55 protein-coding genes and 2 tRNA genes (2 of these 57 cut by a window edge) are annotated in these 56,260 nt (G+C 69.5%); 31 read left to right on the top strand and 26 right to left on the bottom strand.

Annotated elements, in window-relative coordinates; genetic code table 11:
• Window positions 1–1,056, top strand: partial view of a DNA-directed RNA polymerase subunit beta' gene (locus tag WBG06_RS08400; RefSeq protein ID WP_336736138.1) — the 3' portion only. It extends 2,820 nt beyond the left edge of the window; the window shows 1,056 of its 3,876 coding nt (coding positions 2,821–3,876); its start codon lies beyond the left edge, outside the window; its stop codon occupies window positions 1,054–1,056.
• A 64-nt stretch (window positions 1,057–1,120) separates the two neighbouring features.
• Here WBG06_RS08400 and WBG06_RS08395 read toward each other — a convergent pair whose 3' ends face one another.
• Window positions 1,121–2,002, bottom strand: coding sequence for an alcohol dehydrogenase catalytic domain-containing protein (locus tag WBG06_RS08395; protein ID WP_336736137.1), 882 nt, complete (start codon window positions 2,000–2,002; stop codon window positions 1,121–1,123).
• A gap of 109 nt (window positions 2,003–2,111) precedes the next feature.
• On the opposite strand from WBG06_RS08395, the gene WBG06_RS08390 reads away from it, so the two are divergent.
• The 4 genes from WBG06_RS08390 to WBG06_RS08375 all read left to right on the top strand — a co-directional run bounded on the left by WBG06_RS08390 (window position 2,112) and on the right by WBG06_RS08375 (window position 4,883).
• Window positions 2,112–2,510 carry a winged helix-turn-helix transcriptional regulator gene (locus WBG06_RS08390; RefSeq protein WP_336736136.1) on the top strand — a complete coding sequence of 133 codons (399 nt, stop codon included), beginning with the start codon at window positions 2,112–2,114 and terminating at the stop codon, window positions 2,508–2,510.
• 304 nt (window positions 2,511–2,814) lie between these two features.
• Window positions 2,815–3,273, top strand: coding sequence for a DUF4232 domain-containing protein (locus tag WBG06_RS08385; protein WP_336736135.1), 459 nt, complete (start codon window positions 2,815–2,817; stop codon window positions 3,271–3,273).
• Window positions 3,274–3,303: 30 nt separating this feature from the next.
• Complete coding sequence (locus tag WBG06_RS08380) at window positions 3,304–4,374, top strand: glycerophosphodiester phosphodiesterase family protein (RefSeq protein WP_336736134.1); 1,071 nt, start codon at window positions 3,304–3,306, stop codon at window positions 4,372–4,374.
• 23 nt (window positions 4,375–4,397) lie between these two features.
• Window positions 4,398–4,883 carry a pyridoxamine 5'-phosphate oxidase family protein gene (locus WBG06_RS08375; RefSeq protein ID WP_336736133.1) on the top strand — a complete coding sequence of 162 codons (486 nt, stop codon included), beginning with the start codon at window positions 4,398–4,400 and terminating at the stop codon, window positions 4,881–4,883.
• A 21-nt stretch (window positions 4,884–4,904) separates the two neighbouring features.
• Here WBG06_RS08375 and WBG06_RS08370 read toward each other — a convergent pair whose 3' ends face one another.
• From WBG06_RS08370 to WBG06_RS08360, 3 genes are read right to left on the bottom strand one after another with little or no spacing between them, the layout of a single operon-like run.
• Window positions 4,905–5,657, bottom strand: a complete 753-nt coding sequence (locus tag WBG06_RS08370) for an ABC transporter ATP-binding protein (RefSeq protein ID WP_336736132.1) — start codon at window positions 5,655–5,657, stop codon at window positions 4,905–4,907.
• On the bottom strand, window positions 5,654–6,622 hold the full coding sequence (locus WBG06_RS08365; protein WP_336736131.1) for an ABC transporter substrate-binding protein: 969 nt from the start codon (window positions 6,620–6,622) through the stop codon (window positions 5,654–5,656). The genes WBG06_RS08370 and WBG06_RS08365 overlap by 4 nt, the downstream gene beginning before the upstream one ends.
• A gap of 58 nt (window positions 6,623–6,680) precedes the next feature.
• Complete coding sequence (locus WBG06_RS08360; protein ID WP_336736130.1) at window positions 6,681–7,739, bottom strand: FecCD family ABC transporter permease; 1,059 nt, start codon at window positions 7,737–7,739, stop codon at window positions 6,681–6,683.
• Between the two features lie 124 nt (window positions 7,740–7,863).
• Here WBG06_RS08360 and WBG06_RS08355 point away from each other — a divergent pair, with 124 nt between their 5' ends.
• Together WBG06_RS08355 and WBG06_RS08350 are read left to right on the top strand one after the other, a co-directional pair.
• The gene (locus tag WBG06_RS08355; protein WP_336736129.1) at window positions 7,864–9,096 is read left to right on the top strand and encodes a geranylgeranyl reductase family protein; all 1,233 of its coding nucleotides are present in this window, start codon (window positions 7,864–7,866) and stop codon (window positions 9,094–9,096) included.
• Window positions 9,096–10,040 carry an NUDIX domain-containing protein gene (locus tag WBG06_RS08350; RefSeq protein ID WP_336736128.1) on the top strand — a complete coding sequence of 315 codons (945 nt, stop codon included), beginning with the start codon at window positions 9,096–9,098 and terminating at the stop codon, window positions 10,038–10,040. The genes WBG06_RS08355 and WBG06_RS08350 overlap by 1 nt, the downstream gene beginning before the upstream one ends.
• A 152-nt stretch (window positions 10,041–10,192) precedes the next feature.
• On the opposite strand, the gene WBG06_RS08345 is transcribed toward WBG06_RS08350, so the two are convergent.
• Together WBG06_RS08345 and WBG06_RS08340 are read right to left on the bottom strand one after the other, a co-directional pair.
• Window positions 10,193–11,152: an ornithine cyclodeaminase family protein gene (locus WBG06_RS08345; protein WP_336736127.1), complete on the bottom strand. Its 960-nt coding sequence runs from the start codon at window positions 11,150–11,152 to the stop codon at window positions 10,193–10,195.
• A 17-nt stretch (window positions 11,153–11,169) separates the two neighbouring features.
• A complete protein-coding gene (locus tag WBG06_RS08340; RefSeq protein WP_336736126.1) occupies window positions 11,170–12,528 on the bottom strand; it encodes an MFS transporter in 1,359 nt (452 codons plus the stop codon).
• Window positions 12,529–12,680: 152 nt separating this feature from the next.
• Here WBG06_RS08340 and WBG06_RS08335 point away from each other — a divergent pair, with 152 nt between their 5' ends.
• Window positions 12,681–15,482 carry an FAD-binding and (Fe-S)-binding domain-containing protein gene (locus WBG06_RS08335; RefSeq protein WP_336736125.1) on the top strand — a complete coding sequence of 934 codons (2,802 nt, stop codon included), beginning with the start codon at window positions 12,681–12,683 and terminating at the stop codon, window positions 15,480–15,482.
• A gap of 27 nt (window positions 15,483–15,509) precedes the next feature.
• Here WBG06_RS08335 and WBG06_RS08330 read toward each other — a convergent pair whose 3' ends face one another.
• A complete protein-coding gene (locus tag WBG06_RS08330) occupies window positions 15,510–15,881 on the bottom strand; it encodes a DUF4267 domain-containing protein (RefSeq protein WP_336736124.1) in 372 nt (123 codons plus the stop codon).
• 230 nt (window positions 15,882–16,111) lie between these two features.
• On the opposite strand from WBG06_RS08330, the gene WBG06_RS08325 reads away from it, so the two are divergent.
• Window positions 16,112–17,323, top strand: a complete 1,212-nt coding sequence (locus tag WBG06_RS08325) for a class I SAM-dependent methyltransferase (RefSeq protein WP_336736123.1) — start codon at window positions 16,112–16,114, stop codon at window positions 17,321–17,323.
• Window positions 17,320–18,285 carry a hypothetical protein gene (locus WBG06_RS08320; protein ID WP_336736122.1) on the top strand — a complete coding sequence of 322 codons (966 nt, stop codon included), beginning with the start codon at window positions 17,320–17,322 and terminating at the stop codon, window positions 18,283–18,285. The genes WBG06_RS08325 and WBG06_RS08320 overlap by 4 nt, the downstream gene beginning before the upstream one ends.
• Window positions 18,286–18,301: 16 nt before the next feature.
• On the opposite strand, the gene serC is transcribed toward WBG06_RS08320, so the two are convergent.
• Window positions 18,302–19,417, bottom strand: a complete 1,116-nt coding sequence (serC, locus tag WBG06_RS08315; protein WP_336736121.1) for a phosphoserine transaminase — start codon at window positions 19,415–19,417, stop codon at window positions 18,302–18,304.
• Between the two features lie 134 nt (window positions 19,418–19,551).
• Between serC and WBG06_RS08310 the strand changes: the two genes are divergently transcribed.
• Complete coding sequence (locus WBG06_RS08310; RefSeq protein ID WP_336736120.1) at window positions 19,552–21,219, top strand: alpha/beta hydrolase; 1,668 nt, start codon at window positions 19,552–19,554, stop codon at window positions 21,217–21,219.
• A gap of 101 nt (window positions 21,220–21,320) precedes the next feature.
• Window positions 21,321–21,809: a GNAT family N-acetyltransferase gene (locus tag WBG06_RS08305; RefSeq protein ID WP_336736119.1), complete on the top strand. Its 489-nt coding sequence runs from the start codon at window positions 21,321–21,323 to the stop codon at window positions 21,807–21,809.
• 51 nt (window positions 21,810–21,860) lie between these two features.
• Here WBG06_RS08305 and WBG06_RS08300 read toward each other — a convergent pair whose 3' ends face one another.
• The gene (locus tag WBG06_RS08300) at window positions 21,861–22,964 is read right to left on the bottom strand and encodes a citrate synthase 2 (protein WP_442945416.1); all 1,104 of its coding nucleotides are present in this window, start codon (window positions 22,962–22,964) and stop codon (window positions 21,861–21,863) included.
• A gap of 68 nt (window positions 22,965–23,032) precedes the next feature.
• Here WBG06_RS08300 and pdxH point away from each other — a divergent pair, with 68 nt between their 5' ends.
• Window positions 23,033–23,680, top strand: coding sequence for a pyridoxamine 5'-phosphate oxidase (pdxH, locus tag WBG06_RS08295; protein WP_336736117.1), 648 nt, complete (start codon window positions 23,033–23,035; stop codon window positions 23,678–23,680).
• 9 nt (window positions 23,681–23,689) lie between these two features.
• On the opposite strand, the gene WBG06_RS08290 is transcribed toward pdxH, so the two are convergent.
• From WBG06_RS08290 to WBG06_RS08255, 8 genes are all read right to left on the bottom strand, one after another.
• Window positions 23,690–25,048 carry an AMP-binding protein gene (locus WBG06_RS08290; RefSeq protein ID WP_336736116.1) on the bottom strand — a complete coding sequence of 453 codons (1,359 nt, stop codon included), beginning with the start codon at window positions 25,046–25,048 and terminating at the stop codon, window positions 23,690–23,692.
• A gap of 2 nt (window positions 25,049–25,050) precedes the next feature.
• A complete protein-coding gene (locus WBG06_RS08285; RefSeq protein WP_336736115.1) occupies window positions 25,051–25,677 on the bottom strand; it encodes a hypothetical protein in 627 nt (208 codons plus the stop codon).
• Complete coding sequence (locus tag WBG06_RS08280) at window positions 25,670–27,532, bottom strand: hypothetical protein (protein WP_336736114.1); 1,863 nt, start codon at window positions 27,530–27,532, stop codon at window positions 25,670–25,672. The genes WBG06_RS08285 and WBG06_RS08280 overlap by 8 nt, the downstream gene beginning before the upstream one ends.
• Complete coding sequence (locus WBG06_RS08275; RefSeq protein ID WP_336736113.1) at window positions 27,529–28,026, bottom strand: hypothetical protein; 498 nt, start codon at window positions 28,024–28,026, stop codon at window positions 27,529–27,531. The genes WBG06_RS08280 and WBG06_RS08275 overlap by 4 nt, the downstream gene beginning before the upstream one ends.
• A gap of 215 nt (window positions 28,027–28,241) precedes the next feature.
• Complete coding sequence (locus tag WBG06_RS08270; RefSeq protein ID WP_336736112.1) at window positions 28,242–29,807, bottom strand: hypothetical protein; 1,566 nt, start codon at window positions 29,805–29,807, stop codon at window positions 28,242–28,244.
• A complete protein-coding gene (locus WBG06_RS08265) occupies window positions 29,804–30,841 on the bottom strand; it encodes an AAA family ATPase (RefSeq protein ID WP_336736111.1) in 1,038 nt (345 codons plus the stop codon). The genes WBG06_RS08270 and WBG06_RS08265 overlap by 4 nt, the downstream gene beginning before the upstream one ends.
• Window positions 30,834–31,457 (bottom strand): nicotinamide riboside transporter PnuC, encoded by a 624-nt coding sequence (pnuC, locus tag WBG06_RS08260; protein WP_336736110.1) that lies wholly within the window; start codon window positions 31,455–31,457, stop codon window positions 30,834–30,836. Before pnuC ends, WBG06_RS08265 begins: the two co-directional genes overlap by 8 nt.
• 74 nt (window positions 31,458–31,531) lie before the next feature.
• Window positions 31,532–33,241, bottom strand: a complete 1,710-nt coding sequence (locus tag WBG06_RS08255) for a S8 family peptidase (protein ID WP_336736109.1) — start codon at window positions 33,239–33,241, stop codon at window positions 31,532–31,534.
• Between the two features lie 174 nt (window positions 33,242–33,415).
• Here WBG06_RS08255 and WBG06_RS08250 point away from each other — a divergent pair, with 174 nt between their 5' ends.
• The 7 genes from WBG06_RS08250 (at window position 33,416) to WBG06_RS08220 (ending at window position 41,581) form a co-directional block, all read left to right on the top strand.
• Entirely contained in the window at window positions 33,416–34,045 is a 630-nt protein-coding gene (locus WBG06_RS08250; protein ID WP_336736108.1) for a helix-turn-helix domain-containing protein, read from the top strand.
• On the top strand, window positions 34,045–35,793 hold the full coding sequence (locus WBG06_RS08245) for an ABC transporter ATP-binding protein (RefSeq protein ID WP_336736107.1): 1,749 nt from the start codon (window positions 34,045–34,047) through the stop codon (window positions 35,791–35,793). Before WBG06_RS08250 ends, WBG06_RS08245 begins: the two co-directional genes overlap by 1 nt.
• A 115-nt stretch (window positions 35,794–35,908) precedes the next feature.
• The gene (locus tag WBG06_RS08240) at window positions 35,909–37,909 is read left to right on the top strand and encodes an ABC transporter ATP-binding protein (protein WP_336736106.1); all 2,001 of its coding nucleotides are present in this window, start codon (window positions 35,909–35,911) and stop codon (window positions 37,907–37,909) included.
• Between the two features lie 374 nt (window positions 37,910–38,283).
• Complete coding sequence (locus WBG06_RS08235; RefSeq protein ID WP_336736105.1) at window positions 38,284–39,852, top strand: MDR family MFS transporter; 1,569 nt, start codon at window positions 38,284–38,286, stop codon at window positions 39,850–39,852.
• The gene (locus WBG06_RS08230) at window positions 39,849–40,331 is read left to right on the top strand and encodes a MarR family winged helix-turn-helix transcriptional regulator (RefSeq protein ID WP_336736104.1); all 483 of its coding nucleotides are present in this window, start codon (window positions 39,849–39,851) and stop codon (window positions 40,329–40,331) included. The genes WBG06_RS08235 and WBG06_RS08230 overlap by 4 nt, the downstream gene beginning before the upstream one ends.
• 100 nt (window positions 40,332–40,431) lie before the next feature.
• Window positions 40,432–41,118, top strand: a complete 687-nt coding sequence (locus WBG06_RS08225) for a metal-dependent transcriptional regulator (RefSeq protein WP_336736103.1) — start codon at window positions 40,432–40,434, stop codon at window positions 41,116–41,118.
• Window positions 41,119–41,311: 193 nt separating this feature from the next.
• Window positions 41,312–41,581 carry a hypothetical protein gene (locus WBG06_RS08220; protein ID WP_336736102.1) on the top strand — a complete coding sequence of 90 codons (270 nt, stop codon included), beginning with the start codon at window positions 41,312–41,314 and terminating at the stop codon, window positions 41,579–41,581.
• Here the strand turns inward: WBG06_RS08220 and WBG06_RS08215 are convergent.
• Genes WBG06_RS08215 through WBG06_RS08205 form a run of 3 tightly spaced genes read right to left on the bottom strand, consistent with a single transcriptional unit; the run spans window position 41,567 to window position 43,528 of the window.
• The gene (locus tag WBG06_RS08215; protein ID WP_336736101.1) at window positions 41,567–42,475 is read right to left on the bottom strand and encodes a Sir2 family NAD-dependent protein deacetylase; all 909 of its coding nucleotides are present in this window, start codon (window positions 42,473–42,475) and stop codon (window positions 41,567–41,569) included. The genes WBG06_RS08220 and WBG06_RS08215 overlap by 15 nt on opposite strands.
• On the bottom strand, window positions 42,472–42,741 hold the full coding sequence (locus tag WBG06_RS08210) for a DUF2277 domain-containing protein (RefSeq protein WP_336736100.1): 270 nt from the start codon (window positions 42,739–42,741) through the stop codon (window positions 42,472–42,474). Before WBG06_RS08210 ends, WBG06_RS08215 begins: the two co-directional genes overlap by 4 nt.
• A gap of 31 nt (window positions 42,742–42,772) precedes the next feature.
• The gene (locus WBG06_RS08205) at window positions 42,773–43,528 is read right to left on the bottom strand and encodes a response regulator transcription factor (RefSeq protein ID WP_336736099.1); all 756 of its coding nucleotides are present in this window, start codon (window positions 43,526–43,528) and stop codon (window positions 42,773–42,775) included.
• A 179-nt stretch (window positions 43,529–43,707) separates the two neighbouring features.
• Between WBG06_RS08205 and WBG06_RS08200 the strand changes: the two genes are divergently transcribed.
• Window positions 43,708–44,883, top strand: coding sequence for a saccharopine dehydrogenase family protein (locus tag WBG06_RS08200; protein ID WP_336736098.1), 1,176 nt, complete (start codon window positions 43,708–43,710; stop codon window positions 44,881–44,883).
• A gap of 5 nt (window positions 44,884–44,888) precedes the next feature.
• The gene (locus WBG06_RS08195) at window positions 44,889–45,485 is read left to right on the top strand and encodes a DUF1349 domain-containing protein (RefSeq protein ID WP_336736097.1); all 597 of its coding nucleotides are present in this window, start codon (window positions 44,889–44,891) and stop codon (window positions 45,483–45,485) included.
• Window positions 45,486–45,599: 114 nt separating this feature from the next.
• Here WBG06_RS08195 and WBG06_RS08190 read toward each other — a convergent pair.
• Window positions 45,600–45,675: transfer RNA gene (locus WBG06_RS08190), tRNA-Arg, on the bottom strand.
• A 296-nt stretch (window positions 45,676–45,971) separates the two neighbouring features.
• On the opposite strand from WBG06_RS08190, the gene WBG06_RS08185 reads away from it, so the two are divergent.
• Together WBG06_RS08185 and WBG06_RS08180 are read left to right on the top strand one after the other, a co-directional pair.
• On the top strand, window positions 45,972–47,999 hold the full coding sequence (locus WBG06_RS08185) for an LCP family glycopolymer transferase (protein WP_336736096.1): 2,028 nt from the start codon (window positions 45,972–45,974) through the stop codon (window positions 47,997–47,999).
• Window positions 47,999–48,205 carry a hypothetical protein gene (locus WBG06_RS08180; protein WP_336736095.1) on the top strand — a complete coding sequence of 69 codons (207 nt, stop codon included), beginning with the start codon at window positions 47,999–48,001 and terminating at the stop codon, window positions 48,203–48,205. The genes WBG06_RS08185 and WBG06_RS08180 overlap by 1 nt, the downstream gene beginning before the upstream one ends.
• Window positions 48,206–48,259: 54 nt before the next feature.
• Here the strand turns inward: WBG06_RS08180 and WBG06_RS08175 are convergent, their stop codons facing one another.
• The 4 genes from WBG06_RS08175 to WBG06_RS08160 form a co-directional block, all read right to left on the bottom strand.
• On the bottom strand, window positions 48,260–48,610 hold the full coding sequence (locus WBG06_RS08175) for an MscL family protein (RefSeq protein WP_336736094.1): 351 nt from the start codon (window positions 48,608–48,610) through the stop codon (window positions 48,260–48,262).
• Window positions 48,611–48,676: 66 nt separating this feature from the next.
• Window positions 48,677–49,336, bottom strand: coding sequence for an SAF domain-containing protein (locus tag WBG06_RS08170; RefSeq protein ID WP_336736093.1), 660 nt, complete (start codon window positions 49,334–49,336; stop codon window positions 48,677–48,679).
• A 158-nt stretch (window positions 49,337–49,494) separates the two neighbouring features.
• A complete protein-coding gene (locus WBG06_RS08165; RefSeq protein WP_336736092.1) occupies window positions 49,495–49,758 on the bottom strand; it encodes an FmdB family zinc ribbon protein in 264 nt (87 codons plus the stop codon).
• 59 nt (window positions 49,759–49,817) lie between these two features.
• Window positions 49,818–50,381 (bottom strand): 5-formyltetrahydrofolate cyclo-ligase, encoded by a 564-nt coding sequence (locus WBG06_RS08160; protein ID WP_336736091.1) that lies wholly within the window; start codon window positions 50,379–50,381, stop codon window positions 49,818–49,820.
• Between the two features lie 77 nt (window positions 50,382–50,458).
• On the opposite strand from WBG06_RS08160, the gene WBG06_RS08155 reads away from it, so the two are divergent.
• From WBG06_RS08155 to WBG06_RS08125, 7 genes are all read left to right on the top strand, one after another.
• Window positions 50,459–51,835: a UTP--glucose-1-phosphate uridylyltransferase gene (locus WBG06_RS08155; protein ID WP_336736090.1), complete on the top strand. Its 1,377-nt coding sequence runs from the start codon at window positions 50,459–50,461 to the stop codon at window positions 51,833–51,835.
• Between the two features lie 202 nt (window positions 51,836–52,037).
• Entirely contained in the window at window positions 52,038–53,246 is a 1,209-nt protein-coding gene (gene glp / locus WBG06_RS08150) for a molybdotransferase-like divisome protein Glp (RefSeq protein WP_336736089.1), read from the top strand.
• Entirely contained in the window at window positions 53,246–53,716 is a 471-nt protein-coding gene (moaC, locus tag WBG06_RS08145) for a cyclic pyranopterin monophosphate synthase MoaC (RefSeq protein WP_336736088.1), read from the top strand. The genes glp and moaC overlap by 1 nt, the downstream gene beginning before the upstream one ends.
• 79 nt (window positions 53,717–53,795) lie before the next feature.
• Window positions 53,796–54,272 carry a MogA/MoaB family molybdenum cofactor biosynthesis protein gene (locus WBG06_RS08140; protein WP_336736087.1) on the top strand — a complete coding sequence of 159 codons (477 nt, stop codon included), beginning with the start codon at window positions 53,796–53,798 and terminating at the stop codon, window positions 54,270–54,272.
• A 12-nt stretch (window positions 54,273–54,284) separates the two neighbouring features.
• The gene (locus tag WBG06_RS08135) at window positions 54,285–54,884 is read left to right on the top strand and encodes a GNAT family N-acetyltransferase (RefSeq protein ID WP_336736086.1); all 600 of its coding nucleotides are present in this window, start codon (window positions 54,285–54,287) and stop codon (window positions 54,882–54,884) included.
• A 101-nt stretch (window positions 54,885–54,985) separates the two neighbouring features.
• Window positions 54,986–55,804, top strand: coding sequence for a divisome protein SepX/GlpR (gene sepX / locus WBG06_RS08130; RefSeq protein WP_336736085.1), 819 nt, complete (start codon window positions 54,986–54,988; stop codon window positions 55,802–55,804).
• Window positions 55,805–55,858: 54 nt separating this feature from the next.
• Window positions 55,859–55,931: transfer RNA gene (locus WBG06_RS08125), tRNA-Ala, on the top strand.
• Between the two features lie 59 nt (window positions 55,932–55,990).
• Here the strand turns inward: WBG06_RS08125 and WBG06_RS08120 are convergent.
• A protein-coding gene (locus tag WBG06_RS08120) for a tyrosine-type recombinase/integrase (protein WP_336736084.1) crosses the window boundary here: on the bottom strand, window positions 55,991–56,260 show its end. 861 nt of this gene lie beyond the right edge of the window; the window shows 270 of its 1,131 coding nt (coding positions 862–1,131); the start codon falls outside the window, past its right edge; the stop codon is at window positions 55,991–55,993.

Raw genomic sequence — 56,260 nt, 5'->3', positions numbered from 1 at the left:
GCCGGCATCACCGAGGTCAAGGTCCGTTCGGTCCTCACGTGTGAGGCCCGCACCGGAACGTGTGCCAAGTGCTACGGCCGCTCGCTGGCCACCGGCAAGCTCGTCGACATCGGTGAGGCGGTCGGCATCATCGCCGCCCAGTCCATCGGTGAGCCCGGCACCCAGCTGACGATGCGTACCTTCCACACCGGTGGTGTGGCGTCGGCCGACGACATCACGCAGGGTCTGCCGCGTGTCGTCGAGCTCTTCGAGGCACGTACGCCGAAGGGTGTCACGCCGATCTCCGAGGTCGCCGGTCGCGTCGAGATCGAGGAGACCGACAAGGCCCGCAAGGTCCTGGTCACCCCGGACGACGGCTCCGACGTCAAGGAGTACGTGGTCTCGCGCCGCTCGCGCCTGCGGGTTGCCGACGGCGACCACATCGAGGTCGGCGCGCCGCTGACCATCGGTACGCCGGACCCCAAGGAGGTCCTCCGTATCCTCGGTGTCCGCAAGACGCAGCAGCACCTCGTCGACGAGGTCCAGGCCGTGTACCGGTCGCAGGGTGTGTCCATCCACGACAAGCACATCGAGATCATCGTGCGGCAGATGCTGCGCCGGATCACGGTGCTCGAGTCGGGCGACACCAACCTGCTGCCGTCCGACCTGGCCGACCGCATCGACTTCGAGTCGGAGAACCGGCGCGTGGTCTCCGAGGGCGGCAAGCCGGCCTCGGGTCGTCCGGAGCTGATGGGCATCACCAAGGCCTCGCTGGCCACCGAGTCCTGGCTGTCGGCGGCCTCCTTCCAGGAGACCACCCGCGTCCTCACCGACGCTGCCATCAACGGCCGCTCCGACTCGCTGCGCGGTCTGAAGGAGAACGTCATCATCGGTAAGCTCATCCCGGCCGGCACCGGCCTGGAGCGCTACCGGAACATCAAGGTCGAGCCGACCGACGAGGCTCGCGCCGCGGCGTACTCCGTGACCGGTTACGACAACTACGACTACGAGTTCGGCAACACCGGCGGCCAGGCCGTCGCGCTGGACGACTTCGACTTCGGTTCGTACCAGTCGTGATGCAGTAGTCAGACGAAGGCCCCGCCTCCCTCGGGAGGCGGGGCCTTCGCCATTTCGTACGCCCTCAGGGCACGAGCAGCCAGCGGCCGTCCGAGCCTGCTGCCGCGACGGCCTCCTGGTAGGCCTCGGCGGCCTTGCTCAGCGGACGGGTCGCGGCGATCCGGGTCGGCACGGTGCCGTCGGCGGCCAGCTCGAGGAGGCCGGCCAGGACCGGCCCGTCGGCATGGCTCATCACGGTCGAGACCTCGATGCCGCGCTCGGGCTCCGGCGCTCGGCCCGGCTTGACGCTGATGTAGCGGCCGCCGTCACGTACGCCTGCCAGGGCGGGATCGTTGAGCGCCGCCAGGTCGAGGACGGCATCGTGCGCCCGCGGCGCGATCTCGGTGACGGCCTGGTCGGCGCCGGTGGCGAGGCGCTCGGTGCCGGGGCGTACGAGAGCATCGACGGTCCAGCCGTCGGCCTTCGCGAGCGCCAGTGCCCACAGCCCGACGCCGCCGGCGGCTCCGGTGATGAGCAGGCTGCCGCGCTCAGGACCGAGCAGGTCGAGCGCCTGCCGGGCGGTGAGCGCGTTGAGCGGGGCTGCGGCGGCGGCCTCGAGGGAGAGCCCGTCGGGCAGTGCCGCCGCGTCGGCGGCCGCGAGCACGACCTCGGTCGCGTGGGCACGGGCGCCGGCGGCGGGGTTGCCGTGGAACCCGGCGACCCGGTCCCCGACGGCGAACCCGGAGACCGCCTCGCCGATCTCGCTGACGACGCCGCTGAAGTCGAAGCCGAGGCCGATCACATCGGGAAGGCCGATGGGGGCGTGGTCGGCGGCGACGAAGGCGTCGAAGTGGGTGAAGCCGGCGGCCGCGACCTCGACCCGGATCTCGTCGGTGCCCAGCGGCTGGGCCGGGAGCTCCTCGAGGTGCGGGGTCGGGTCGCCGGCGCGGGAGGTGAGTGCGTACATGGTGTTCGTCCTTCGGTGTGGTCGACTGGTTGCATGCACTACTTTCGGTGCCCTACTCTCTTCTGGGAAGAAGGCACTTTGAAGTGGTGTAGGCACCTGGAGGTTTGCCATGGGCACGATGACGGCCGAGCGGTCCCACGACGGGCGCAACGGATTCGACGCGTTCACGGCCATGTGTCCCAGCCGGCGACTGCTGGACACGATCGGCGACAAGTGGGTGAGCCTGGCGATCGTGGCGCTCGGGCTGCGCGGGCCGTTGCGGTATTCGGAGCTGGCCTCGCAGATCGAGGGAGTCAGCCAGAAGATGCTGACCCAGTCGTTGCGGAAGATGGAGCGCGACGGCCTGCTGACGCGCACCGTGACGCCGTCGGTGCCGGTGCGGACCGACTACGAGCTGACTCCGCTCGGGCAGACGCTGCTACCCGTCCTCGCCCACCTCAAGGAGTGGGCCGAGGAGCACATGGCCGAGGTGGACGAGGCGCGCACGTCGTACGACGGCAGGGACTGAGATTTTCTCGAGATCGGACGCAACGAACCCTGGGGTCCGCGCGTCTCAGGGGTAGGACGATGAGTCAACTGGCTGGGATATCTGGCTGGCATCTGCTACTCGAGGAGCAAAGATGCGGCACCTACGGCTGATGGTGGTCGGCGTCTGGATCCTCGGCGTGCTCGCGGTGGGAGGTTGCGGGTCGACGAAGGACGGGGCGGTCGACGCGTCACCATCTGTCTCCGGGACCGCGGATCCCACCTCGGGAAGCAGTGCACCATCGTCCCCGACTCAGTCCTCACCGGCGGCCACGGGGGGTTCGCCGGTGAGGACTGAGTCTCGGAACGCTGACGCCGCACCGGCCGATCCGGTGACGCCGACGTGTGCCAACACCGATCTGAAGGCCGGCTACCGCGCCACCGATGCGGGCGCGGGATCGCGGTTCGGTGAGATCACCCTGACCAACGTCTCCGATCACGCCTGCTCCGTGGGTGGCTTCGGCGGTCTCTCGTACGTCGGCGGTGGCGACGGCACTCAGATCGGTGCGCCCGCGAAGCGTGAGGGCGCCTGGCGCACGGTCATCATGAAGCCGGGCCAGGTGGCCGTGAGCGCGGTCGCCGAGTCGACCGCCGCGAACTATCCGGCCTCGACCTGCAAGCCGACGAAGGTCGACGGGTTCCGGGTCTACGTGCCGGACTCCTACGACTCCCAGTTCGTCCGCCACGAGACGACCGGGTGTGCCGACAAGAACGTGTCGCTCCTGTCTCATCGCGCGTTCCACTAGCGGCCATCCGCGGGCGGGATCCTGGTGGGCATGAGACGTGTGCGAGCTGGCCTCCTCCTCGTGTCCACGGCGCTCCTGGCGAGCGTCGTGGACACTCCGGCGTACGCCGAGAACGACCCGCGCACCTTTGATCTCCAGGCGCATCGCGGCGGCATCGCGCTGACGGTGGAGAACACCCTGCCGGCGTTCGCCCGGGCGCTCGAGCTGGGCGTGAGCACCCTCGAGCTCGATGTGCAGATCACCGAGGACGGCTACGCGGTCGTGACCCACGACCGCGACCCGAACCCAGCCAAGTGCGTCGACACCGCGCCGGCGTTCCCCGGTGACCCGGAGTTCCCGTACGTGCCGAACCGGACCTACATCAAAGATCTGACCCTCGCCCAGGTCCGCACGATCGACTGCGGTTCGCTGCGGCAGCCGCAGTTCCCCGGGCAGAAGCTGTCGCCGGGGGAGCGGATGCCGCTCCTCTCCGAGGTGTTCGCGCTGGTCAACAGCTACCACGCCGGTCAGGTCACGCTGAACGTCGAGACGAAGGTCGAGGCCGGAGCTCCGGAGCAGACCGCGCCGCGTGAGCAGTTCGTCCGCGTCGTCCTGGCCGAGATCCGACGGGCGCACATCCGCAACCAGGTCACGATCCAGAGCTTCGACTGGGGCGCGCTGAAGCGAGTGCGCGAGGTCGAGCCCCGGCTGCCGATCGTCGCGCTCACCAACGGGCAGCAGTTCCTCCAGCAGGGGCAGCCCGGAGCCTCGCCGTGGCTGGGCGGGATCGACATCGACGACTTCGAGGGATCCTTGCAGGAGCGGTACGTCGCGGCCGCGGACTCGTTCGGTGCGGACGCGGTCTCGCCGGTCCACGGGGATCCGCAGGGCGGCTCGGTGTCAGACCCGGGTTATGTGCCGTTCACGACTCAGGAGCTGGTCGACGCGGCACACGCGCGCGGGATGGCGGTCGTGCCGTGGACCGTGGACGACGTCGCCACCATGGAGCACCTGATCGGGCTCGGCGTCGACGGCCTGATCACCGACCGCCCGGACGTGCTGCGCGACGTGCTGGCCGAGCGCGGATTCAAGCTGCCGCGCAGATATCCAGGTCACGGCTGAGTCAGTCGCCTACCCTCTGGGGTATGGCAGCTGATCTGGACAGGCACGTCCGTGGGATCGTCGACGACGTCGCCTACCTGGTGCTGGCGACCACCGATCCCGACGGCCGGCCGCGTACGTCGCCGGTCTATTTCTCCCACGACGGCTACCGAGACCTCTACTGGGTCTCGGCGCCTGACGCCCAGCACTCCCGCAACATCGTCCGCGATCCGCGCGTCGCCGGGGTCATCTTCGACTCCTCGGTGCCGCCCGGGTCGGGGGCGAGCGCTGCGTACGTCACCGGGATGGCGCGTCAGGTGCCCGACTTCGAGCTCGAGAAGCGCTGCGCGGTGGCGTTCCAGCGGTTGATCGGGACCGCTCGGGCGTTCCGGCCCGAGGAGCTGCGCGGCGAGGCGTCGTTGCGGCTCTACGTGATGGACGTCGAGCTCTGGGAGGCGCACCTTCCCGGTGTCGATCCCGATGACGAGAGCGCTCGGGACACCAGGGTCGAGGCCGACCCGGAGCTCTGAGGTCTGGTCCGGTCGCGCCGGTCAGATCGGGCGGAAGAGGAGGTGGATCTCCTCGCGCAGCTCGAGTCGCTCGATGCCGATGCCGTAGACCGGCTCCAGGATCTCGGGCCGGAGCACCTCGTCGACGGTGCCGCGCGCGGCGACACGACGCCGGTCGAGCAGCACCAGGTCGTCGCAGTAGCGGGCCGCCAGGTTGAGGTCGTGGAGCACGACGATCGCCGTCGTCCCCAGCTTCCGCACCAGCGAGAGGATCTCGTGCTGGTAGCGGATGTCGAGGTGGTTGGTCGGCTCGTCGAGGAGCAGGTGGGTCGCCTCCTGGGCCAGTGCCCGGGCGATGAGCACCCGCTGCCGCTCGCCTCCGGAGAGGGCGGCGAAGGAGCGCGGACCGAGGTGGGTGCCGCCGATGCGCTCGAGGCACTCCGCGGCGATCTCGAGGTCGTGCTCACCGGCTCGGGCGAAGGCGGACAGGTGCGGCGTACGTCCCAGCAGGACCATCTCGCCGGCGGTCAGCGTCGTGTCTGTGCCGGACTCCTGGACGACGACGGCGAGGCGCCGGGCGACCTCCTTGGCGGGCAGTCCGGTGAGGTCGTCGCCGTCGATCTCGACGGTGCCGCTGCCGCGGAGAGCGCCGTAGAGCATCCGCAGCAGCGTGGTCTTGCCGCTCCCGTTCGGCCCGATCAGACCCAGGACCCGGCCTTCGTGGGAGTCGACGTCGACGTCCTCGAGGATGGGCGTGGTGCCGTACGTCCAGGACAGGCCGCCGGCCTCGATCACCGGTCGAACCTGTCGATGATCCGCTCCAGGCCGTCGACCGAGAGGGGCGAGGGAGGCTCGGTGAAGTTGAACAGCTGCGCCATCACATCGCCGTTCTTGACCGCGGTCAGGTCCTCGGCGCCGGCGAGCTGGGTGATCGACTCCTCGACCTGCTTCGGGTCGCCGGCGTTGTGGAGCAGGACGATCACGTCGGGGTCGCGCTCGAGCAGATCCTCGGTTGAGACCTCGAAGACCCGCTCGTCCACGTCGGCGAAGACGTCCTCGAACCCGGCCGCCTCCAGCTGCGGGTGGGCCATCGAGCGGGTGCCGTAGGCATAGGTCACGCCGCCGCCGACGGTGGGGTAGAGGACTGCTGCCGTACGTCCCTCGCCGACCTTCTTCGTCTCCAGCTCTGTCACGCGTTCGCGCAGGTCAGCGGCAGCCTCGGCGGCTTCGTCCTGCTTGTCGAAGACCTTGCCGTAAGCCTCGAGCTGGCTGTAGACGTCATCGAATCCGGGGTCGTCGACCCCCTCGGGGCACATCGCCGGCTCCTCGAGGAGGTTGATGTCGACGGCATCGAGGGTGTCACGGGAGAGATTGTCGACCTCGCCGAGGACCAGGTCGGGTTCCTCGGCGATGACGACCTCCTTGGAGATCTGCAGATGACCGCTGGTGTCCATCTCGTCGGTGAGCAGCGGGATGTCGTCGAGCTCGGCCTGGGTCTCGGCGTCGTAGTAGTCCGCCGGGTAGTCACCGGCCCGGGCCACGACCTGGTCCATCACGCCGAGCGCGTGCAGGTAGGGCACCGCAGCGCTCTTCAGCATCACCACGCGCTCCGGTGGGGCGTCGACGGTGACCTCGGCGCCGCAGTTCTCGAGGGTCACCGGGAAGCCGTCTTTCGCGGCCTCGGTCCCGGCGGCGTCGGCACCGCACGCGGTGGTCGTGGCCAGCACGAGGGCGGCGGTGGCGATCATCGGGCGGATCATGTCGGGCTCCTGGTGATGGGTCGGTCGGTCAGGCGGTCGGGCGGTCGGGCGGTCGGAGTCAGGCGTCGCGGGCGGAGAAGCGCCGGATGAGGACGATGAGGAACGGGGCGCCCAGGAGCGCGGTGACGATCCCGATCGGGATCTCCTGGGGCTGGAGGAGCACCCGGGCGAGCACGTCCGCCCAGACGAGCAGGATCGCGCCCATGAGCGCGGCGGCAGGGACGGCCACGGCGTGGGCGGAGCCGACGGCGCGGCGGGCGAGGTGCGGAACGACCAGGCCGACGAAGCCGATGCTGCCTGCGGCCGAGACGACCACGCCGACGGTCAGGGCGACGAGCACCAGCAGCAGCGTGCGGAAGCGGTCGGGGGAGATGCCGAGGGTGTGGGCGGTCTCGTCGCCGATCGCGAGCGCGTCGAGTCCGCGTCCGGAGAGTGTCAGCAGAGCGATCGTGGCGAGCACCGCGACGGCGACGACGGCGAGCAGGCCGTCCCACTGTGCCAGGCCGAGCGAGCCGAGCAGCCAGAACATCACCGACCGCGCACCCTCGGCCGAGCCCGAGGCGAAGATCAGGAAGCTGGTCAGGCCGTAGAGCAGGTAGCCGACCGCGACCCCGGAGAGCAGCAGCCGCAGCGAGGTGACCCGGCCGCCGCTGCGCGCCAGGGCGAACACCAGGAACGACGCCGCGAGGGCACCCAGGAAGGCGGAGCCGGGCAGGGCGTACGCCCCGAGGCCGGCGCCGGCGCCGAACAGGATCGCCGCCGCTGCGCCGCTGGAGGCGCCGGAGTTGATCCCGAGCAGGTAGGGGTCGGCGAGCATGTTGCGGACCATCGCCTGCAGGGCCATGCCGGTGACCGCGAGACCCGCGCCGACCAGGGCACCGAGGATGACGCGGGGGAGGCGTACCTTCCACACGATCGCCTCCTCGGTGGCCTTCCAGCCGCCTTCGGGCAGGCCGAGGAGATGGTGACCGAGGATCTGGGCGACCGTCCCCGGGGTGACGTACGCAGCCCCGAGCCCGACCGCGACGACGACCGTCGCCACGGCGGCTGCGAGCAGGCCCAGGAGCCAGATGGTCGCGCGCCGGCGGCGGCGATGGACGCCGAGAGGGTCGTGCACGTGGGGGCCTTCCGGTCGCTTCCGGGCTAATGCGAAGAACTTGCAATAACCTAGCAGTGGCTCGCCCCGGCCGGAGGTGAGGGTTCTTTAACGGGCCGCTGGCCCGTTCTGGGAAGATATGCGCATGACGTCGTCCCTTCCGCAGTCAGCTGACGTGCTCGTCGTGGGGGCAGGGCCTGCGGGCTCGGCCGCGGCGGCCTGGCTGGCGCGTGCCGGGGTCGACGTCCTGCTGACCGACGCCGCTGTCTTCCCGCGCGACAAGACCTGTGGTGACGGGCTGACCCCGCGCGCGACCCATGAGCTGGTCCGGCTCGGGCTGGAGGACTGGCTGCGCGCCCACCCGGTCTCGAAGGGGCTGCGGGCGCACGGCTTCGGGCAGACGCTGCACCTGCCGTGGCCGGGCGGGACGTTGCCGTCGTGGGGGTCGGCGGTGCCGCGCACCGAGCTCGACGATCACCTGCGCACGGTGGCGATCAAGTCCGGTGCGACCGCTGTCGACGGCGTACGCGCGGTGGACGTGCGATGGGACGGCGACCGGATCGCCGCGGTCGTCTTCGCGGGCGGCCACGAGGTCGTCTGCCGGTCGGTCGTCGTCGCCGACGGGGTGCGCTCGCCGCTCGGCAAGGTGCTGGGCCGGGAGTGGCACCGCGACACCGTCTACGGCGTCGCCGGTCGGGCCTACATCGCCTCCGACCAGGCCGACGACGAGTGGATCTCCTCCCACCTGGAGCTGCGCGACGAGTCCGGTGAGGCGCTGCCCGGGTACGGCTGGATCTTCCCGCTCGGATCCGGCGAGGTGAACATCGGCGCCGGGGCGCTGGCCACCTCGAAGCGGTCCGCGGACGTCGCGATCAAGCCGCTGATGCGCCACTACACCGAGCAGTGCCGTGAGCAGTTCGGGCTCACCGGCGAGCTGCGGGCGGAGAAGTCCGCGCTCCTGCCGATGGGCGGGGCCGTCTCGGGCGTCGCGGGCGCCAACTGGGCGCTGATCGGCGATGCTGCCGGCTGCGTGAACCCGCTCAACGGCGAGGGGATCGACTACGGCCTGGAGACCGGCCGGATGGTCGCCGACGCCATCGTCGCCGGCGAGGACCTGGCCACGGCATGGCCGGCGACCCTGCGTGAGCACTACGGCGAGGCCTTCTCCATCGCCCGCCGTCTGGCCGGCATCGCGACCCGTCCGCGGCTGGTGTCCACGCTCGGACCTGCGGGAATGCGCTCGGACTGGCTGATGACCCTGGCCCTGCGGTGGATGGGCAACCTGGTCACCGAGGAGGACCGTGACCGGGCCGCCACGGTGTGGCGCTGGGCCGGTCGCCGCTCGCTGGCCCTCGACTCCCGACCCCCGTTCAGCTGATGGCGACGCGAAATCGCAGCCGCGGCGGGCGGCGACGCAAGCTTCCGCAGGTGCAGCGGGTGGGGGCCTACGCCGTCATCATCCGTGCCGGTGCGGGCAAGGAACCCGAGATCCTGCTCAGCAGGCTCTCCGAGAAGGTCACCCCGGAGGAGCGGTGGACGCTGCCCGGCGGCGGCATCGACCATGGCGAGGACCCGCGCGACGCGGTCGTACGCGAGGTCTACGAGGAGGCCGGGGTGCCGGTCGAGGTCGGCACCGATGCACGGGTCTACTCCGTCCACCAGGCCAAGGCCTGGCGGCTGGGACGGCGGGTCAACTCCCACGCGATCCGGATCGTCTACGACGGCTGGGTTCCCCACGACGCTCCCGCGCCGCAAACGATGGAGGTCGACGGCTCCACCGCAGAGGCGGCCTGGCTGCCGCTGACTGCTGTGACGAGCGGGGAGATCCCGACGTCTCCGCTGGTCATCGACGCCCTCGACATGCACAAGCCGACGCGCAAGCAGCGGCTGGCCGCCTACGCATTCATCACCCGTCCCAGCGACGGCGCGGTGCTGCTCACCCGGATCTCGTCGCGTGGCTACCACGCGGGTTCGTGGACGCTCCCGGGCGGCGGTCTCGACTTCGGCGAGCATCCGCGCGAGGCGCTCGTGCGCGAGGTGGCCGAGGAGTGCGGCCTCACCTGCGAGGTCGGTGAGCTCCTCGACGTACACGACGTCAACATCGTCGGCACCGCTCCCAACGGCCGCCACGAGGAGTTCCACGGCGTCCACCTCATCTTCTCCGCGACCGTCGTCGACGGCGCCGAGCCTCGGGTGGTCGAGCAGGATGGCACCACCGACGACGTACGTTGGGTGCCTCGCGCCGACCTGCCGAGCCTTCCGCTCCTGGACGTGGTGGAAGCCGCCCTGGCCGCCGAGGCGTCAGAATCTGACGCCGAGTAGTCGAATTCTGGCGCCGAGGCGTCAGAATCTGGCACCGAGCGGGCGATTTCTGGGCGCGACACGTCGATTTCCGATCCGCCGCGACGTACCGAGAAATCGACTTGTCGAGGTCATAAATCGACTTCTCGACGCCGATTTTCGACCGCTCGGCGTCAGGTGAGGGCGGTTTGGGTGCCGATTCCTTGCTCCTCGGCGGAGGCGAGGATCATCGCGGCGGCGGCCGCGTCCTGGACACCTAGGCCTACGGAGAGGTAGGTGACGACGTCCGCCGCGGTGCGGGTCAGGGAGAGGGCGCCGGTGAGGAGGGTGCCGAGGTCGGTGACCGCCTCGGGGGCGAGTGAACCCTCGGCGAGGGCCGCGACCAACGGTCCGGAGTCGGTCAGGGCGGAGGCGCGATGGTCGACCACCACCGTGGAGCGCGCCAGGAGCGACGGTGGCAGCTCGATGCGGTCGGGGGCGAAGGAGCCGACGCTGGCCACGGTGGTGCCGTCGGCGACCCAGGTGTCCTCGATCACCGGGGTGAGGGAGGAGGTGCAGGCGACCACGATGTCAGCGCTGCGTACGGCCTGCTCCAGGTCCGGCTTCGCGACGGCTCCGTGAGCGGCGGCGATCTCGGCGACGGCAGCAGGGTTGCGGCCGTGGACCCCGAGCTCGGCGCCGGGGTGGGTGACGGTGAAGGCCTCGAGGTGGGCGCGGGCCTGGGCACCCGTGCCGATGATCAAGATGCTCCCGGCTTGGGGAGCGAGGTGCTCCATGGCGAGCGTGGTCGCAGCCGAGGTGCGCAGGCCGGTGACGCTGTCGCCGTTGATGATCGCGAGTGGTGCGCCGGTCGATGGGTCGAGGACCGTGATGACCGAGTGCACGGCGCCGAGGCCGCGGGCGGCGTTGGCCGGGTTGACGCTGCCGAACTTGCTCACCGCCGGGGCATCGGGAGCGATCCGGGACGAGTAGCAGAACGAGACCGACGAGTCCGGCCCTGGCACGAGGAGCCGGGGAGGCTGGACGGCCTCCCCGGCTCCCAGCCGGGTGAACGCCTCGCGCTGGGACTCCAGCGCGAGGCGGGGCGTGAAGATGCTGCGTACGTCTGCGGCGGAGAGGATCCTGACGGTCACCCCGCCACGGTAGACCGTCAGACGGTCGCCTTCTCCGGGGTCTCCTCGAGTGCGACGTCCTTGGTCTCCTTGCCGATCAGCAGCGCGATCAGGGTGATCACGGCCATCACGGAGAGGTAGACGCCGACCAGCACGGGCGAGCCGTCGGCCTGCTTCCACAGCGCGACCGCGATGAACGGCGCGACCGCGGCGCCGAGGATCGAGGCGACGTTGTAGGAGATGCCGGAGCCGGTGTAGCGAACGCTCGTCGGGAACAGCTCGGGCAGGAGCGCGCCCATCGGCCCGAAGGTGAGGCCCATCAGGGTGAAGCCGAGAGCGAGCCAGAGCAGCACGCCGAGGGTGCCGGCGTTGACCAGCGGCACCCAGGAGAGACCGAAGACGATGATCCCGATGGTGACCGCGATCAGCATCCGGCGCCGGCCGAAGCGCTCGGCGAGCGGCCCGGAGACCATCGTGAAGATGCCGAAGAAGAGCACGCCGAAGATCAGCATCAGCACGAAGGACGTGTAGCCGTAGCCCAGGCCGGGGACCGGGAGGTCCTTCGCGGCGGTGCCGAACGACAGCGAGAACGCGGTCATCAGGTAGAAGAGGACGTACGTCGCCAGCATGAAGAAGGTGCCGAGGATCAGCTGCTTGCCCTGGTTGCGCACGACCGAGGCCAGCGGGACCTTGCGGACCAGGCCGGCGTCCTGGCTCTTGGTGAACACGTCGCTCTCGACCAGGCGCAGCCGGACCCACAGGCCGACGATGACCATGACCGCGGAGAAGAGGAACGGCACCCGCCAGCCCCATGCCAGGAAGGCGTCGGAGGGCTTGGTCGGGTCGGCGCCCTCGGCGGAGAGCAGCGCCGCGATGGTCAGGAACAGGCCGTTGGAGAGGATGAAGCCGAGCGGCGCGCCGAGCTGCGGGAACGTACCGTAGATGGCGCGCTTGCCCGCGGGCGCGTTCTCGGTCGCAACCAGCGCAGCGCCGCTCCACTCCCCGCCGAGCGCGAAGCCCTGAGCCAGGCGCATCAGCACGAGCAGTGCGGTGGCGACCCAGCCGACGGTCTCGTACGTCGGGAGGACCCCGATCAGGAAGGTCGCGATGCCCATGGTGAGCAGCGAGATCACCAGGGTCGTCTTGCGGCCGAGCCGGTCGCCGAGGTGGCCGAAGAAGATCGCGCCGATCGGTCGGGCGACCATCGCGGCGCCGAAGACGGCGAAGCTCGCCAGGAGCGCGGTGGTCGGGTCGCCCGCCGGGAAGAAGAGAGCGGGGAAGACGAGGACGGCCGCGGTCGCGTACGCGTAGAAGTCGTAGAACTCGATCGTCGTCCCGACGAGACTGGCGACGAGCACGCGTGAGCGCGGATTGGCCGGGGTGGGGGTGTCGGACATGGTCTCTCTCCGAGGGTCTGGAAGTGCCCGCGCTCTCGCGGGCCGTCCCAGTATATGAGAGTCGGATATCGCTCACTGAGACGGGTTCGAGTTGTGGGCGTCGTGCGTGGGCGCCGGCCGAGGACTGCGCCGGGGTCTGTGAGAATGACCGGGTGAATGCGACTGCCTCCGATCTGGCGAACGAGCTGCGCAACCAGGGGATCAGCCGGGTCGACGACTCACCGCTGGCCCGGGCGCTCTACTCCAGCGACGCGAGCCTCTATCGCGTCGTGCCGTCGGTGGTGGTGCGGCCCCAGTCGCGTGACGAGCTGCTCGCGGTCCACTCGGTGTCTCGCGCGACCGGGTCGCCGGTGACGATGCGCGGGGCGGGCACCTCGATCGCCGGCAACGCCGTCGGTCCCGGCATCGTCGTGGACACGCGGGACCTGCGCACCATCTACGAGATCGACCCGGAGGCACGGACCGCACGGATCGACCCAGGCGTCGTGCACGCCGATCTGCAGCGGGCAGCCGCCCCGCACGGGCTGCGCTTCGGGCCCGACCCGTCCACGCACACCCGCTGCACCGTCGGCGGGATGATCGGCAACAACGCGTGCGGCAACCGTGCGCTGGGATACGGCCGCACCGTCGACAACATCGAGGCCCTGACCGTCCTGTTCGGGAACGGTGAGCAGGCGGTCTACGCGGACGGGGTCTCGTCCGGGGAGACCGCGGAGCGTCTCCGAGCGCTCGTCGGTTCTCATCTGGGGCACGTACGCACCGAGTTCGGCCGCTTCGGGCGCCAGGTCTCGGGCTACTCGCTCGAGCACCTGCTTCCGGAGAAGGGCGGCCGCGTCGACCGGTTCCTGGCGGGCTCGGAAGGCACGCTCGCGACCGTCCTGGAGACGACGGTGCGGCTCGTCGAGGACTCGCCCGGACGGTTGCTGCTGGTGCTCGGCTACCCGACCATGGCCGATGCCGCCGATGCGGTGCCGTCGCTGTTGGCGGTGGCACCGGGGCGACTGATCGCGTGCGAAGGGATGGACGCCCGGATCGCCGACCTGGTGCGCTCCAAGGGCCGGCCCGTGCCCGACCTCCCCAGGGGAGCGGGCTGGCTGATGGTCGAGGTCGCCGGCCAAGACGCGCCTGACCTGGTGAAACGTCTTGCTGCCGAGTCGGGGGCACTCGAATCGCGAGTCGTCATCGATCCGGCCGAGGCGGCCGCGCTGTGGCGGATCCGTGAGGACGGTGCCGGGCTGGCCGGGGTCTCGCTGCCGACACCTGCCCACTCGGGCTGGGAGGATGCCGCCGTTCCGCCCGAGCACCTCGGCGCCTGGCTGCGGGACTTCGAGGAGGTCCTGGAGTCGTTCGGCCTGCACGGCTATCCCTACGGCCACTTCGGCGACGGCTGCATCCACTGCCGCATCGACTTCCCGTTCGCGGTCGACTCGCCCGAGTCGGCACAGGTGTTCCGCGAGTTCATGACGGCGTGTGCGACCCGGCTGGTCACCTACGGCGGGTCGCTCTCGGGTGAGCACGGCGACGGGCGGGTGCGCTCGGAGCTGCTGCCGCTCATGTACGACGCGACCTCGATCGATCTGTTCTCGCAGGTCAAGGCCATCTGTGACCCGTCCGATCTGCTCAACCCCGGCAACATCGTCCGGCCCGCGTCGATCACCGACGATCTGCGTCCGGTGCGGCCACGAGCCCTTCCTCGGACCGGCCTGAGGCTGATCCATGACTCCGGCGACCTCGGTGCCGCGGTGCACCGCTGCACCGGCGTCGGCAAGTGTGTGGCCCCGGCGACCGCGGGAGTCATGTGCCCGTCCTACCTCGCGACCCGCGAGGAGAAGGACGCGACCCGTGGGCGTGCGCGGGTGCTGCAGGAGGCGCTCGACGGATCGCTCGTCGACGGGCTCGGCGCCCCCGAGGTCGCCGAGGCTCTCGACCTGTGCCTGGCCTGCAAGGGGTGTGCGTCCGACTGTCCGACCGGGATCGACATGGCGACGTACAAGTCCGAGGCGCTGCACCAGAAGCACGACGTCCTCGGGGAGCGGCGCCCGCGGTCGCACGCGCTCCTCGGTCAGCTGCCGAAGTGGGCGCGGCTCGCGGCGCCCTTCACCCAGGTGGCCAACGCGTCGCTGAAGATCGGCCCGCTGGCGAAGATCGCCAAGAAGACCGCGGGCATCGACCAGCGGCGCTCGATCCCGGCCTTCGCGCCGAAGACACTGAAGCGGTCCGCGCCGGTCGCCCGGATCGGCGCCGAGACCCCGGACGTGTGGATCTGGGCCGACTCGTTCACCGACCACTTCTTCGCCCAGTCGGGCCACGGGGCGATCGCATGGCTGGAGTCGCAGGGGCTGACGGTGCGGGTGATCGGCGAGAAGGCCTGCTGCGGGCTCACCTGGATCACCACCGGCCAGCTCGACGACGCTCGGGCGATCATGGAGAAGACCGTTCGTACGCTGGCTCCTTATGTCGCCTCCGGCGTCCCCGTCGTCGGGCTGGAGCCGTCGTGCACCGCGACGCTGCGCTCGGACTCGGTCGAGCTCTCCGAGCTCGCCGAGGCGGCCGTCGTGGCCGACGGGATGCTCACCTTTGCCGAGCTGGTGACGCGGTTGGTGGGCGAGGGGCGGGTGACCCTGCCCGACCTGACCGGCGTCGAGGTCGTCGCCCAGCCACACTGTCACCAGCACGCCGTCCTCGGGTGGGCGGCCGACGAAGCGCTGCTGGTCCAGGCCGGTGCGAAGGTCACCCGGGTCTCGGGATGCTGCGGACTCGCCGGCAACTTCGGGGTCGAGGAGGGGCACTACGAGGTGTCGGTCGCGGTCGCCGAGACTCACCTGCTGCCTGCCGTCCGCTCGCACCCGGATGCGGTCATCCTCGCCGACGGGATGTCGTGTCGCGTCCAGCTCGACGACCTCGCCTCGGTGCCGACCATGCACCTGGCTGAGCTGTTCGCCTCTCGGGTCTGAGGCGGCTGGATCGACCCGGCTGGAGGATCAACCCAGCCAGAGCATCGCCACGGCCAGGAGCATCACGGCGGCGGTGAGACCGTGCACGCCGAAGGCGCGCGCCTTGCTGCCACGGTTGCCGAGGATGACGAGCATGTCGCCGATCGGGATCACGGCCTCGACGAGGACCACCCAGGGCAGGGCGTCGGGCTGCACGAAGATCAGCGGGATCAGGACGAGACCGCTGGTGATGTCACGCACGCCCTTGAGCTGCCACCAGGCGCGGGCGTCGGCGGCGGGGAGCACCGGCAGGCCGAAGCCCTCGGCGTTGGTCTCGTTCCGCAGCAGGTACATCGTTCCGATGTAGATGATCCCCACAACGACGATCCAGATCAGAACCATTCCGACGGTGTGCAGCATTGCGTTGCTCCTTGATATAGCGATGCATGAAGTTCTAGCAATGCTAGCGATGCGAGCGAAGCGTGTCTAGCGCTGCTAGATTTCTCGCCCGGGTCGGCCGGCTTCGGCGATGGGCGTTGCCGAACTGCCCGCGCCTAGACTGAAGCGGTGAACCCGCGTTACCGCCGAATGATCATTCCCGGAGCGCTGGTCGCCCTTCTGCTGTTGGTCGTCATCGCCGGGGTGCTGAATTGAGCAGGGAGTCCGAGCCGCTGCTGCGGGCGCTGAACCGGATGCGATCGGTGATCCTCGATCCCGAACAGCTGGTCAAGGCGGTCGCGTCCGGAAAGCAGCGTGGTGCCGCGCCGAAGTGGCGTCGCGCGGAGCTTCGCTATGTCGACCTCAAGGCCGGCCGACACCTGCAGATCACGACGTACGACGCCACTCAAGCGTTCACTGCGAATCATCCCGTGGGAGATAGTTCGGCACTGGATGATCTTCTCGACGAACCGTTCGCCAACTGGATCGTCACCACCGCGACCGAGCAGACTCAGATCCAGGCGAAGACGCCGACGACCGCGCTCGTCTCGACCACGGAGCTGACTGCGCCGGTCGAGGCTGAACGCGGCCATGACCAGGCGAAAGAGCGGCTGCTCCCTGAGTCGGACCCGGTCTTCCGGGTGCTCGGACTCTCGGACAAGGACGGCAAGCTGAAGCCGTCGCGCCAGGCGAAGTACCGTCAGGTCGAGGAGTTCCTCCGCCAGCTCGACGCTGCCCTGACCGACGCGATGAAGTCGGGGAAGGTCCGGCGACCGACCGCGGAGGAGCCGCTGCGGATCATCGACCTGGGTGCCGGCAACGGTTACCTGACCTTCGCCGCTCAGCGTTACCTCACCGAGGTCCGCGAGTTGCCCGTCGTCGTCACCGGCGTCGACGTCAAGGAGCAGTCGCGGGAGCACAACTCGAAGATCGCCGCTGAGCTCGGAGTGCACGCAGAGTTCGTGGCAGGGACGATCGAGGGCGTGCAGCTTGCCGAGAAGCCCGACGTGGTTCTCGCCCTGCACGCCTGCGACACCGCCACCGACGACGCCCTCGCGCGTGCGATCGAGTGGGAGGCGCCGCTGGTCCTGGCCGCGCCCTGCTGCCACCACGACATCGCCGCCCAGCTCCGCAAGGCCCCGACGCCGGCGCCCTACTCGATGCTCACCCGCCACGGCATCCTCCGCGAGCGCTTCGCCGACACCCTGACCGACGCCTTGCGCGCGAGCCTGTTGCGGCTGTCCGGCTACCGTGTCGAGGTCGTGCAGTTCGTGGAGAGCCAGCACACCCCGCGCAACACCATGCTCCGCGCGATCCGCACCGGGTCGCCGGTCAAGGGCGGTTCGGTGAAGAAGGAGTACGACGAGCTCGTGGCCGAGTGGGGCGTACGTCCGAAGCTCGGCGAGCTGCTCTCCAGCCGATGAAGGCGCTCGTCGCCGCGGTCGCGCTCGGACTGGTGCTGACCTCGTCCGTGCCTGCGCACGCCGCCGGCGACGACGTGCTCTTCACCTTCTCCGACCCGGAGATCAGCGAGGCCAGCGCGCTGACGCCGCTCGGCAGTGGCCTGTACGCCACGACCAACGACTCCGGCGACAGCGGACGCGTCTTCACCGTCGACTCGCGCGGTGACACGGTCGGAGTGACCCACTGGGCCGCCGATCCGGTCGACGTCGAAGGGCTCGCGCCCGCGGGTCGCAGCCACGTCTGGGTCGGCGACATCGGCGACAACAACAGCGTCTGGGACTCGATCAGGATCGCGAAGGTCCGGGTCGGGCGAGGTGAGCGCACGGTCTCGCCGACCGTCTACGAGCTCGTCTACCCCGACGGACCGCACAACGCCGAGTCCCTGCTGGCCGACCCCGAAGGGCGGGTCTACGTTGCCACGAAGGACTGGGGAGGCGGAAGCCTGTACGCCGTGCCGAAGCACCTGGACCCCGACGGCCCCAACCGGCTGAAGGAGATCGCCCCGGTCATCCCGATGGCGACCGATGGCGCGTTCTTCCCCGACGGCAAGCACGTCGTCGTGCGTGGCTACTACTCCGCCACGATCTACGACTGGCCCTCGATGGACCGGGTCGGTTCGTTCCGGACCCCCGACCAGGAGCAGGGCGAGGCCATCGGGGTCACCAGGTCGGGCGAGGTCGTCGTGACCAGCGAGGGCATCCGTGCCGAGGTGATCCGAGTCGACCCCGGCCTGATCAGCGACGTGCTCGGCGAGGACCCACCACCGTCCCCCGACCCGCACGCCGATGAGACCGATCCGAAAGCGGACGACAGCACCGACAGCACCGACGGCGGTGACAGCGACACCGGCGGAGCCGTAGGCCCGGCCGCGCTGGTGATCCTGGCTGTCGCCGCGTACTTCCTCTTCCGCAAACGCACCTGACGACGGCCGGGCTGCGTCAGAGGCGCTCGACCACCCAGTCGATGCAGGCGGTGAGCGACTCGATGTCGGCGGCGTCGACGCTCGGGTACATCGCGATGCGGAGCTGGTTGGTGCCGACACCCCGGTAGGCGTCGAGGTCGACGATGCCGTTCTCCGCGAGCACCGACCGGAGGACGTTCTTGTCGATGCCGGCGTCGAGCTCGACGGTGCCGACGACCAGGGAGCGATGGGCGGGGTCGTCGACGAACGGGCGAACGTACGAGGCCTTCTCGGCCCACGCGTACAGCGCGTCCGAGGATGCCGTCGTGCGGGCGACCATTGCGTCCAGGCCACCGGAGGTGTTCATCCAGTCGAGCTGCTCGGCCATCAGGAAGAGCGTCGCGACGGCCGGGGTGTTGACGGTCTGGCCGCTGCGTGACTGCTTGATCGCCTCGGTCAGCGAGAAGAACGAGGGGATGTGCCGGCCGCTCGCCGCGATCTCCTCGGCACGCGCGATCGCGGCGGGGGAGAGCAGCGCCAGCCACAGGCCGCCGTCGGAGGCGAACGACTTCTGCGGTGCGAAGTAGTAGACGTCGCTCTGGGTCACGTCGAGCGGCAGTCCGCCGGCGGCCGAGGTCGCATCGACGACGGTGAGCTGGTCCGGGGCCGCCCCGGCCGGGCGTACGACCGGAGCCATGACCCCCGTCGAGGTCTCGTTATGTGTCCACGCGTAAACATCGACCTCGGCGTCGTGCGCCGGCACCGCCAGATCTCCCGGCTCGGCGGAGATCACTGCTGGGTCGGCCAGCCACGGCGCCGCCTTCGCCGCCTTCAGGAACTTCTCTCCGAACGCCCCGAAGACGGCGTGCTGGCTGCGCTCGCGCACCAGGGCGTACGTCGCCAGATCGAAGAACGCCACCGAGCCACCGTTGCCGATGACGACCTCATAGCCCTCCGGCAGCGAGAAGAGGTCGGCGAGCCCGGACTGGACGCGGCGTACGAGATCCTTCACCGGCTGCTGGCGATGCGACGTCCCCATCACCGACACCCCGGTCGCGGCAAGCGCCTCCAGGCGACCCGCAGGAACCTTGGACGGCCCGGACCCGAAACGTCCGTCGGCGGGCAGGAGGTCGGCGGGGATCTGCAGCGTCATGCCCCTATTCTCGCAAGCCTTGGGCAGGACCGGGCGACCGGCGTGACTCCTGAGATTCCGCGTAGGTCTTCCCCTGGTGGCACGTGCTCGTGTTGAGTGACTGCATCGCATCTGGCGACCTATAAGGGGAGGATATGAAGCGGACATCACTGACACTGATCGCGGCCGCGGCGGCGATCAGCGCGGGCATCGGAGTCGTCAGCGCACCGAGCGCGACGGCGCGGACGACGCCCACGGCCCAGCAGGCAGCCCACGCCGGCCAGTCGAGTCTCGGGGCCGACTACACGCCACCGCCGATCGAGTGGGGCGAGTGCCCGACAGCGTCGTTGCAGCGGGCCGGTGCCGTCTGCGGGATGCTGACCGTCCCGTTGGACTACAGCCGTCCGAAGGGGACCAAGATCCAGCTCGCGGTCTCCAAGGTCGCGCACAAGACCTCCGATGCCGACGCCCAGGGCGCGATGCTGGTCAACCCCGGCGGCCCCGGTGGCTCCGGTCTCGGCCTGGCGCGCCTCGGTCAGTTCGTCCCGAAGCAGGGCGGCGACCCCTACGACTGGATCGGATTCGACCCGCGTGGCGTCGGACGCAGCACCCCGCAGCTGAGCTGCGACGGCGACTACGCAGCGCCCGGCCGTCCGGCCTATGTGCCTGAGGGGCCCGCCACGGAGAGGTTCTGGTTGAGCAAGGCCGCCGCGTACGCCGCTGACTGCGGTCGAGCACAGCCCGAGTTCCTCCGGAACAACCGCACGACGGACACCGTCGCCGACATGGAGTCGCTGCGCAAGGCGCTCGGCGAGCGGAAGATCAACTTCTACGGGTTCTCCTACGGCACCTATCTCGGCCAGGTCTACGCCACGCTCCACCCCGAGCGGGTTCGCCGCTTCGTCTTCGACGGCGTCGTCGACCCCCGGAACGTCTGGTACGAGGCCAACCTCAACCAGGAGCGGCAGTTCGACGCCAACATCGACACCTTCTTCAACTGGGTCGCGGAGAACGACGACGCCTACGGTCTGGGAACCGATGGCCGGAAGGTTCGCGCGATCTACTACGACATCCTCGAGCAGCTCACCGATGACCCCGAGGAGAACTTCGGCGCGGCGGACTGGAACGACGTCTTCGTCAGCGCGGCCTACTACGTCTACGACTGGGACTCCTTCGCGCACATCCTGGCCGCGGCCGCCGGTGGTGACCTGGGTCCGGCGAAGGAGTGGTACGGCAACCCGACCGGCCCCGGCGCCGACAACGGCTTCGCGTCCTATCTGTCCGTGCAGTGCACCGACGTCCAGTGGCCGAGCTGGCGCAAGCAGCGGCACGACGCCTACAAGCTGGCCGCGACCAAGCCGTTCCTGACCTGGAACAACACCTGGTACAACGCCCCTTGCCTCACCTGGCCGGCACCGGCGGGCACGCCGGTGAAGGTCGACGGCCGCAAGGCGCCGGGCATCCTGATGATCGAGGAGACCTATGACGCCGCGACACCGTGGGCGGGTGCGATCGAGGTCCGCAAGCGGTTCCCCCGCTCGGCGCTGATCGAGGGCGTCGGGGGCACCACTCACTCCGGCTCGCTCTCGGGCGTCGCCTGCACCGACGATCGGATCGCCGACTACCTGCTCACCGGCGAGCTGCCGCAGCGGAAGCCGGGCAACAACCGTTCGGACGTGAAGTGTGACCCGGTGCCGACGCCCGAGCCGACCCCCGTCGAGGGCGCCGGTGCGGCCGCGGATTCGCAGAAGGCGGCCGGCGCAGCCAGTCGCCTCGGCTCGTTGCGTACGCAGCTGGTCGACGCTCAGCTCGTCAGTCGCTGATCTGCACCAGAGCGAGGCCGCGACCCTGCCCGGGTCGCGGCCTCGTCGCTCCTTGCCACCGGCCGATTTGCCGTCGTCGGGAGACGCCTCAGAATGTCCCGGTGAGCGTTGAGATTCGCCGGGTCGCCTACGACCACCCGGACGCACAGAAGCTGGTGGACCGGGTCCAGGAGTTCTATGTCGAGCGCTACGGCGAGCCCGACACCGACCCGACCACGCCGGACATGTTCGAGAGCCCCGCAGGCGCCTACTTCCTGGCCTACCTCGACGACGTACCGGTCGCCTCCGGCGCCTGGCGCCGCTCCGGCGAGCCCGCGCTCGGGACGACGGTGACCGCCGAGATCAAGCGCATGTACGTCGTCCCCGAGGCCCAGCGGCGAGGGCTCGCCAAGCTGATGCTCGCCCACGTCGAGGCCTCCGCCCGTGACGCCGGGTTCGAGGCTCTGGTCCTCACCACCGGCGATCACCAGCACGAGGCCATCGGCCTCTACACCGCCATGGGCTACGTCGATGTCGAGCCGTTCGGCTACTACAAGGACGAGGACCTCGTGGTCTGCATGGCGAAGCGGCTCGACGGCGTCGTCCGATGAGGTTGTGAAGCTGAGAGTGATCTATTGGTCACTCTCAGCTTCACAACTCTGCTACTTCCCCCAGTCGGCGTTCCAGCCCTCGACCGCGTCGGCGGGACGGGCGGCAGGCCCGGTGTAGACGGCAGAGGGCCTGATGAGCCGGCCGGTCTTCTTCTGCTCGAGGATGTGGGCCGACCAGCCGCCGGTGCGGGCGCAGGTGAACATCGAGGTGAACATGTTGGCCGGGATCTGGGCGAAGTCGAGGACGATGGCGGCCCAGAACTCGACGTTGGTCTCCAGGACCCGGTCGGGGCGGCGGGCGCGCAGCTCCTCGAGCGCGGCCTTCTCCAGGGCCTCGGCGACCTCGTAGCGGGGCGCGTTCAGCTCGCGGGCGGTGCGGCGGAGCACGCGCGCACGGGGGTCCTCGGCGCGGTAGACGCGGTGGCCGAAGCCCATCAGCCGCTCGCCGGAGTCGAGCAGGCCCTTGACGTACGCCGAGGCGTCACCGGTCTTCTCGACGTCCTCGATCATGCCGAGCACGCGGCTCGGAGCGCCGCCGTGCAGCGGCCCGCTCATCGCGCCGATCGCGCCGGAGAACGCGGCCGCGACATCGGCACCGGTGGAGGTGATCACCCGGGCGGTGAAGGTGGAGGCGTTCATGCCGTGCTCGGCGGCCGAGGACCAATAAGCGTCGATCGCGTGCGCGTGGGCGGGGTCGGCCTCGCCCCGCCAGCGGATCAGGAACTTCTCGGCGAGGGTGTTGCCCTTGTCGACCTCGCGCTGCGGCACGACCGGCAGGTGGATCGAGCGGGCCGACTGCCCGGCGTACGACAGCACCATGACGGCGACGCGGGCGAGGTCCTCGCGGGCCTGCTCGTCGGAGATGTCGTAGGTCTGGCCGAACCCGAAGGCGGGGGCCAGCATGGGGATGGCGGCCTGGACGTCGACACGCACGTCACCGGTGTGCACCGGCAGGTTGTAGGCCTCGGCGGGCGGGAGGCCCGGACCGTACGAACCGTCGATCAGCAGACCCCAGACGTTCTCGAAGGGCACCCGCCCGACGATGTCTTCGATGTCGACCCCGCGGTAACGGAGGGCCGAACCCTCTTTGTCGGGCTCCGCGATCTGGGTCTCGAAGGCCACGACGCCCTCGAGACCGTGCTGTACCTGGCTCACTGCCTTCTCCCATTCTCCTGGTGTCCTCCGCATTCTGCCCCACGCACGCAGAAGATAGGCTCGACGGCATGGATCTGGCGGCTGAGCTGGCGGCAGCACGAGAGAACTACACCCGCAGCGGGCTGCACGAGGACGACCTCGCTGCCGACCCGTTCGCGATGTTCGAGAGGTGGTACGCCGAGGCCCGGGACGCGGGCATCGTCGAGCCCAACGCGATGGTCGTCTCGACTGTCTCCTCGGCCGGCGCGCCGTCCTCGCGGACCGTGCTGCTGAAGGGTTTCTCGACCGAAGGCTTCACGTTCTTCACCAACACCGCCTCCCGCAAGGGCTCCGACCTCGCCCACAACCCGCGCTGCGCGGTGCTCTTCCCGTGGCACCCGTTGGAGCGTCAGGTACGCATCGACGGCGTCGCCCACGAGCTCACCCGTGAGGACGTCGGGGCCTACTTCTCGCAGCGTCCGCGCGGCTCCCAGCTCGGCGCCCACGCGTCCCACCAGAGCCGGGTCGTCTCCGGGCGCGAGGAGCTGGCGGCGGCGTACGAGCGGGTCGAGGCGCAGTTCGATGGCCGGCCGGTCCCGGTGCCCGAGGAGTGGGGCGGCTACCGGGTCGAGCCGGGGGCCGTCGAGTTCTGGCAGGGGCGGCCGGGGCGGATGCACGACCGGCTCGTCTATCGACGTGAGGGCGGCAGCTGGCGTACGGAGCGGCTCGCCCCGTGACGGATCGGGTCACCCGCGAGGCGTGACGCCGCCTCGGGGGACAGCCGACCGGTAGCGACGGGGCTTGCCCTCGCCCAGGCCGGCGAGGGTGTCGACGCGACGGACGGTGACGTCGCGGGCGAGCATGGCGCCGAGGCGCGCGGCGACCACGCCGGCGTCGCCACCGGCGATGGTGGCGACGACGCTGCCGTCCGCGGCCTGCTCGACCGACCAGCCGCGTGCGCCGGCGTCCTGGAGGTGCTGGGTGAGGTCGACGGAGGGGACCGAGGCGCCGGCCGGGGTGATGAAGACGGTGGCCTCGCGTCCTTCGAGCGCATCGATGGCGAGCCGTCCGTCGACGCGAACCAGGCGGCCGGTGTCGCCGGTGCGGTAGCGGACCAGCGGCAGGAAGACGTTCTCACCTGCGGTGACGACGATCTCGCCGATCTCGCCCTCGGGGACCGCCACGCCGTCGGGACCGACGATCTCGACGTGCACCCGCCGGTCGGCGACGACGAACGGACCACCGTCGGTGCTGACCGCCACCGGACGGGTCTCGTGCAGCCCGTAGACGTCGATCACCGGGCAGTCGAAGGTGCGCTCCAGGTCCGCGCGCAGGGTCGCGCTCAACGCCATCGCCGAGGAGATGATCGCGATCGGGCGTACGACGTCGCGGAGGTCGAGGAGATGCTCGAGCGACGTGGGGTGGCCGGAGATGACCTGTGGGTCGGCGTCCCGCAGGAACGCCCGCTGGTCCTCCGGCGCCCACTCGCCGGGATGCAGGTTGACCCGCGCGACCAGGCTCTCGCCGAAGCCGGGCGCGACCGAGACGTACGTGAACGCCTGGCGCTGCCACACGACCTGCACCACGGCGAACCGGGACGGGTCCGGCGACCACTCGCCGGTGAGGCCGGCGACGATGTCACGCAGCCAGTGGAAACCGCGGGCCAGCTCGTCGGGGTCGTCGGGCATCACCAGCGCTGCGCCGGTGCTCCCGGACGAGGTGCCGTGCAGCATCCGCTCGTAGTCGGCGTCCAGCGGCACGAACCCGCCGATGTCGTCGACGAGGTGCTGTCGGGTGATCAGCGGAAAGTCGCTGAGCGTCTCGAGCGTCCCCCGATGACGACGGTACGCAGGCAGTGACCGCGCCACGGCCAGGTGCTGCTCCAGCCAGCCCGTGGCCGGGAGCTGCGTGCGCGCAGCCTCCTGTTCGGCGGGACTCAGCCGGTGGCCGACCCGGTGGCGCCAGACCGGCGCCGCGGGATGGCCGTTCGCCGCGGCCAACCGCGCGGCTCCGGTGTCCGACAGCCCTGGCCAGCGCTCGGCGTCGGTGAGGGCGGCCGAGGCCATCGGCGTGTATTCGGCCAGGTCAAGCGAGGTCTCGCGCATGATCACTCCGGGCTGTAGCGGCTGGCGGCCTCACGCGCGCGGGCCTCTTCCAGGCGCCGCCGGATCGCCGAGCGGTGCTCGCGGTCACGTCGGGCACGCTCCAGCGCCTCGGCGCGGGCTGCGGAGTCGAGCCGAGACATCAGCGCACGGGCGTTGCGCTCGTCCTCGCGGCCCGGCAGCTGCCCGTTCCACAGCAGAAAGGTGCGAGCCGCTTCCTCGCGACGCTCGGACTCCCCGACCCACCGCGACGGCTCGACCACCGCCGCCAGGCGCATCGACATCGTCACCAGCGCGCGGTCGAGCCGGTCCTCGCGCAGCGTGGCCGAGAACGCCCCGGCGAGCTCCTGCGAGGCGATCAGCCACAGCACGACACCGGCTCCTTGACGCGCTGCCTCCTTGCCCGTCGCGGAGACCCGACGGGCCGCCGCGAGGAGCCGACCGTCGGAGGTGTCGAGCACGTCACCGGCGAGTGCCACGACGTCCACGGCGTCGTCGAGGAACCACGACGGCGTGGTCGAGATCCTGGCCATCAGCTCGTCGACCGACGGCCCGGGTGCCAGCCCACGCCAGGCGTCGTCGAGGCTGAGCTCTTCGTCGAGCCAGGCCAGGTAGAGGTCTTCGTCAACCACGGTGTGCTCCTTCCGGGGCGTAGGAGGCGATCCGTGCGGCGAGCGCCGCGCACGCGGCCGGCGCCTGTGCCACGTCCGGTATCTCGGCGATCTCGTAGCCGAGCCGCTCGGCCTGGTCGCGCGCCTGTCCGCGCCAGCGCCCGATGATCATCAGCGACCCGGTGTCGATCACGCGCCGCACGGCGGCGGCCACATCGGCGTACTCCTCCTGGCCGCGTCCCAGGAACGTGTCGAGCCCGGCGTCGGAGAGGACGACGAGGTGGCGCTGCCCGTCCGTCGGCCGTCGGGATCCGGGGTAGCGGGCGCGCAGCAGGTCCAGGGGAAAGGTGGTGCCGCCGCCGAAGAAGGTGGTCAGCTGGCGCATGATCTCGACCCGGTCGCGGGTGTAGACGCTCTCGCCGGCGACCTGGCCGGCCGAGCTCCACGAGGTGACCCGCACCCGTCCGCCGCCCCGTAGCACCGACAACGACAGGATCGTGCCGGCGATGATCGCTGCCGAGCCTCGTTGCGGCTGCGTCATCGACCCGGAGGAGTCGAGATAGAGATCCAGCAGCACGGGCTCGTGGTCCGGCTCGGGCTCGTCGGGGATGAACGTACGCCGTCGGGTGGACACCCCGGGGACGAATGCCGCTCCCGTGGTCAGCGTCGCCGGCCAGTCCAGGTCGGCCAGGTCGTGGCCGAGCTCCCACTCGTCCAGCGGCCCCGGGATCGCAGGCCCGGCAGGAGCGAGCCCGCGCTGCACCAGCGGTGCGACGTGCGGACGCGCCTCGGCCTCGTACCAGGCTGCCATCACCGCGTCGGGATCAGCGCCGGCCAGCAGGTCCAGCGTCCGAGCCAGGCCGAGCGCCTGCCCGCTGCCATCAGCGGCGGCCACCCCGGTGCCGTCCGCGAGGGTCACCCCGGCGTCCTCGGGATGGACCAGCGGCGTCTGCAGGCGCGGGTCGCCGATGGCGTCGGCCAGCTCGGCGGCGGTGGGCGCACCGGGCGAGTCCTCGTGGCACCCGCTGCCTGTGAAGCCCAGCAGCAGATAGGGCGCCATCACCATCGCCCACGGCACCGCCCCGCTGACCGGATCAGCGGCGAGCGTCCGCACCACGTCGGCCACGGTCGTCGCATCGTGGGCAGGGTCGAGGCTCGCGCGCGGGTCGTACTCGAGCTCGACGACCTCCCGCTTGCGCTGTGCCTCCTCGTGTCGTCTCGCCGCGGGTGAGGTCAGCCGTCGCCCCTCCTTGACGCGGCGCCGAGCGTTGCTGAGCTGGCGCGTGTATTCCGTCTTCCACCGCGTCGGCGGCTCAGGCCAGGCGAGGTCGCCCTCGGGCAACCGCCAGAGCAGCTCGTAGGCGCGCTGCACCACCCACCACAGCTCGTTGTCCTCGGCGCCGCGCGGACCCTTGGTCAGCGTCGGTGCCGCGAGGGCCCGGGTCAGCAGCACCATGTCGGGGGTCTCGTCGGACCCGATCCGGGCGCGCTGCAGCTGCATCACCCGGTCGTTGATGATCATGTCGGACCACAGGTTGGCGCAGAATCCGCTCGCGGCGGCCAGGTCGAGACGGTGGTGGCGGTCGTAGAGGTCGATCACCCGCGCCATCTGCTGGCGGATCTTCAGCGAGTCGACCCGGGTGCTGGGAGCGAGCACGTGGTGGCCGATCTCGTGCGCGAAGACGCTGGTCAGATGCCCTTCGCCGCCATGGCGGGCGAGCTCGCCGGGGTCGATGTTGACCTCCGGCGGGAACCCGAACCACGCGAAGCTGCCTTGGTCGGAACGGGTGTGCACGACCGGGTCGTGAAGGTCCACACCCCACAGGTCCAGGGCCTCCTCCCAGGCCTCGCGCTCGGCCGCGTCGGGCGCCCTCACCCGGCCTCCCGAACGACCTCGAGCAGGTAGGACGTCGGCACGCTGACCACCCGGACACCGGCGGTCTCGACCGGATCGCCGGAGCTCTCCGGCTCGGCACCGGCCGGCGAGACCGAGTGCCCGAACAGATCGGCGTCGACCTGCCACAGCTCGTCGCCGACCTCGACCAGCCAGCGCCCCTCGCCCGCCGCGATGACGTCGCCGGGATGGGCCAGCCAGGGCCCGCCGAGACCGGCGAACCCGCCGATCCGCGCCAGGAGATAGGCACGGCCGAGGTTGTGCCAGGCCGGCCAGAAGAACCGGTCCGTACGTTGCCTCTCGACGAATCCGGCCACGTCGCTGCCCGGCATCCCGAGCGTCGCGCCGACCGCGTCCGCCAGACCGGCATCAGAGAGTTCGGAGACTGCGCGGAGCGCGTCCGTGCGCAGCCCGATGACGCCGGCCCGCCAGGCGGCGACCGCGGCGATATCCTGGACGAGCGCCGGATCGTTCACCGAGTTACCCGTCGACAAGCTCAGGACATCGCCTCGGTGAGCATCCGCGGATTGGGCCGCCAGCCCAGCGGCCAGGAACGCGGCGTACAGATTCTGATCTCCGCCCCAGCGCGCGACGTTGGCGGCGGCGAGATCGAGATCGAGACCAGCCACCGCAGGTAAAGACGCCGCACCAAGCCTCACCGAGGCGTTCACCGAGTGCCCCGGGCGCCGGATCATGCTCCCTCCAGCCAGTGGAGATAGTTGGAGTAGCGCTGGTGGAGATACTTCAGCGCGACGAGGTCGTCGTAGTCGCGGCCGTAGATCTTGCCGACCTTCGAGATCCGGCCGACCTCCGACTCGATCCGGGTGAGCCGCTGCGAGACGGTCAGCCGGTCGAGCCCGTCCAGGCCGCCCCCGAGCTCGGCGAGCAGGTCGCCGACGGGGTCGGCAGCGTCGAGGCCGAGCGCGACGTACTGCTTCATCGCGGTGTCGAAGAGGTCGATCAGCCACGAGGCCGGATCGTGGGCGAGCTCCTTGTCGCCGGCCTCGAAGCGCGGGTGCTGCGGGTTGGGCAGCAGCTTGCCGCGGAGCACGAACGGCACCATGGCGCGCACGTCGTCGAGCCCGACGGAGGCGGCGCCCCGGAACCAGGCGGAGGCCTTGGCGTACAGGATCAGGGTCTGCAGCGCCCGCACGGAGAGGCCGTTGAGCGTCTGCGCGCCGAGGTCGACGACCAGGTCGGCGCCAGAGTTGGCGTCGATGACCGCGCTCACGTCGCCGCCGGCGGTCGCGACGACGTCCTTGGTGCGGTATTCGAAGCGCCGTCCACCGTGCTGCACGAACTCGAACTGCCCGGTGAAGTACTCCAGCTTCCGGCGTACGTCGGCGGGCAGCGGCACCGCCCGGATCGCGGTCAGCATCGCGGTCTGCTCGTCGGGGGAGAAGACCAGCGAGGACGGCACGTGCTCCTCCGGCCGCTCGCCGGCCTCGACCCGGGTGACCAGCTCGTCGAAGAAGCGGCCGTTGAAGCCGAACGCCTGCACGGTGACGTCGAGCCGGTCCTTGAGGGCCTGGATGACCTGGAAGGTGCCGCCGCCGGCGTCGTCGTTGGCGGTGAAGAACCAGCTCTCGACCCCCTCGCTCGGAGCCGTCCGGCGCAGCTGGTCATGGCTCTCGACGTAGCCCTCGGCGACCATCGTGAGCAGCGCCGACTGGGTCTTGGTGGGGATGCGGTTGTATTCGTCGACGATCTTGACGCGCTCGGTCAGCCAGGACTTCCAGGCGATCGTGATCTCTGCCAGCGATCCCGCGGCGACGAGGTCCCGGGGAAGCGGCAGCCCGACCAGGTCGGAGACGGTCAGCTGCGGCTGCCCCTGCTGCAGGTGGCGTCTCACATCGTCTGGGGTGGACCCCGACAGCACGCCCATCAGCACCGCGAGGGTCGTCTTGCCGCGCCCGGGCCCGCCGATCATCAGACACTTGCCGCCGACCGCGAAGGTGAGCAGCGGCAGCAGCACGTTGGAGGAGTAGGCCGGCTGGGTCGGCAGCGTGATCTCCGCGCCCGCGTCGCCGAGCGGGAACCGGTTGGCCTTCGCGGCGTCGAACTCGACGTCGTAGAACGGCGAGATCACCGCCTTGTTGACCAACCAGAAATACGTACGCCGCAGCTTCTCGTCCAGCGCCACGGTCTCGTCCGGGGACCGGAACAGGTCGGCGGCGGTGAGCCCGTCGCGCGGCCCGCCGTGCTGCACGTGCGGGACGGTCGGCGAGGCGGACGTCTTCTGCCAGCGGTCGCTCATCTGTTCAGCTCCTCCAGTGACGGGCCGATCCGGTTGCTTCGCCCGAGCAGCGGCTCGAGGAACTCTTGGGTGGCGGCGAGCCGCTCCTGCACGCTGCCGCGGACCTCGATCCACGGCACGGGCTGCTCGGTGAGCACCTCGCGGAACCGGTCCTGCATCCGGTGCCGGAGGTGCTCGCCATCGCGCATCCCATCCTGCACGAACGGGATCTCGTCCCCGGTCAGCACGTACGCGACCGGCTGATGAGCGGCGGCGCGCTCGAGGAGGTGGTCGGGAGTGGGGCCGACGTAGCGCTCGTGCCACAGCGTCGTCGCCAGTACGTCGGTGTCGCAGACCAGGACCGGCTTCGGCACCCGCCGGCGGGCGGCGTCCTCCCAGCCGATCTGCCGGTCGACGATGAGGTCGAACTCGTCGCTGCGCCAGGGTGCGAACAGGCCGCCGGGGCGGATCTCGGACCAGAGCCGTCCGTACTCCGGGACACAGTGGGTGCCTAGGTCGGCGGCGAGTTGTTCGGCCAGCGTCGTGGTTCCGGTCGACTCCGCGCCGAGCACCACGACCCGCTCGGTGAGCCAGGCGCGGACCGGCGCGGGCAGGTCGGCCCAGTGCGCGGCCGGGTCGCGGCGGATCGCGGTCCCCGAGACCTCGTTGAACGTCCGGCCGGGATCGACCTGGACCCAGGTCGCGTCCAGCCGCCGGGCGAGCTCCTCGCCGTAGGCGTCGGAGGAGAAGACCGCATCGACCGGGGCCGGGAGAAGGTCGGAGATGACGACCATGTGCTCGTCCCAGGCGGCCGGGTCGTCGAAGTCGACCCGGGCCTCGTCCATCGCGGCGACCACGTGGGCGGTCGGGTGCTCCTCGCGCAGCCACTCCGCGCGTACCTCGAGCGGGATGGTCTCGACCTGCGAGCCGAGGAGCTCGACGGTGACCCGGTCACAGGCCCGCAGGGCCACCCGGATGAGCGCCTGGTGGCCGGCGTGGAACGGGTAGAACTTCCCGAGCACCAAGCCGTGCCCGAACGGCTTCGTCTCAGACACCCGCGACCTCCTTCGCGCGCTGGGTGACCCGCACCCGGCGCCAGTCCCGCAGCGCGACCAGGACGATCACGCAGAAGCCCAGATAGAGCACCGCCGTCGGCCACAGCCCCTTGGCGGCGTACAGGCCGACGGAGACGATGTCGACGGCCAGCCAGACCAGCCAGGACTGCCACCAGCGCCGGTTGAGCATGATCTGGGCGATCACGCTGCCCGCGGTCACGGTGGCGTCGGGCAGCTCGGTCGTGGAGTCGGTGAAAGCGAAGAGGACGTACGCGATCGCTGCGAGCGCCACCACGAACCCGAGCGCCAGCAGGAACAGGGTCCGGGTGGTGGCGGACCCGACGAAGGCCTCGTCTCGACGCAGCTGTGCCTCAGACTCCCGGCGTCTGGCCATCGCCCAGTCCACCCAGCCGGTCACGGAGAGGACCATGAACATGATCTGCAGCGCCGCGTCGGCATAGAGGGCGCTCCCGGCGAAGACGACCAGGTAGAGCGCGGTGTTGGCGATCCCGACCGGATAGGTCCACATGCTCCGTCGTGCCGCCAGGATCACGCACGCCGCCCCGGTGACGACTCCCGCGATCTCGACCCAGTGCGCCACCCACCAACTCTGCATGGCCGAACCCTATGGGACGGGAAGGGCCCGGGTGCTCGGGTCGAGCATCCGGGCCCTTCGCGGCTGGGACGAGGTCAGCGTCCGACCGCCGCCTTCGCGTTGACGATGCCGCTGCCGTAGAAGCCGTTCGGGGCCTCGCCACCCTCGCAGGTGTGGGTCGAGGTCGCCGTGGTGCCGTTGGGCAGGTGGCGTACGTAGGTGAAGTCCGCCGGTACCGGGCAGGCCTTGTCGGTGGCCGACTTGAGCAGGATCTTCTCGACCTTCTTGGGCGAGAGAGCCTTGCCGGAGCGGTCGCGGTGGCCGTATTCACCGACGATCAGCGCGGCGACACCGGCAGCGTGCGGGGAGGCCATCGAGGTGCCCTGCAGGTACTGGTAGTAGGAGCACTCACCGCTGGAGCAGTCCGCGACGGCCCACGGGACCTTGACCTCGCCGGTCGCCGGGTCGATCGCGCCCTCGGACACGGCCAGGTCGTAGGGGTAGGCGGCCAGGATGTTGGCGGTGTAGTCGCGGGTCCCGTCGGCGGAGTCGTACGCGTCCCCGCCAGGCGCAGCGACGTCGATGAAGCCGTCGCCGTAGCTGGAGTAGTAGGACTTGCGCTCGGACGGACCGGTGGCGCTCACCGCGATGACGCCGTCACCCTCGGTGGGCATCGAGACGCACGACTCGGGGTCGAGCATGTCGCGGACGTACGCGGCCTCACCGGGCTCGCTGGCGAAGTCGGGGCTGCTCGCGTCGGTCTGCGGCTTGGTGTAGTCGATCGCCTGGTTGCCGGCAGCGGCGACCAGGGTCACGCCGCGGGCGCGGGCGTAGTCGAGACCACGCTGCATGGCGGTGATGATCGTGGCCTGCTCGGCCTGGTCCTCGGGGGAGTCGGCCGGGTGGCTGGTGCAGTTGAACAGCCACGGGTCGATGTAGTAGCTCATGTTGACCACGTCGATGCCGTTGCGGCCCGCGTAGGTCAGCGCGTCGAGGGACGGCTGCAGGAAAAAGTAGCCGGAGTCCTGGCCGACGCGCAGGTTGACGATGTCGGCCTCGGGGGCGACGCCGGTGATGCCGACGCCGTTGACCGGCGAGGCGATGGTCGAGGCGACGTGGGTGCCGTGGCCGTTCTCGTCGACGTCGTTGCCGTCCTCGCAGGAGGCGTCGGGCTCGTCGGCACACGGGCCGTCGACCGTGGCGCCGTTGGCGTCGACCGGGATGTCGGTGGTGAAGTTGCGGCTCAGCTCGGCGTCGAAGTTCGGCGCGATGTCGGGGTGCGACCCGTCGACACCGGTGTCCATGATGCCGACGCGGACGCCCTTGCCGCGCTCGGTCTTGTTGGCCGCGCCCGCGTCGATCTGCTCCATGTCCCACTGCAGACCGGAGAGCGGCTCCGAGGACCCCTTGGGCTTCGGGGTCTTGGGGGCGTTGCCCTTGCCGCTGCGGAACTCGGTCTCGACCTTCGACACCTCCTGCTTGCGGGCCTTGCTGGCCGCCTCAGGGGTGGTGGCGCCCACGGCCCGGTCACGGGCGGCGCCCACGAGGGCGCTCGAGGCGTTCGCCGCCTCGGCGAAGCCTTCGTCCGCGGCGACCGTCGCGACACCGATGGCACTGTTCTCCGAGACGATCTCGCCCCCGGCGGCCTTCACCGCGGCACGGGCGTCGGCGGCCGAGGATCCCTCGGCATATGCCACGACATAGCGGACCTCCTGGTCGGAGGTGGCGTTGCCCGAGCTCGCCATGACGAGGGTGCCGGTGACCCCCAGCGCGACTGCGGTCGCACCTGTCAACAACCTACGCATGCTGTCTCCATTCCGGATTCGGTGGTCGAGATTGTCGGGACCACCGCTGCCACGGCCCGTGTCGGCCCGACAGTGGGGTCAGCATGCCTCAGACGACAGGCGGCCAACAGGGGTTTGGCGGCACCTCGACAAATCTGGTTGTGAGTGAGTGCTCACTCATTTACGATGGCGGATGTGGACGAACGACGTACGCGGGCCAAGCCGATTCCCGCAGCAGATCGACGTGCCGCGATCATCGCGGCGACCGAGACGCTGTTGATCCAGCACGGCACGGCGACGACCACGCGGTTGATCGCCGAGGCGGCGGGCGTCGCCGAAGGCACGATCTTCCGGCACTTCCGTGACAAGCGGGAGCTCTACCGTGCGGTGGCCGAGAACGTCTTCGACCCCGCCCGGGCAGGGCAGGAGATCGCGGAGGTCGTGGAAGGCGCCACCGACATCGAGGACAGGCTCCGCGCCGTCATCGACCTGCTCACGACCTCCGCGCGGCGCGGCGTCCTCGTGATGATGGCGGTGCGCTCGACCCTGTTCGAAGAGGCGGACCCTGGGGGCGTACGCCCGCGCATGGGGCCGCCGAGGTTCGTCACCGAAGGCAACAACGCGCTGGTCGACAACCTGGCCAGGCTCGTCTTCGAGCCCTATGAGAGCGAGCTACGACTTTCGCCGAGAAAGGCCGCGCTGGTGCTGCGCAGCCTCACGACCGGGGCCTGGTTCCCCGGCCTGAACCGAGAAAACCAGCCGTTGAGCAGCGAGGACGTCATCGACGTGCTGCTCGGCGGCATCTTGACCAGAGAGACTCACTGATGCTTCTTCGACTGCTCCGGGACTACCTGCTCCCGTACAAGAGGTTCCTGGTCGTCATCGCGATCCTGCAGCTCCTCTCGACCTCGGCGTTCATGCTGCTGCCCAGCCTGAACGCCGACATCATCGACAAGGGCGTGGCCACGGGTGACACCGACTACATCGTCCGAACCGGCGCGATCATGCTCGGCGTCGCGTTCGTGCAGATCGTGTGCTCGATCATCAGCGTCTACTTCGCGGCGCGCAGCTCGATGAGCTTCGGGCGTGACCTGCGCGCGGCGATCTTTGCCAGGGTCGGCTCCTTCAGCGCCCGTGAGGTCGGCCGCTTCGGTGCTCCCTCGCTGATCACCCGGACCACCAACGACGTCCAGCAGGTCCAGATGCTCGCCGTGCTCACCTGCACGCTCGCGGTGATGGTGCCGATGATGATGGTCGGCGGCGTCGCGATGGCGATCCGCGTGGACGCTGGGCTCTCCTGGCTGCTCGCGGTCGTCATCCCCGTGCTGCTCGTCTCCATGGCCGTGGTCGTACGCGGCATGGTCCCCAACTTCCGCAAGGTGCAGGAGCGCATCGACGCGGTCAACCGCATCCTGCGCGAGCAGATCACCGGCATCCGGGTGATCCGTGCGTTCGTACGCGAGCCCCAGGAGACCGCGCGCTTCGCGCGCGCCAACGACGAGCTCACCGACGTCGCGCTGCGGGCCGGACGCTGGATGTCGACGATGTTCCCGCTGATGATTCTGGTCATCAACGTCGCCAGCGTCGCGGTGATCTGGTTCGGTGGCATCCGGGTGGACAACGGGGTGATGCAGGTCGGTCCGCTGACCGCGTTCCTGCAGTACCTGATGCAGATCCTGATGTCGATCATGATGGGCACCTTCATGCTCATGCAGGTGCCGCGCGCGGCCGTCTGCGCCGACCGCATCGCCGAGGTCCTCGACACCGAGACCAGCGTGGTTCCCCCCGCCGCAGGCGTCACCGAGCTCTCCCGTCGCGGGTACGTCGACATGGTCGGGGCCGGGTTCACCTATCCCGGCGCCGACCATCCCGTCCTCCACGACCTGACCTTCGAGGCCCGGCCCGGGCAGACCGTCGCGATCATCGGCTCGACCGGTGCCGGCAAGACGACCCTCCTGGGCCTCGTGCCCCGGCTCTTCGACGCGACGGCCGGTGTCGTCCGGGTCGGCGGTGTCGACGTACGCGACCTCGACCCGGCCACCCTGCGCAGCTCTCTCGGGCTGGTGCCGCAGAAAGCCTTCCTGTTCACCGGCACCGTCCGTTCCAACCTGCTCCACGGCAAGCCGGACGCCACCGACGAGGAGCTCTGGCACGCGCTCGAGGTCGCTCAGGCGCGTGACTTCGTGGAGCGGATGGCGCCTGAGGACGGCACCGGCCTGGACGCCGAGATCGACCAGGGAGGCACCAACGTCTCCGGCGGCCAGCGGCAACGCCTGGCCATCGCCCGCGCCCTCGTGAGGAGGCCCGACATCTACCTCTTCGACGACTCCTTCTCCGCCCTCGACGTCGCCACCGACGCCCGGCTCCGCGCGGCGCTCGCCCCCGAGACCCGCAACGCCACCGTCATCGTCGTCGCCCAGCGGGTCTCCACCATCCGTGACGCCGACAAGATCCTCGTGCTCGAGGACGGCGCCATCGTCGGTGAGGGCACCCACGACGAGCTGCTCGCCGCCAACGCCACCTACCAGGAGATCGTCTCCTCGCAGCTCAGCGCAGAGGAGGCCGCGGCATGAGGCTGAATGTTCACCGAGGTAACTCGGTCGGTGGCCACCTCCTTCGTGGAACTCCGCGAGGGAACTGCATCCACACCGAGGTAACTCGGTCAGCGTCACCCGAGGAGCCCGCGGCATGAGCGACCAGAAGACCGGCCAGAACGGCCAGATGAAGAAGACCGAGCGGATCGTACGTCCGCAAGGCGGCCCCGGCCCGATGGGTGGCGGTGGCGCGGTGGGGGACAAGGCGATGACCTTCGTCCCCTCGGCGAAGCGCCTCCTGGGGAGGATGGCGCCCTACAAGCTGCATGCTGTCGCGACCATCGTGCTGGCCGCGATCAGCGTGACGCTGATGTCGTTGGGGCCCTGGCTGCTCGGCAAGGCGACCGACATCATCTTCGGCGGTGTCTTCTCCCGGGAGCTGCCGGCGGGGGTCACCCAGGAGCAGGCGGTCGAGGGGCTGCGCGCCCAGGGCGACGACAAGCTCGCCGACATGCTCTCCGGGATGGACCACGTCACCCCCGGCCAGGGCGTCGACTTCGACGCGCTGCGCAATGCGCTGCTCGTGGTGCTCGCCGTCTACCTCGTCGCGTCCCTGCTCTCCTTCCTGCAGGGCTGGATCCTCAACTCGGTCGTCCAGGGCACCGTCAAGGGTCTGCGCGAGGACGTCGAGAAGAAGGTCCACAGCGTCCCGCTCTCCTACTTCGACAAGCAGCCCCGCGGGGAGCTGCTCAGCCGGGTCACCAACGACATCGACAACATCAGCCAGACGCTGCAGCAGACCTTCAGCCAGGTGCTGACCGCGCTGTTCACGCTGGTCACGGTGCTGTTCATGATGTTCTGGATCAGCCCGGTGCTGGCCTTGATCGCGCTGCTCGCGGTGCCGGTCTCGCTGGTGGTCACCCGCGCCGTGATGAAGCGGTCACAGGGCCAGTTCGTGGCGCAGTGGCGCCACACCGGCAAGCTCAACGGCCACATCGAGGAGACCTTCTCCGGGCACGACCTGGTCAAGGTCTTCGGCCGCCAGGAGGAGGTCGAGACGACCTTCGCCGAGGAGAACGACAAGCTCTTCGCCGCGGCCTTCAAGGCCCAGTTCATCAGCGGGATCCTGATGCCGCTGATGATGTTCGTCGGCAACCTGATGTTCGTGGTGGTCTGTGTCGTCGGGTCGCTCCGGGTCGCCAGCGGGGCTCTGAGCCTCGGCGAGCTGCAGGCCTTCATCCAGTACTCCCGCCAGTTCACCCAGCCGATCACCACCCTGGCCTCGATGATGAACCTGCTGCAGTCCGGCGTCGCCTCGGCCGAGCGCGTCTTCGAGCTGCTCGACGCCGAGGAGCAGTCGCCCGATGCGGGTGCTCGCCGGGCCGGCGACGCCGGTGCGGGCGAGGTCCGCTTCGAGCACGTCTCCTTCTCCTACGACGAGGACAGGCCGCTCATCGAGGACCTGTCCCTGGTGGCCCGCCCCGGCCAGACCGTCGCGATCGTCGGTCCCACCGGCGCCGGCAAGACCACGCTGGTCAACCTGATCATGAGGTTCTACGAGCTCGACGCCGGCCGGATCACCCTCGACGGTGTCGACATCGCCTCGATGCCCCGCGCCGACCTGCGCGAGCGCACCGGCATGGTGCTCCAGGACACCTGGCTCTTCGAGGGGACGATCCGCGACAACATCCGCTACGGACGGCCGTCCGCGACCGAGGAGGAGCTCCTCGAAGCGGCCAGGGCGACGTACGTCGACAGGTTCGTGCACTCGCTCCCCGACGGCTACGACACCCTGATCACCGACGAAGGCGGCAACCTGTCGGCAGGCGAGCGGCAGCTGATCACCATCGCGCGGGCCTTCCTCGCCGAGCCGTCGCTGCTGATCCTCGACGAGGCGACCTCCTCGGTCGACACCCGCACCGAGCTGCTCCTGCAGCACGCCATGGCCGCGCTGCGCTCGGACCGTACGTCCTTCGTGATCGCCCACCGGCTCTCCACGATCCGCGACGCCGACCTGATCCTGGTCATGCGCGACGGCGCGATCGTCGAGCAGGGCAACCACGCCGAGCTGCTCGAGGCCGGCGGGGCGTACGCCGAGCTCTACCGGTCGCAGTTCAGCCACGCGATCGTGGACGAGGAGCCGGCCACCGCCTGAGAGGGGCGCCGAGAATAAACCCTTTGATCCCGGCACGGCCCGGCGCCTACCGTTGAGGCACACGGGAAAGGAGGTGATCCGATCAGATGAAGAACGATTGGATGCGTGAGGTGGCTGCTCGCTAGCAGCCCTCCAACCATGGATGGGGAGCTGGCAATCCAACGGCAGCCACCCGACCCGCAGGCGTACCGGACTCATCCACCGGGTCGGCCACCTGGCCCGCCTGCGGGTCGCTCCGTTTTCACGCGCGACAAGTTGCGTTTAGCAACTAATCTCGCATACATTGGTTGACGATATTCAACCGATGTACGTGAGAGCCGAGGCAGTCCTTGTCAGAGTCCCATCAGTCTTCGCAGGCCATCGCGGCGCCGGAGATGAGCCACCGCCAGATCATGGAGGTCCTCTCCGGCCTGCTGATGGCGCTGTTCGTCGCGATGTTGTCCAGCACGTCGGTCGCCAACGCCCTGCCGCGGATCGTGACCGACCTCGGCGGTACCCAGGGCGGCTACACCTGGATCGTCGTCTCGAGCATGCTGGCGATGACCGCGACGACGCCGATCTGGGGCAAGCTCGCCGACCTCTACAACAAGAAGGTCCTGGTCCAGGTCGCGCTCGGCCTGTTCATCGTCGGCTCGGCGATCTGTGGTCTGGCGCCGTCGATGCCGGTGATCATCACCGGACGTGTCATCGCGGGGCTCGGGATGGGTGGCATCGTCGCGCTGATCCAGGTGATCATCGCGATGATCGTCTCCCCGCGTGAGCGCGGCCGCTACTCCGGCTACATCGGCGCCGTCTTCGCCCTGGCGACGGTCATCGGCCCGCTGGTCGGCGGCGTCATCGTCGACTCCTCGTTCGGCTGGCCCGGCGTCTTCTACGTCGGTGTGCCGTTCGCGGTGGTCGCCTTCATCCTGCTGCAGAAGACCCTGCACCTCCCGCACGTTCGTCGCGAGGTCAGCATCGACTACCTCGGTGCGTTCCTGCTGGTCGCCGGTGTCTCGGCGCTGCTGATCTGGGTCACCCTGGGTGGCGAGTCCTTCGAGTGGGCGTCGCTCACCTCGTACGCCCTGGTCGCGGGCAGCGTCGTCGTGCTCGCTCTCGCGTTGCTGGTCGAGGGGAGGTTCGCCAAGGAGCCGATCATCCCGCTGCGGCTCTTCCGCGACCGGACCATGGTGCTCTCCACGTTCGCGTCGTTCTTCGTCGGTGCCGGGATGTTCGGTGCGACGGTCTACCTGCAGCAGTACTTCCAGACCGCTCGGGGGATGACGCCGACCCACGCGGGCCTGATGTCGATCTGCATGGTGCTCGGGCTCTCGGTCGCCGGCATGGTCACCGGTCGCCTGATCAGCTCCACCGGACGCTGGAAGCGCTACCTGGTCTTCGGTGGCACCATGCTGCCGATCGGGCTCTACCTGCTCAGCACCATCGACGAGCACACCAATCTGGCCGTCGTCGGCGCGTTCATGGCGGTCGTCGGTCTCGGCGTCGGAGCCACCAACCAGAACCTCGTGCTCGCGGTGCAGAACAACCTCGACACGAAGGACATGGGTGCCGGCTCCTCGGTCGTCGCCTTCTTCCGGTCGATGGGCGGGTCGATCGGCATCGCTGCGCTCGGCGCCGTGCTCTCCCACCGGGTCGAGGACGTCATCACCGACGGCGTCCCTGAGCTGGTCGCCAGCGGGAAGGTGACGCCCGAGGAGCTGCAGAGCCTGCAGAGCGGCGGGCTCGCCGACCCGGCCGGCATGCCGAGCGCGATGCAGGCGCTCTATGAGCACGCCTTCGCCGTCGCGACCGCCGACCTCTTCCTGGTGGCCATCCCGTGCGCGTTGCTCGCCCTCGTCGCTATCGTGGCCATCAAGGAGGTCCCGCTGAGGACGACCGTCGAGGACCTCCCCGACGAGAAGGCCCTCGTGGAGGCCGAAGCCGAGGGAGCTGTGCGGACATGACTGACGAGCCCGCTGTGGACGACGCGATCGACGCCCCGCGGGTGGAGTCGCTGATCCGGCTCGAGGCCGAGGTCGGTGTGCTCATGCGTCGGGCGAAGCGGGCGATGCGCATCCGTGGCCGGATGCTCCATCCCGACCTGCCGCCGGGTGGCTACATGGTGCTGACCTGGGTCGCCGAGCACGGCCCTCTCCGGGCCTCCGCTCTCGTCGACGGGCTCGGCATCGACAAGGGGGCGGTCAGCCGAATGGTGCAGGCGATCGTCGACCTCGGCTTGCTCGAGCGTCACCCCGATCCCGAGGACGGCCGGGCCAGTCTGGTCTCGCTGACCGCCGAGGCGCGCGAAGGGCTCGACCGGGTTGCCCGCGAGCGCCGCGTACGTTTCAGCGACCGGCTGTCCGACTGGAGTCCCGACGACATCGACCGGCTCAGCGCTATGCTGTCCAGATACAACGAAGCCCTCGAGGGTCAGGGCTCCTAGGGGATCCGTCGCGCGGGTCTCTGGTGCAGGTCGACGTCGTTCGGGACACACCCTGCTGAGTTCGGTTTTTCTGACTGATTCAAGGATGTAGGATTAGCTCGTGAGCGACCTGATCGACACTACCGAGATGTACCTCCGCACCATCTACGAGCTGGTCGAGGAGGGGATCGTTCCGCTGCGCGCCCGCATCGCCGAGCGACTGCACCAGTCCGGTCCCACGGTCTCCCAGACCGTCGCCCGGATGGAGCGCGACGGTCTGCTCACCGTCGAGGGTGACCGCCACCTGCAGCTCACCGACGAGGGTCTTCGGCTGGCGACCCGGGTGATGCGCAAGCACCGGCTCGCCGAGCGGCTGCTCACCGACGTCATCGGCCTTGACTGGGAGCTCGTCCACGAGGAGGCGTGCCGCTGGGAGCACGTCATGTCGGAGACCGTGGAGAAGCGCCTGCTCGACCTGCTCGGTGACCCGACCGAGTCGCCCTACGGCAACCCGATCCCGGGTCTCGACGAGCTCGGCGGCAAGCCGGCCGACGAGGACTTCATGGCTGGCGTCCAGTCGCTCACCGCTGCAGCGGGCGCCGAGCGCGCGACCGTCCTGGTGCGGCGTATCTCCGAGGAGATGCAGAAGGACGAGTCGCTGATGAGCGCCCTGCGTCGGGTCGGTGCGACCCCCGACCAGACGGTTGCCATCAAGGCCACTCCCGACGGCGTCCTGCTCGGCTCCGGCGGCGAGACCGCCGAGATCATCCCCGAGGCCGCCGACCACATCTTCGTCAAGGCCCTCTGACCTTCCGATCGACATCGCGCGGCCCGACTGCGGGTGAAATTCTCTCGACGTCGGCAGAATCTGGCACACCGCTCTGGACCGAATACGTCATCGATGCTTATGTTTGACGTGCGAGGCCTGCTGTTGGCCAGGGATCTGGACTGCAGCGGTTGTCATGTCGAGACTTGCGGGGGTCTCCGGAGGGGAGAGCTCTATGGAGGTCGTTCATCTGCCCGCTCGCGGTCACGAGCTGGATGAGACGTTCCGCCCTGTCGCCGTCCACCACACCGACACCGGCCTGACCCGGCACCTCGAGCGCGGCGAGGAGATCGTGCTCACCGACCTCGGTGGTGACTTCCACAGCGCGAAGGTGCTGCTGATCGACGAGGGACCGGTCTACCACTTCTTCATCGGAGCCAGGCTGTCGGTCGACGAGGCCGCCGGCCGCATGGGCGAGCTGCCGTTCCAGTCACGCTCTGCTTGAACCCCTGGATCTGATCTGTGCCAAGGAGGTGAGGAACTCGCTGGTCCCGACCTCCAGCTTGTACGCAGCCTCCCCATCGCCCCGGGTGGCTCCGCGGTTGACGATGACGACCGGGATCCCGGCCTTCGCCGCCCGGCGTACGAACCGATAGCCGCTCATCACCGCCAGGCTCGAGCCCGCGACGAGCAGCACGCCCTTCCCCTCGCGCTGCTCGCCGCGGGCGCGAACGCCATGGTTCTCAGCGAGCCCGTCGACCGCCGCCATGCACGTGGCGACCCGCTCCTTGGGGACGTTCTCGCCGAAGAAGACGACGTCGGGCTTGAGGATGCCGCCGCAGATCTCGCAGTCGGGTACGACGAAGTCCTGCGTCTCCTCGAGTGCGACGTCACCGTCCGGCCGGGTCTCCACGTCCGCATGGGCCTCGGCCCAACCCGCGTTGAGCTCCTCCATCCGCGCCTGCAGCTCGCGTCGCGGGCTCACCGTGCCGCACGACAGGCAGACCACGTCGGCGACCCGCCCGTGCAGGGTCACGATCCGGCCGCTCCTGGCCAGCTCGGGTGCCGCCTGCTCGTGCAGGCCGTCGACGTTCTGCGTGATCAGCAGCTCAGGATCGATCTGGGTGATCGCCCGGTGGCCGGCGTTCGGCACGGCGCTGCCCATCCGTCGCCAGCCGAGATGACTGCGTGCCCAGTAGCGCTGCCGCTCCTGCGGCCCCGAGATGAACTGCTGGAACGTCATCGGCTGCCGCGCCGGGCTGCCCGGGCTGCGGTAGTCGGGGATCCCTGAGTCGGTCGAGACGCCCGCGCCGGTCAGCACCACGAGGCGCCGGTCCTGGAGGAGCGCCAGGGCTGCTGCGTACGAATCCTCGGAGATCGCCCCGGGGGCGAGGGTCACGAGGCGTACCTGGCCTCGGCGCGAGCCTTGCGCTTCGCCGCCTCGACCTCGCGGTTCTTCTTCGGGGCGTTGGTGACCAGGTCGTCGAGGAGATGTCGGGTGATGTGGGCGATCTCGGAGACGGCGCGGTCGAAGGCCTCCTGGTTGGCGGCAGAAGGCTTGGTCGTGCCGCTCACCTTGCGTACGAACTGCAGGGCGGCAGCGGTGACCTCGTCGTTGGTGGCGGGCGGCTCGAAGTTGTGGAGCGGGCGGATGTTGCGGCACATGCCATCCACGGTACTCGGATCCGCGTGACGATTACCGGGATCGGCCGGGGGTCCGGGAAGGGGCCTGGCTTCGAGGCTGCGGGGGGACGAGCCCGCCGTTGGGGCCCTTGGCCTGCCTGGCGTCGTCACCCGGGGGTGCCGGCCGGGGCACGACACCGTCCTCGAGCAGCTGGCTCGCCATCAGCGCGGCCTGGGTGCGGTGGCTGACGCCGAGCTTGGCGAGGAGACCGGTGATGTGGTTCTTGACGGTCTTCTCCGCCAGCACGAGCCGCTCGGCGATCTGCCGGTTGGATATGCCTTCGGCGAGCAGCACCAGGATCCGCCGCTGCTGCGGGGTCAGCTCGGCGACCACCTCGTGCATCCGGCGGCGCTCCTCGACGTTGTGCACCACCTTGGCGGCTGCTTCGGGGTCGAAGAGAGTGTGGCCGCTGGCCACCAGACGTACGCCGGAGACCAGGCTCGACGCCTCGATCTGCTTGAGCACATAACCGGCCGCGCCGGCCATGATCGCCTGGCTCATCACCTCGTCGTCGCCGTCGGTGGCCAGGATCAGGCAGCGGATGTCGCTCTTCATCGCCAGCGCCTCGCGGCACAGCGCCACGCCGGAGGAGTCGGGGAGATAGGAGTCGAGGATGAGTACGTCGGGACGGAGCGTCGCGATCAGCGGCCGTGCCTCGGCGGCGGTGCGGGCCTCGCCGACGACCTCGATGTCCGGTTCCGGCTGGAGGACGGTCCGCACGCCGACACGCACGACATCGTGGCCGTCGGCCAGCAGAACGCTGATCACCGCGTCGCCCACAGGCTCGTCTCACTCATCTCGTGGTTGGGGATGGTGCCTGGTCGTTGATTCATTGCTGATGCACAAAAGAAAAGAAACCGCTTAAGCGTATCCCTATTGATGAAACATTTGATCACTCAGAGACCCGTGCCGTCTCGGATTTCGTAGGTTCTGGAAAGGTAGCGGTCATGACGACTTCTCGCGACCTCGACATCGTCCTGTTCGGCGCGACCGGTTTCACGGGCGGTCTGGTGGCCGAGTATCTCGCGGCGAACGCCCCCGCAGACCTGCGCTGGGCGCTCGCGGGCCGCTCCCTGTCTCGTCTCGAAGCCGTGCGTGACGGGCTCGGTTCCACTGACGTCGAGCTCATCCAGGCCGACGTGAACGACTCCGCCTCGCTCGTCACCCTGGCGGCTCGTGCTCGCGTCGTGATCACCACCGTCGGTCCCTACCTGGAGTTCGGCGAGCCCCTGGTCAAGGCGTGCGCGGAGGCCGGCACCGACTACGTCGACCTGACCGGAGAACCCGAGTTCGTCGACCGGATGTTCGTGAAGTACGACGCGGTCGCCCGGCTCAACGGTGCCCGGATCGTGCACGCCTGCGGGTTCGACTCGATCCCGCACGATCTCGGCGCGTTCTTCACGGTCCGCGAGCTCGCTCGCGGCGGCGAGATCACCGGTCCGCTGACGATGAAGGGGGTCGTGCGCTCCAACGCGACCTTCTCCGGCGGCACCTTCCACTCCGCGCTGGGGCAGATGTCCCGGCCCCGGGAGATGGCGGCGGCCTCGCGCGAGCGCCGGGCGCTCGAGAAGCGGCCGGAGGGCCGTCGGTCGCGGCCCGCGAAGCCTTCGCTCGGCCGCGACAGCGAGCTGGGCTACTGGCTGCTGCCGCTGCCGACCATCGACCCGTTCATCGTCGCCCGTTCCGGCCAGGCGCTGGAGGCGTACGGCCCTGCTTTCACCTACTCGCACTTCGCCGGGACCAAGACGTTGAGGTACGCCGTCGGGGGCGCGGTCGGCGTCGGCGCCCTCGCGCTCGCGATGCAGGTGCCACCGTTGCGGGCCAAGCTCGGCGAGCGGGTCAAGCAGGGCACCGGACCGTCGGAGTCCCGCCGCGAGAAGTCGTGGTTCACCGTCGACTTCGTCGCCGAGACCGGCGGCCGGACGATCCACACCAAGGTCTCCGGAGGCGACCCGGGCTACACCGAGACCGCCAAGATGCTCGCCGAGTCGGCACTGTGCCTGGCCTTCGACTCCCTCCCGGAGACCTCCGGGTCCGTCACCACCGCGGTCGCGATGGGGGATGCGCTGCTCGCCCGGCTCCAGGCTGCTGGGATCCGGTTCGAGGTCGTCGAAGCGCAGTGACGGGCATGTCCGAGAGTTCGTCACAGGACATCGACTGGTCGTCCGGGCGCTGGACGCATCAGCCGGCCGCCGCACGCGTCACACCCGAAGGCACCTTGGTCGCGACGGCGGTTGAGGGGAGCGACGCATGGCGGCACACGGCGTACGGTTTCGTGCACGATACCGAGCACGCGCTCCTCACACCTTTCGCTCCGGGGTCAGCCATGGAGGTCGGGTTCGGCACGCCGTTCTCGCAGCAGTTCGACCAGGCCGGGATCTTCGTCCGTGCCTCAAACGAGCGCTGGGTCAAGGCTGGTATCGAGTTCGCCGACGGTGTCGCCCAGATCGGTGCGGTCGTCACTGATGGCCGATCGGACTGGTCGGCCTCGCCCGCTCCGGAGTGGGTTGCCTCCCGGGTGACGTTCCGGGTCAGCTGGACAGACGACGCACTGACGGTCCGGGCGCGCAGGGAGGGGACGAGGTGGCAGCTGGTGCGGGTGCTTCCTTTCGCTGCCCACGACGAGGTGAGCGCGGGACCGTTCCTCTGTGCGCCGACACGTGCGGGTCTCGAGGTCCCGTTCCATGAGTGGAGAGTGGGAGCGCCGGACAAGTCTCTGCACTGACGTTTCCGCCGGTCAGCGGCTTCATGGAGACGACTGCTCTTGCTTGTTGGTGCCCCAGGCAAGAGTCGAACTTGCGGGCCTTTCGCCCTGGGGGAGTCGGCTGCTCTTGCTTGTTGGTGCCCCAGGCAAGAGTCGAACTTGCGACCTTTCGCTTAGGAGGCGGCTGCTCTATCCACTGAGCTACTGGGGCGTTCGCGGATATCTTGCCATGGCGACAGGTCATACTACGGTTTGGGGTTCGTTGCGGTCTCAGGTCAAACTTGGGATTCTCGCGTAGGTTGAGTCACCGTCGACTCAACCCGAATCCTCCCCCCTCCCAGCGACGAGTGACGGTGATCTATGCCTGACCCCTCCATGCCTCCCCGACGTGGGGGTGCGGATTCAGGCTCGGGCGTATCTGGATTCGAGTGGATGTACGGCGCGGACGACGCTGCGAGCGACGAGTCCGGGGGGACTCGGGCAGGCCGTGGCGCACGGGCTGCCGACGTGCCGACGGACACGCCGTCGGCGGAGTCCGGTGGTGGCCGGCGGGCGGCGAGGCAGCAGTCCGAGTTCGTGGCGCCTCCGCCTCCTGGTCCCGGGACCGGTGCGTCGTCCGGCGGTGGCCGCCGAGCCGCGCGTCCGGCCCGTCGGGAACCGGCGCAGGCGGAGCCTCCCGTTGCCGAGCCGCCGCACGCTGAGCCCGCACGGAGGGATCCGAGTCTGGCCGAGCGCTATCAGGCGATGGCCAGGAGGAACTCGGGAGCGTCGCCGACGCCTGCTCCGCCGGTTCCTCAGGAGTGGAACGACCCGGACGCGACGGCGGTAGCACCGCCGCTGCGCGATGCACCGCGCTCCGGGCGTCACGTACCCCCGCCGCCGGCCCCCGCGCCCGTCGCCGAGGAGACCGCGGTCGCCCCTGCACAGGAGTGGTACCGCCAGGACCCGCAGCCGGCTCCGCCTGCGCCGGCGGCTCCCGACCAGCAGCTCGCACCGCCGGCTGCCCGCGAGTTCGACTGGAACGACCCCGGCGCGACCACCGTCGCGCCCCGCCCGGCTTCGGCCGACCGGCCGCGGGGTCGCACCGCCTCACGTGACGAGCTGCACGAGGCTCGTCACGAGGCCTATCCCGCCGCAGACCGTCGAGACGCGGCGTACGCGTCGGACTACGACGACGAGCCCTATGACGACTACCCGTCGCAGGATGGTTACGAGGAGCCGTACGCTCCCTATCCCGACGAGCACGAGGGCCGCGACAAGCCGCGGATCAGCGTGCTGCACGTGCTCAGCTCGACGCTGCTCGTGCTCGCGCTGGTCGTCGGGCTGTTCACGGTCTACACCTACCGGAACCTCAAGTCGAACATCGAAACCGTCAGCCTCGGGGAGAAGGCCGCCGACGTCGGCCCGAAGGAGCCGATCAACATCCTCGTGATGGGGTCGGACAGCCGCGACTGCAAGGGGTGCGGTGTCGACGGTCAGAGCGGCGGTGGGTCGGACACCAACATCCTGCTGCACCTGTCCGCCAACCGGGAGTTCGCCTATGGCGTCTCCATCCCGCGCGACACGATGGTGGATCGGCCGTCCTGCAAGACCGAGGACGGAGACACGACCAGCCCTGCCGAGTACGTGCAGTGGAACGAGGCCTACGCGACGGGCGGTCCGACCTGCACGATCGACCAGCTCGAGTACGTCGCCGGCGACATGTGCGGCAAGAAGTGCGACATCACTGTCAACCATGTCGTGGTGGTCGACTTCGCGAGCTTCAAGGGCATGGTCGACGCCATCGACGGGGTCAACGTCTGCCTGCCCGCAGCGGTCGAAGACCGCTATACCGGTGCCAAGTTCAAGGCCGGCAAGCAGAAGCTCAGCGGCAAGAAGGCCCTCGAGTACGTCCGGATGCGACATGGCGTCAGGGCCGATACCGGGGAGACTCTCGGTGACGGTGGTGACCTGGACCGTTCCAAGCGGCAGCAGGCGTTCATCGGGGCGATGGCGGCCAAGCTGCTCTCGGGCGACACTCTGTCCAGCCCGACGAAGGTGCTCGGCTTTCTCAACGCAGCCACCAAGGGCTTGACGATGGATGAAGGTCTCAAGGACAACCTGGAGACCATGGCGAAGATCGCCTCCGGCTTCCAGAGCATCGGGATGGAGAACATCAAGTTCCTCACGATCCCGGTGGTCACCGATCCCCAGAACGCCAACCGAGTCGTGCTCGACGACGAGAAGGCGAAGAACGTCTTCAAGGCCATCGCCAACGACAAGCCGCTGACCAAGAAGATCGCCGCCGGAGCGCTGGACGCCGGCGAGGCATCCGGCAAGAAGAGCAAGAAGTCGGACGACGCGGCATCAGGGGACAGCGCGACCGATGAGGCCACCGACGGCGAGACCGCTGGCTCGGCTTCCAGCGACGAGTCCGAGTCCGCCGATTCGTCCGGCACCTCCTCCGAGGGTGCGAGCGCTGGACCCTCCGAGGAGGAGCTCGAGGAGATCGCCGAAGAGGCGAAGGCAGCACGCGAACGCGCGGGACTGTGCTGATGGCCGAAACCGACAAGCCGGACGGGCCCGGCGGGCCCGACAAGCCCGCGGAGCCGGAGTGGAAGCGCAAGCAGCGGCTGGCGCGGATCTTCGGTGACGTGATCCCGGAGACCACCAGCGACGAGCGGGAGTCCTCGGCAGAGTCGGAGGAGTCGGCGTCGGACCGTTGGCTGAAATCGCAGGTGCCGCCTCACCACGGTGGGTGAGACGGCACCTGCCGAAGCGGCGCCCGAGGCGGTCCGCTTCTGGCGAGGACAGCGTCAGCGAGCGTTCAGGCTGTCGCGGATCTGCTTGAGGATGTCGACCTCGGTCTCGCCCGGGTCGGGGTCCGGGAAGTAGCGCTCCTTGGCGGCGGTGTAGGGCTTGACGATCATGAAGTAGACGACTGCGGCCATGATCAGGAAGGCGATGACCGCAGTCAGCCAGGCGCCGACGCTGACGCCGCCCGGCTCGTAGTTCGAGAAGTCGGGCGTGCCGCCGAGCTTGCCGATCAGGTCCATGATGACGTCGACCGTCGCTGTCACGACCGAGGCGAACGCGGCACCCATGATGAAGGCGACCGCGAGCTTGATCAGGTCGCCCTGAAGCAGGAACTTCTTGAATCCGTCCATGTCTTGCTTACTCCTGTTGCTCAGTGTGTGAGGTGTAGGAGACCCGGATATGGCGTCCCTGGGCCGTCAGTACGCGAAGGTGAGGTAGCCCCCCACCCCTGCAGATGTGACGTCCTCGACGCTGTTCGCGGCGACTCCGACGATGACCAGACGTCCCGCCGAAGCGTTTGTGACGCCAAACCCCTCGGTCTTTCCTTGTGTCATGGAATCATCGCCGCTCGGTTCGGCCGCCCGAGGGAGGCTGAGGATCAGCGTGTCGGTGGTGACCAGGGCCGTCTCGGCGGTCGCCGGGTCGGTGACGTAGAGGTCGACGGTGTCGCCGACATGGAGCAGACCGGCCATCTCGGCGTCGGGCAGCCGGACGGGCACGGCGACCAGGTCGGGACGGCCGTCGGTCAACGACGGACCCACGAGACGTACGTCGGTGACGGGCTCGCCGCGGCGCAGCGGAGCCGCGAGCCGCTCACCGAGCGGGGCTTCGGCGAGGTCGGCGGGCACGCTGCCGGGGTCGGTCTCGATGTCGGTCAGGTCGGCCGCGGTGAGAACCGTGCCGACCGGCAGATCTCGGGAGGCGACCGCCATCGTCGAGGTGTCGGGTGGGTCCGACCGAGTCGCCGAGAGCGCGATCGCGACCGCAGAGGCGGTCAGCAGGAACGCCAGCAGGCGTCGATGGGCGAGGACCCCGCGGCGTACGCGGCGGGCGACAGACATGATTCGAGTGAACATGCCGGCACGCTAGGCCGCTGCTCGGATCCCCGCACCTCACTATCCACAACCCCGAGGATGCTGTGAATAAACCTGTGGATAACCAGCCGAGGCGTCACTCAGGTCGGCCGAGTCGGCAGCGCGGTGCCAACTCGGCCGACGCGCGTGACGTCTCGGCGTCAGTCTGAGGAGCTGGAGGCCGCGGCAGGCGCCGGGGACGACGTCGAGGACGAGCTCGAGTCCGACGAGCTCGACGAGGACGAGCCGGAGCGGGAGTCGGTGCGGTAGAAGCCAGAGCCCTTGAAGACGACCCCGGCTGCGCTGAAGACCTTGCGCAGCTTGCCGCTGCACTCGGGGCACTCGGTCAGCGAAGCGTCGCTGAAGCTCTGGAACTGGTCGAAGGCGTGGCCGCACTCGGTGCAGGCGTACTGATAGGTGGGCACGTTTCTCCTAGAACAGAATCTGGCACTCGACGGGCGCGACTGCCAATATTAGCGAACGCCTAGGAGAAGCGCTGCATTCCCTCCGCGCTCGCGGCCGCACCCACGGCCTGGTCGTGGGCTTCCACCGGCACCGGAACACCGATCTCCCACGGATAGAGAAGCACGCAGGTGAGGGTCCCGGTCGGCACCCGAGCCAGGACGCGGTCGTAGGAGCCCCCGCCCCGTCCCATCCGATGGCCCTGCGCATCCACGGCCAGGCCCGGCACGAGCACGACGTCGGCGCCGGTGATCGCGGAGACCCCCAGCCTCTCCCCGCCCGGCTCCAGGAGTCCGCGGGCGGCGCGGACCAGCTCGCCGTCGTAGACCGCCCAGTCCAGGTCGTTGTCCGGCAGCAGGCAGGGCAGCAGGATGCGCTTCCCCGCGGCGTCGAGCGAGTCGATCAGCGGCCCGGTGCCGGGTTCGGTGCCGATCGAGACGTAGAGCGCAACGGTCGCGGCCCGGCGTACCTCAGGAATCTCGCTGACCACCTGCGAGAGGTCACGCGCGAGCGAGCCGAGTCGGTGCAGGCCGATGCGTCCCCGGGTAGTCAGCAGCTGGTCGCGTAGGGCAGTCTTGCGCCCCATCAGGTCAGCGGGGGCTGGACTACCAGAACCCGGAGGGGTTTGTGAATCCGACACAACGACAGCCTAGGCTTTCCTCTATGGGTAGCCCAGGTTTGGCCAAGGCGATGGCGAAGATGCGCGACGCCGGCGTGGACGACGTCGCCGTGCAGACGTTCGCACATTACTACCGCCAGCTCGAGCACGGTGAGACCGGGATGATCCCGGAGGACACGATCGAGCCGGTCGACATCCCGTCGATCGGTGACGTCGAGGTCAGCGACGAGGAGGCGCACGCCGCCATCTCGACCACCGCGGTGATCAAGCTCAACGGTGGCCTCGGCACCTCGATGGGCATGGACCGCGCGAAGTCGCTGCTGTGCGTGCGCAAGGGCCTGAGCTTCCTGGACGTGATCGCCCGTCAGATCCTGCACATGCGGGAGAAGTACGACGTACGTCTCCCGCTGCTGCTGATGAACTCCTTCCGCACCTCCGAGGACAGCCTGGCCGCGCTCGAGCGCTACCAGGACCTGCCGGTCGAGGGTCTGCCGCTGGAGTTCCTGCAGAACCGTGAGCCGCGTCTGCTCGTCGACGACCTGAGCCCGGTCGAGTGGCCCAAGGACCCCGACCTGGAGTGGTGCCCGCCCGGTCACGGCGACATCTATACGGCCCTGCTCGACACCGGGCTCTTGGACCTGCTCATCGAGCAGGGCTATGAGCGGGTCTTCGTCTCCAACTCCGACAACCTCGGTGCCGTCCCCGACGAGAAGGTCGCCGGCTGGTTCGCGAAGAGCGGAGCCCCCTTTGCGATCGAGGCCGTACGCCGCACCCCGAGCGACCGCAAGGGCGGCCACTTCGCGCGCCGGAAGTCCGATGGCCGCCTCATCCTGCGCGAGACCGCGCAGACCCGCGACGAGGACAAGGTGGCGCTGCAGGACCTCAGCCGACACAAATACTGCTCGACCAACAACATCTGGTTCGATCTCGAGGCACTGAAGAAGGTGCTCGACGAGCGCGACGGCATCCTCGGTCTGCCGATGATCCGCAACGAGAAGACTGTCGACCCCGCCGACCCGAAGACGCCGAAGGTCGTCCAGATCGAGACCGCCATGGGCGCCGCGATCGAGGTTTTCGAGGGGTCCCAGCTGATCGAGGTCGGCCGCGACCGGTTCGTGCCGGTCAAGACGACCAACGACCTCCTCGTCCTCCGCTCCGACGTCTACGACATCGGTGACAACTTCGTGCTCGACCAGGTCGCCGATGTGGTTCCGTTCATCGACCTGGACGGTGACTACTACAAGTACGTCGCAAGCTTCGACGAGCGTTTCCCCGAGGGTGCCCCGTCGCTGCGCAAGGCGTCCTCGCTCACCGTCAACGGCGACTGGACCTTCGGCAAGGGCGTCCAGGTCATCGGCGCGGTCGAGCTCGACGGCGCCAGCGGTGAACGGGTCGCGCCGGCCACGATCCTGTCCGACTAGTGGTGTGAGCCGATAACGAGGCGATGACCACTAGTGGTGTGAGCCGACAGTTCGTCCCTGGTCCGTCGTCAGGGTGCGTGCTGGGCAAGGCGCCCCTGCGAAGGCATACCGGGGTATTTCGAGCGGGGGCAACGCCGCCCAGTGCGTGCCATGGCGGCGGACCGGGGACGAAATCGAGGCGATGACCACTAGTGTTGGCGGGGTGACTCCCGCCGACTACCGCGAGCGAATCCTGGCCGATCTCGAGCCGATGCCGGCCTACCCGCAGCCGCTGATGGACTGCCTCGGGCTGGCGGTTGCCGAGGACATCCATGCCGAGGTCTCGCTGCCGGGCTTCGACAACTCCTCGATGGACGGCTACGCGGTCCGCTACGCCGATGTCGCGACCGCCTCGGCAGAGGCGCCGGTGCGGTTGCCGGTCCTCGGCGAGATCGGCGCCGGGCAGGCGTCGTTGCTGGCCCTGCCCCCGGGCGCGGCGGCGAAGATCATGACGGGTGCCCCGCTGCCCACAGGCGCGGACACGGTCGTGCCCTACGAGTGGACCGACCGCGGCGTCGCCGAGGTCGAGATCCGGCAGACGCCGAACGAGGCTCAGCACGTCCGTTACGCGGGCGAGGACGTCGCGAAGGGCGATCTGCTCATTCCCGCGGGCACCGTGCTCGGCCCGCGTCATCTGGGGCTGATCGCCTCCGTCGGCCGCGCACAGGTGGCGGTGCGCCCACGTCCCCGCGTCGTGGTGCTCTCGACCGGCACCGAGCTGCGCGAGCCCGGGGAGTCCTTGGGCCACGACTCGATCTACGACGGCAACTCTTTCCTCCTGGCCGCGGCAGCCCGCCGGGCCGGCGCCATCGCGTACCGCGTGGGGATCGTGCCCGACGAGCCGCGTGCCTTCATGACCGCGCTGTCCGACCAGCTCGTCCGCGCCGACCTGGTGGTCACCTCCGGCGGGGTCTCGATGGGTGACTACGACGTGGTCAAGGAGGCGCTGACCCCGGAGGGCGTGTGGTTCGGCCCGGTGAAGATGCAACCGGGCAAGCCCCAGGGTTTCGGCCGGATCGGTGAGGAGCGGGTCCCGGTGCTCTGCCTGCCCGGGAACCCGGTGTCCTCGTTCGTCTCCTTCGAGCTCTTCGTGCTCCCGGCGCTGCGTCGGCTGATGGGCATGACCCCCGAGGCTCGGCCCGTACGCCGAGCCGCGCTGACCCACGCCGTCCGCTCCCCGGCCGGGAAGGAGCAGTATCTCCGCGGTTGGTACGACGGCTCCCGCGCCGGCGTCTCGCCCATCGGCGGCCCGGGGTCCCACCTGATCGGCGACCTGGCCGGCGCGAACTGCCTGATCGTGATCCCGCCGGAGACGACCGCGCTTGACCAGGGCGCCGAGGTGGACGTGCTCGAGCTGGACGTGGAGTTCTGATGGCCGACCGGTTGACCCACGTCGACGAGACCGGCGCTGCTCGGATGGTCGACGTCTCCGAGAAGGCGGTCACGGCCCGCACCGCGACCGCCTCCGGGCGAGTGCTTGTCTCGCCCGACGTGATCGAGCTGCTCCGCGGCGAGGGCGTACCCAAGGGTGACGCGCTCGCCGTCGCCCGCATCGCCGGGATCATGGGCGCCAAGAAGACGCCTGATCTGATCCCGCTGTGCCACCCGCTGGCCGTCTCGGGCGTCAAGGTCGAGCTGAGCGTCGCCGACGATGCCGTCGAGATCACCGCGACGGTGAAGACCACCGATCGCACCGGTGTCGAGATGGAGGCGCTGACCGCCGTCGCGGTCGCGGGTCTCACCGTGGTCGACATGATCAAGGCCGTCGACAAGAGGGCGGTCATCACCGATATCCGCGTCGAGACGAAGACCGGCGGAAAGTCGGGTGCGTTCCAGAGATGAGCGAGCGCCAGCGAGTGACCATCGAATACCTCATCGGGCGGCGTCCGTATCCTGGCGCTTGCGCTACGGAGGTCGCCCGATGAGCCTGAAAGCCACCGTCGTCGTCGCCTCCAACCGTGCCTCGGCCGGTGTTTATGAGGACACCACAGGCCCCCTTCTGGTCGCCTTTCTGGAAGAGCTCGGCTTCGTGGTCGGCCCTCCTGAGGTCGTACGCGACGGCGACCCGGTCGGCCAGGCGATCGCGCGAGCCGCGGAGGAGGGTGCACGGGTCGTCCTCACCACCGGAGGCACGGGCCTGACCCCCACCGACCGCACCCCCGAGGTCACCCGCCCGCTGCTCGACCGCGAGATCCCGGGCATCGCCGAAGGGATCCGGGCGGCCGGAGTGGCGAAGGGGATCCCGACGGCGCTACTGTCCCGCGGTCTGGCCGGTCAGATCGGAGCGTGTGTGGTGGTGAACCTTCCCGGGTCGCGGGGTGGCGTGAAGGATGCGATCGACGTACTGCGTCCCGTGCTGCCCCACGCCGTGGAGCAGTCGGTCGGCAGTGACCACTGATTCGGACCATTGATGACTGATCCCGGCTGGCCCGCCGTCCTCTCTCACGGCGCCGTGACCGTGCGCCCTCTCGACCGTAGCGACGCCAAGGCATGGACCGAGGCGCGCCGCCGCTCGGCTGCCTGGCTGCACCAGTGGGACGCGACGGTTCCCCCGGGGTCGAGCGCCCGGCCGACGACGTTCGCCAGTCTCGTACGTCGCCTTCGCCGTCAGGCCAAACGTGGCGTGACCTATCCGTTCGCGATCGAGGTCGACGGTGTTTTCGCTGGTCAGGTCACGGTCAACAACATCGTGCGCGGCTCGGCGCAGTTCGCCTCGATCGGCTACTGGATCGACCAGGGCTTCGCCGGACGTGGCGTGATGCCGTTGGCGGTGGCGCTGGTCATCGACCACTGCTTCACGACGGCGAGGCTGCACCGGATCGAGATCTGCATCCGTCCGGAGAACTCCAACTCGCTCCGGGTGGTGGAGAAGCTGGGCATCGACGAGATCGGATATGCGCCCCGATTTCTGCATATCGACGGTGCTTGGCGAGATCACCGTATCTTCGCGATAACAGTCGAAGAATGTCACCAAGGAATGCTGTCTCGGCTCGGTTTGTCACCCGAATGAGGCATTGACCTCGGCGTGTCCTGCTGAAATCACACAAGTCACACGCGACACACCACTGCACGTCCGCCTACCGGCTGGTCAAGGCTCCTACGCTTCTTGACGTGGACCCGAGCGCACTCATCTTCGTCGCCCTCGCCGTGGCGTGGGCGGTGTACTTGGTGCCGAAAGCGCTCGAACACAACGCGACGGCCGAGGACGGGACGAAGAGTCGGGCCAGTGCCGCGATCTCCAAGTCCCGCCGGATCCTCGCACGACGCGAAGCCACCGGCAAGGACTCCACCGACCTGGTGACCGAGAAGTCGCCGAAGAAGTCTGAGGTGGAGGCCGAGGCGGTTGCCGAGCCTGCTCCGCGCCCCGTCCCGATGGCCGTACGCCGCCGGGCCGCCCGCGCCGCGGCCAAGCGCCGCAGCATCGTGCTCGGTGTGCTGGTCCTCGGTCTGGTCGTCGTCGGCGCTCTCGCCGGCTTCGGTGTCTTCGGGCCGGTGTGGATCGCCATCCCGGGCGGGCTGGTCGTCGCGTGGCTGGTCACCTGCCGGCTCAGCGTGCGCCACCAGCGGGAGGTCTGGGCACGGATCCCGTTCCCCGAGGACGTCCCCGAGCCCGAGCCGGCTGCCCCGCCCCGGATCACCTTCGACATCGACCAGGACACCGGAGACCTGGTCGCCGTCGTCGAGCACGACGACACCGGCGAGCAGCTCCCCGCGGGTTCCTGGAAGCCCGTGGAGACCCCGCTGCCGACGTACGTCTCCAAGGAGGCCGCGCCGCGACGCGCCGTGCGCACCATCGATCTGGACGCCACCGGCGTGTGGAGCTCTGGCCGCAACGCTGCCGACTCCGAGCTCGTCCGGCAGGCCGAGGAGGCCGAGCGTGCCGCGGCCACGTCTGCCGAGGAAGCGCGCAACCGCGCCACGGGCTCCTGAATGCCTACTGATTGGGTAACACCCGCGACGAGGTGCTAACGTTTCTCATCGCTTGGGGCTGTGGCGCAGTTGGTAGCGCGTCTCGTTCGCAATGAGAAGGCCAGGGGTTCGAATCCCCTCAGCTCCACAAACAAGAACCCCGCCTGACCTGCGGAAACGCAGAGGGTCAGGCGGGGTTCTTTGTGTCTAGTGCTGCCGTTCCGGTGAAGATTCCCCCCGGATTCCCCCCGAGCCGTTCAGACGGGCCAATCCAGCCTCGTCGGCGACCGTTCCGAGATGGTGCAAGTAGATGTTTGTTGTCGCGATCGAGGCATGCCCCATCCATGCCTGCACCGTCGTGGCGGGGACCCCCTTTGCGAGCCACAGGCAGGCAGCGGTGTGGCGCAGATCGTGGATCCGCCGGCCGTGCGAGATCAGCTCCCAATCGACGGCGCGCTTGACGGCGCTCGCGTGCAG

Source organism: Nocardioides sp. CCNWLW239 (assembly GCF_037137035.1).
Lineage (GTDB): Bacteria > Actinomycetota > Actinomycetes > Propionibacteriales > Nocardioidaceae > Nocardioides.
This window is presented reverse-complemented; position numbering and strand designations above follow the sequence as displayed.

Coding starts and splice junctions, on each gene's coding strand:
- WBG06_RS08235 (WP_336736105.1), top strand. CDS start 38,284: ATGAGCCACCGCCAGATCATGGAGGTCCTCTCCGGCCTGCTGATGGCG.
- WBG06_RS08270 (WP_336736112.1), bottom strand. CDS start 29,807: ATGAGCGACCGCTGGCAGAAGACGTCCGCCTCGCCGACCGTCCCGCAC.
- WBG06_RS08135 (WP_336736086.1), top strand. CDS start 54,285: ATGACTGATCCCGGCTGGCCCGCCGTCCTCTCTCACGGCGCCGTGACC.
- WBG06_RS08220 (WP_336736102.1), top strand. CDS start 41,312: ATGGAGGTCGTTCATCTGCCCGCTCGCGGTCACGAGCTGGATGAGACG.
- WBG06_RS08310 (WP_336736120.1), top strand. CDS start 19,552: ATGAAGCGGACATCACTGACACTGATCGCGGCCGCGGCGGCGATCAGC.
- WBG06_RS08380 (WP_336736134.1), top strand. CDS start 3,304: ATGAGACGTGTGCGAGCTGGCCTCCTCCTCGTGTCCACGGCGCTCCTG.
- WBG06_RS08175 (WP_336736094.1), bottom strand. CDS start 48,610: ATGGACGGATTCAAGAAGTTCCTGCTTCAGGGCGACCTGATCAAGCTC.
- WBG06_RS08365 (WP_336736131.1), bottom strand. CDS start 6,622: ATGATCCGCCCGATGATCGCCACCGCCGCCCTCGTGCTGGCCACGACC.
- pnuC (WP_336736110.1), bottom strand. CDS start 31,457: ATGCAGAGTTGGTGGGTGGCGCACTGGGTCGAGATCGCGGGAGTCGTC.
- WBG06_RS08255 (WP_336736109.1), bottom strand. CDS start 33,241: ATGCGTAGGTTGTTGACAGGTGCGACCGCAGTCGCGCTGGGGGTCACC.
- WBG06_RS08340 (WP_336736126.1), bottom strand. CDS start 12,528: ATGTCCGACACCCCCACCCCGGCCAATCCGCGCTCACGCGTGCTCGTC.
- WBG06_RS08155 (WP_336736090.1), top strand. CDS start 50,459: ATGGGTAGCCCAGGTTTGGCCAAGGCGATGGCGAAGATGCGCGACGCC.
- WBG06_RS08375 (WP_336736133.1), top strand. CDS start 4,398: ATGGCAGCTGATCTGGACAGGCACGTCCGTGGGATCGTCGACGACGTC.
- WBG06_RS08350 (WP_336736128.1), top strand. CDS start 9,096: ATGGCGACGCGAAATCGCAGCCGCGGCGGGCGGCGACGCAAGCTTCCG.
- WBG06_RS08140 (WP_336736087.1), top strand. CDS start 53,796: ATGAGCCTGAAAGCCACCGTCGTCGTCGCCTCCAACCGTGCCTCGGCC.
- WBG06_RS08230 (WP_336736104.1), top strand. CDS start 39,849: ATGACTGACGAGCCCGCTGTGGACGACGCGATCGACGCCCCGCGGGTG.
- WBG06_RS08320 (WP_336736122.1), top strand. CDS start 17,320: ATGAAGGCGCTCGTCGCCGCGGTCGCGCTCGGACTGGTGCTGACCTCG.
- WBG06_RS08330 (WP_336736124.1), bottom strand. CDS start 15,881: ATGCTGCACACCGTCGGAATGGTTCTGATCTGGATCGTCGTTGTGGGG.
- moaC (WP_336736088.1), top strand. CDS start 53,246: ATGGCCGACCGGTTGACCCACGTCGACGAGACCGGCGCTGCTCGGATG.
- WBG06_RS08390 (WP_336736136.1), top strand. CDS start 2,112: ATGGGCACGATGACGGCCGAGCGGTCCCACGACGGGCGCAACGGATTC.
- serC (WP_336736121.1), bottom strand. CDS start 19,417: ATGACGCTGCAGATCCCCGCCGACCTCCTGCCCGCCGACGGACGTTTC.
- WBG06_RS08395 (WP_336736137.1), bottom strand. CDS start 2,002: ATGTACGCACTCACCTCCCGCGCCGGCGACCCGACCCCGCACCTCGAG.
- WBG06_RS08240 (WP_336736106.1), top strand. CDS start 35,909: ATGAGCGACCAGAAGACCGGCCAGAACGGCCAGATGAAGAAGACCGAG.
- pdxH (WP_336736117.1), top strand. CDS start 23,033: ATGGATCTGGCGGCTGAGCTGGCGGCAGCACGAGAGAACTACACCCGC.
- WBG06_RS08210 (WP_336736100.1), bottom strand. CDS start 42,741: ATGTGCCGCAACATCCGCCCGCTCCACAACTTCGAGCCGCCCGCCACC.
- WBG06_RS08245 (WP_336736107.1), top strand. CDS start 34,045: ATGCTTCTTCGACTGCTCCGGGACTACCTGCTCCCGTACAAGAGGTTC.
- WBG06_RS08200 (WP_336736098.1), top strand. CDS start 43,708: ATGACGACTTCTCGCGACCTCGACATCGTCCTGTTCGGCGCGACCGGT.
- WBG06_RS08290 (WP_336736116.1), bottom strand. CDS start 25,048: ATGCGCGAGACCTCGCTTGACCTGGCCGAATACACGCCGATGGCCTCG.
- WBG06_RS08160 (WP_336736091.1), bottom strand. CDS start 50,381: ATGGGGCGCAAGACTGCCCTACGCGACCAGCTGCTGACTACCCGGGGA.
- WBG06_RS08355 (WP_336736129.1), top strand. CDS start 7,864: ATGACGTCGTCCCTTCCGCAGTCAGCTGACGTGCTCGTCGTGGGGGCA.
- WBG06_RS08170 (WP_336736093.1), bottom strand. CDS start 49,336: ATGTTCACTCGAATCATGTCTGTCGCCCGCCGCGTACGCCGCGGGGTC.
- WBG06_RS08195 (WP_336736097.1), top strand. CDS start 44,889: ATGTCCGAGAGTTCGTCACAGGACATCGACTGGTCGTCCGGGCGCTGG.
- WBG06_RS08180 (WP_336736095.1), top strand. CDS start 47,999: ATGGCCGAAACCGACAAGCCGGACGGGCCCGGCGGGCCCGACAAGCCC.